We start from the raw sequence: 46,109 nt of genomic DNA, 5'->3' as shown, positions 1-46,109 counted from the left end.
GGGCGCCGCCGCGGGGGGGGGGCGCCGCCGGCCCCCCCCCCCCCGGCCCGGGGGCGGGGTGGGCAGCGGCGCGACGCCGTCCCGTGCCTCCCGCGCCCCGGTCCGCGTCAGCCGGCCCGCATCAGCCGCCCAGCAGGAGACCGCGCAGCAGGGCGGCCTGGCCGGCGTGCTGGAGGTCGTCGGCGATCACGCTGACCAGCCGGACGCCCAGCGTCACCGGCGGCTCCCAGCTCTCGTCCACGACCCGGTCCAGGTCGGCGTCGGACAGGCCCGCGACGAACCGCAGCGTCTCGTCGTGCACGGCGTCGTAGTAGCCGGTGAGCAGGGCCGGGCCGGCGACGCGCACGCTGTCGACCTCGGCCGACGTGTGCCCGTAGCCGTGGGACTCCGGCGGCAGCGGCAGGGCGAACCGGTCGTACCAGCCCGCCGACGTCCACACCTGCTCCCGGCCCGCGACCTCGGCGACGTGGTCGTCCTGCACCCGGGTCAGATGCCAGACCAGCCAGGCCACCGAGTTCGCCCGCCCGTCGAGGCGGTGGTTGAGCCGCTCGGCGGACAGCCCCGCCACCGCCTCGTGCACGACCTCCCTGATCCGCCCGAACGCGTCCACGAGCACCTGCGCGCTGGTCATCGTCGTCCCTCCTGGCGACAGGCCGCGGAGCCAGCCGCCACCATCACCCCGAGGCCCCGCTGAGCCTGCCAGACCTGCCGCCGCAAGGCGCCCGGATACCCGCCCGCGCGCCGGACTCGGTCCACCATGGGCGGGCCGCATCGTGGACTGGGCCGCCATGGGAAACGCCCGGGCCCGTCGGGTGTGACGGGGCCGGGCGTCCGCATGCCTGGGCGGCGCCGGGGCCGCTGGCTGACTACAGCGGGATGTTGCCGTGGACGTTCTTGTCGGGGCGGCCCGCGGCCAGCGCGTCCGCGATGGCGGCGGCGACCGCGCCGCGGGTGTCGATCGGCTCGACCACCGCGTCCACGACGCCGAGCTCCACGGCCTTGTCGACACCGCCGACGGTGACCGCGTGCTCCTCGGCCAGGTTCTTGATGACCTCCGGCTGACGCTGCGCCGGCACCGCGGCGATCGTGCGCCGGTGCAGGATCTTCACCGCGGCCTCGTGGCCCATGACCGCGATCTCGGCCGTCGGCCAGGCGTAGACGGCCGTCGCGCCCAGGCAGGAGGCGTTCATCGCGATGTACGCGCCGCCGTACGCCTTGCGGGTCACCACCGTCACCCGCGGCACCGTGGCCTCGGCGAACGCGTAGAGCAGCTTCGCGCCGCGGCGCACCACGCCCTCCCACTCCTGGCCGACGCCGGGCAGGTAGCCGGGCACGTCGACGAGGACGATCAGCGGGACGCCGAACGAGTCGCACAGGCGGACGAAACGGGCCGCCTTCTCCGCCGACAGCGAGTCCAGGCAGCCGCCGCGACGCAGCGGGTTGTTCGCCACGACGCCGACGGTGCGCCCGCCGAGCCGGCCGAGCGCGGTGACGATGTTGCGGGCCCACTTCGGGTGGAGTTCGACGAAGCCGTCGTCCACCATGCCGCCGACCAGGGGCCGCACGTCATACGCGCGCCGCGGCGACTCGGGCAGGAAGCTGGCGAGCTCGCGCGGCTCCACCTCGCCGATGTCGCCCTGGTCGGCGAGCAGCGCGGCGATGTGGCGGGTCGTCTCGATCGCCTGGTCGTCGGACTCGCAGGTCAGGTGGACGACGCCGCTCTTCTTGGAGTGCGTGTCCGGCCCGCCGAGGCTGTCGGCGGTGCAGTCCTCGCCGGTCACCGAGCGGACCACGTCCGGGCCGGTGACGAACACCTTCGCGTCCGGCCCCATGATCACGAGGTCGGTCAGCGCCGGGCCGTACGCGGCGCCGCCGGCGGCCGCGCCGAGCACCAGCGAGATCTGCGGGATCCGGCCCGACGCGCGCACGATCGCGGCGAAGACGCGGCCCACGCCATCCAGCGAGGCGACGCCCTCCTGCAGCCGGGCGCCGCCGGAGTGCCAGATGCCCACCACCGGCACACCCATCCGGGCCGCGGACTCGATGGCGTGGACGATGCGCGCACAGCCATCGCGTCCCATCGCGCCGCCCTGCACCGTGACATCCGTGGCGAACGCGACGACCTCGTTGCCGTCGACCAGTCCCTGCCCCGCGACGACGCCCGACGTGTCGGGCGCGGCGAACAGGTTGACGGAGTCTTCGTCAAAGAAGCGGTGCAGTCGGGCAATGGGGGTACGGGGGTCGACGAGTTCCATCGTGGACAGACTCACCGGGTAATCTCCTTAGCCTGCGACGGCGAACAGTCTGCTCCTGGGCAGCCGGTCCGCTGCGCGCGGCCGACCGCGGTGCACATCCTTGTTACGCGGGGCGATCTCGCGGTTACGTAGGGGCGATTTACGCCTCCCCCGCCAACCTCCGCTCGCTCCGGCGACCCGCTGACGCGGATCCCTGGAGCCCCGCGGAGATCAGCGGGTACCCCGGCCCGTCGGCCTGCACGCGGGCGGCACGGGATCACCGAAAAACCCGCCAGGCCATCGGCGCCGTCGTTGGCGCCATGAACGCCACGGGACCCGTCGGATGGTCCATATCCGGATACGGACCACCCGACGATTCCCGAACCTCCGGAACAGCGGTGAACTGGCCGTTCACCGCGCCCGCTCTCAGGGCGTGAACGCCAGGCAGACGTCGTGTCCGCCGAACCCGAACGAGTTCGACAGCGCCGCGCCCGACTTGATGGTCCGGTTGTCGATCCGCGCCACGTCCAGCTCGACCTCGTCATCGAGCGCGTCGAGGTTGCGGGTCGCCGGGACGATGCGGTCCCGCATCGCCAGCACCGTGATCACGGCTTCGACGGCACCCGCCGCGCCGAGCAGGTGCCCGGTCATCGACTTCGTCGCCGTCACCGCGGTCCCGGCCGCCGCCGAGCCAAGGGCCATGTGCAGCGCCCTGGACTCCGCGACGTCACCGGCTGGGGTCGACGTCGCGTGCGCGTTGACGTGCACGACGTCGGCCGGGGTCAGGTCGCCGGTCTCCAACGCCTCCTGAATCGCCCGGGCGGCTCCGGCGCCGGTCGGCTCAGGGGCGGCCACGTGATATGCGTCCGAGCTGATCCCGGCCCCGGCCAGGTAACCGTAGATCCGGGCGCCTCGGGCCAGGGCGTGCTCCTCGGCCTCCAGTACCAAAATCCCGGCGCCCTCGCCGAGCACGAACCCGTCGCGGGCCTTGTCGAACGGCCGCGAGGCCAGCGTCGGGTCGTCCTCGCGCTTCGACAACGCCTGCATCTGCGCGAACCCGGCGATCGGCAGCGGAGCGATCGCCGCCTCCGTGCCACCCGAGATGACCACGTCGGCTCGGCCGTACTTGATCAGATCGTAGGCGAGCGCGATCGCCTCGGTACCCGACGCGCAGGCGCTGACCGGCGCCCGCACCCCGCCCTTGGCGCCGAACGCCAGGCCGACGGTAGCCGCCGGGCCGTTCGGCATCAGCATCGGCACCACGTGTGGAGTCACCTTACGGGCTCCCTGCTCGCGCAGCACGTCGTGCTGGGAGAGCAGGGTCAGCACGCCGCCGATGCCGGAGCCGACCGAGGCGACCAGCCGCAGCGGGTCGACCTCGGGCGAACCGGCGTCCGCCCAGGCCTCCCGGGCCGCGACCAGCGCCATCTGCTGGGTCCTGTCGAGCTTGCGGGCCTCGACGCGCCCGAGCGGTGGCTCGACCGCGAGCGGGGCGGCGATGCGGACCGGCACCGTGTCGATCCAGTCCTCGGTGAGCAGGCGCACGCCCGACCGGCCGGCGAGCAGGCCCTCCCATGTGGACGCCACGTCGCCCCCGAGCGGAGTGGTCGCCCCGAGGCCGGTCACGACGACCCGCCTAGGGGACCTGGTCACGCCGCGACACCCGCCCGCTGGATGTACGACACAGCGTCACCCACGGTCTTGAGGGTCTTCACGTCGTCGTCCGGGATCTTGACGCCGAACTTCTCCTCGGCCGCGACCACGACCTCGACCATCGACAGCGAGTCGACGTCCAGGTCGTCGATGAAGGTCTTCTCGGGGGTGACGTCGGAGGGGTCGACGCCGGCGACCTCCTCGAGGATCTCGGCGAGACCGGCGAGGACATCAGTCTGGGACATCGGGGACCTTTCTTGATCGGGCAGTGAAGTGCGGGTCAGAGTGCGGATGTCAGCCGCGGGCAATGATTCCTTCGGTCGAGCGGGGCTCGACACCGGGGTGCGGCGAGCGGGGGTTGCCCGTCCCGCCCACCCACGCCCTTCAGGGGCATCGGATGACCTGGCCACAGTAGGTCAGCCCGGCGCCGAAACCGAACAGGAGGACCGGGTCGCCGCGCCGCAGCTCACCGGCGTCCAGCAGGCGGGACAACGCGAGCGGGATGCTCGCGGCCGAGGTGTTGCCCGAGTCGACGACGTCGCGGGCGACGACCGCGTCCTTGGCGCCCAGGCCGTTCACGAGCGCCTCGATGATGCGCAGGTTGGCCTGGTGGGGCACGATGCCGGCCAGCTCCTCCGGGGCGACCCCGGCCCGCTCGCAGATCCTGCGCAGCGCCGGGACCAGCGTGATCGCCCAGCGGAAGACCGCCTGGCCCTCCATCCGGAACAGGTTGTCGCCGTGGCCGGGTACCCGGATGACGTCCGGCCGGGAGCCGTCGTGGCCCCAGACCGCCGGGCCGATCTCGTCGCGCTCGCCCGGCCCGACCACCGCGGCGCCGGCGCCGTCGGCGAGCAGGATGCACGTCGACCGGTCGTCCCAGTCGACGTAGTCGGACAGCTTCTCGGTCGCGACCACGAGCACGTGCCGGGCCGTCCCCGCGCGGACCGTGTCCGCCGCCTGGGACAGCGCGTAGCAGAAGCCGGCACAGCCGGCGTTGATGTCGAGCGCGCCGGCGGCGTTCGCGCCGATCCGATGCGCGATCTGCGGGGCGGCGCCCGGGATCTGCGACGGGCTGGTGCAGGTCGCCGTGATCACCAGCTCGACGTCGTCCGCGGTGATCCCGGCCGCGGCCAGCGCCTTCTCGGCGGCGGCCGCGCCCATCATCACGGTGGTCTCGTCCGCGTCGGCGATCCGCCGGGTGGCGATGCCGGTGCGGCTGCGGATCCACTCGTCGGAGGTCACCACCCGCTGGGCCAGGTCGTCGTTGGTGACGACCCGGACCGGCCGGTACGTGCCGAAGCCGAGTACCCGTGCTCCCGTGCTCATGCGAGCTCCCCCGCGGTCGGCGTGACTCGGTCAGTGGCGCTTTCAGTGACACGGTCAGTGGTGCCGGCGGGGACGGGCTCGCTGGCGGGCGCGGGGATCGTCACGGCGGCGGGCCCGAGGTGCTCGGCGAGCAGCTCCCGGGCGGCGGCCAGGTCAGCGGGGCTCTTCACCGCGAGGGCCTTCACGCCCGGCAGCTCCCGGCGGGCGATGCCGACGAGCGTGCCGGCCGGCGGCAGCTCGATGACGGCCGTCACGCCCAGCTCGCGCAGGGTGGCCATGCACAGGTCCCAGCGCACCGGCGCGGAGACCTGGCCGACGAGCCGGCCGAGCATGTCGGCGCCGTCGGTCACGACCGCCCCGTCCGCGTTGGAGACCTGGCCGAGCCGCGGCGTGCCCGCGCGCACTCCCGGGGCCACCTCGGCGAGCGTGTCGCGGGCCGAGGCCATGAAGTGGGTGTGGAACGCGCCGGCGACCGCCAGCGGGCGGACCCGCGTGCCTGCGAGCGGCTCGCCGGAGAGCTTCGCCAGCGCGTCCAGGTCACCGGCCGCGACGATCTGGCCGGCGCCGTTGCGGTTGGCGGGCGTGAGTCCCAGGCCCTCGAGGTGCGCGGCGACCTCCTCCGGGTCGCCACCGAGAACCGCCGACATGCCGGTCGGGGTGCGCGCCGAGGCCTCGGCCATCGCCCGGCCGCGCAGCGCCACCAGCACCAGCGCGGTCTCGGCGGGGAGCGCGCCCGAGAGCACGGCCGCCGTGATCTCACCCACGCTGTGCCCGGCGACGAGCGGCGCGCCGGCCGGCACGGCGCCCGGAGCGGGCAGGCCCAGCTGCTCGGCCGCGAGCAGGCCCGTCGCGACGATCAGCGGCTGCGCGACCGCGGTGTCCTTGATGGTCTCGGCGGCCGCCTCCGTGCCCAGCTCGACGAGGTCGAGGCCCGCGGCGGCCGAGAACCAGCGCAGCCGCGCGGTGGCGCCCGGAAGGTCGAGCCACGGGTGGAGCATGCCTGGGGTCTGGGCGCCCTGGCCGGGTGCGAGGATCGCGAGCACCTATCTACCTAACCCTTCACGGCCGCCGGCTGTCGCTGGTGGCCACTCACCGATGTGCCGACGGCTCTTTGTAGAGCTCCTACAAACCCGAGACCCTGAACGGGTACCTTAGCCACCCGGCGAGACTCGGGCCGATAATCGTGTGACAGGGCCGTTAAGTCGGGCGATGTGACCGTTCTCGCAGGGACGGCGACCCGATCGACGGCCATGTTCGCATCGCGCGACCTGTAGGTCACGCACGAGGTGAGTCGCTGTGTTCCTGACATACAGCCGCCTTCCCGGCGGGTCATCAGAGACCGTCGCGCCCCGGCCGCGCGCTCGCGCTCGCCGGTCGTACCGGGTCAGCCCGAGGCCGGCGGCGTCAGCCCGAGGCCGGCGGCGTCAGCCCGAGGCCGGCGGCGCCCGGTGGCTCGCCAGGCGCGCCGCCTCGAGACGACCCAGCAACAACGCGATGTGCAACGTGAAACGCTGCCGATGGTCGCCTGTGTCCAGCCCACAGACTTCCGTGGCCTTCCGCAACCGATAGCGCACCGTGTTCGGGTGAAGGTAGAGCGCCTTCGCGGTCGCCTCCAGCGAGGCGCCGAAATCCAGATAGGTGCCCGCCGTCTCCAGCAGCGGCGCGCCGGCGTCGCGCAGCGGGAGGTACACCTCGTCGATGAGCACGCGCCGCGCCCGCTCGTCGCCGGCGAGCGCGCGCTCCGGCAGCAGGGCGCGCGCCGTCACCGGCCGCGGCGCGGCCGGCCAGGCGGCGACGACGTCGGCCGCGGCGATGGCCACGCGCGCCGACTCGGCGGCGCCGCCCAGGTCCGCCGTGACCGGGCCGACGACGACCGGCCCCGGCCCGCACGCCGACATCAGCACCTGCGCGGCCGTCATCACCGAGTCGACGACCGGCGCGGCGGCCGCGCCCCCGGCGGCGCGGCGGGCCGGCCGGCTCGGGTCGCCGGTCGCGGCGGCCACCGCGCGCGCCGCCGCCTCCCGGGGCACGCCACCCGCCGGGTCACCATCCCGCCCGGCCGCGGGCGCCGCCCCAGGGGAACCCGCCGTCACGGGCCCGGCCGGCTCGCCGGCCGGGCCAGGCACGGGGCCGGGCCCGGCCTCGATCCCGTGCTCGTCCAGTCGGAACCGGCCCCCGACGACCATCACCAGGCGCTGGTTGTGCACGCCGGTGAGCACTTCGAGCCCAGCCGCCCGCGCCAGCCGGTGCACCTCGTCGACGACCGCCTCCGGGGCCTGCGGCGGCGCGTCGCCGACGACGACGGTCACCGCCGGCGGGTTGCGCCAGCCGACCGCGGCCGCCCGCGACGACAGCGCCCGGTCCTGGTCGCCGCGCACGACGTGGTCGACGACCAGCGCCTCCAGCCGGGCGTCCCAGGCGCCGCGTTCCTCGGCGACCCGGGCGTAGACGACGGCGCCGGCGAAGGCGATGTCGCGGGAGTAGCGCAGCACGTCGGCGAGCACCCGCTGCTCGTGCTCCGGCTCGACGATGTTCGGCACCTCCGCCTCGATCGTCTCGACCGCGATCCGCACCAGGTCGACCAGCCGCCGGAAGCTGACCGCGCGCACCAGCTCCCGTGGCGCCACCCGGAACACGTCGCTCGACAGCTCGCGGGCGTGCTCCGGGCGTCGGCACCACTCGACGAACGACGCGATGCCCGCCTGCACCACCAGTTGGATGTCCGCTCGATACCGGGCCGACAGGCCCGGGTACCAGGGCAGCAGCTCGGCCATCCTGGCGACGGCCTTCGTCGCGAGCAGCCCGCTGGCGCGCTCGATGCGGCGGATGACCGCGTCGTTGGACCCGCCGGCCGCCTCGCCGTCGCGGCCGGCCGAGCCGTCCCGTGGCGCCACCTGCGCGGGCACGCCGTTCGCCTGGTGGACCGCCGGCGGGCCGAGCGCCGCGTCGGCGGACGGGCCTTCGGGTACCACCGGCCGCGCCGTCGCGCCGCGGGCGGATGCCGATTCGGCCGGAGGCTGCGTCACGGCGTACAGCATGCCCCACGTCGGTCTCGCGAGCGGTCCGACGAGACGGCGCGCACGAACAGGCGGCCCAGGGCCCTGGTGGCGACGAGCCAGGAGCAGATCCCGGACAACGCGGCGGTTCGACGGCGAGAATGAGGCGATGTCCCGTCAACGGTCGCCCCGAGCCCCGGTTCTCGTGGCGGGCCTGGTCTGTGCGCTCGCCTTCGTTCTCGGCGGCTGTTCACAGGTACTGCCGCTCCAGCCCGTCAGCGAGATTCCCGCGGACCTCGTACCCGTCTTCCAGGAAGCCGCGAGCGCGTACGGCCTGCTGACCCCGGCCCAGCTCGCCGCGCAGGCCCGGGTCGAGAGCCGTTTCGACTCGTCGGCGGTCTCACGGGCCGGCGCCGTCGGAATGATGCAGTTCCTGCCCAGCACCTGGGCCGAGTTCGGAATCGACGGCGACGGCGACGGGGTCGCCGACCCGCTCAACCCCCTGGACGCGATCCCGTCCGCCGCTCATTACGAACAACACCTCGCCGGCCTGGTCAGCGACCTGCCCGGAGACCGCGTCTCCCTGATCCTGGCGGCCTACAACGCCGGTCCGAACGCCGTCCGCGCCGCCGGCGGCATCCCCGACTACGCCGAGACCAAGGCCTACATAGCCAAGATCCACTCCTGGGCCGAGACGTACGAGGAGGAGATCTGACGGTCGTGCCCCAGCCGTCGCCGCGGCGCCGAGTCGCCCTCGCCCGGATTCCCGGGAACGGAGGCGAGGTGCTCTGATGGGCGTCCGGCCCGGCCCGGGCCGGGCCGGCGACCGCGCTGGTTGGGCTCCTTGCTTGTTGACCGGCCGAGTTCGTGCCCGGCGGGGTTCCTCCTCGGCCGGCGCCGTCAGGCCTCGGCGATGTCGGTCCAGGTGCTGACGACGCGGGCGACCTGGCGAGGGGTCATCCAGGCCGCGGCCCGAGCGAAGATCGGGTCGGCGCGCCGAGCCAGCTCGAGCCGGTCGGGCCCGGTCAGACCGGCGCCGCCGGCCCGCGGCGAACCCCGGCCGACGGCCGGCGCGATCGCCCGGACGTGCTCGAAGCTGATCGTGCCGGCGACGAACGCGGCTCGGGTCGCGGGCAGGTCGCGCAGCGCCCGCGCGACCGTGAGCAGGTGCGTCGAGGTGGGGGCGTTCATCCGGCATTCCCGGCGCAGCCAGGAGGCGGCCGAGGCCGCCCCGTCGGCGAGCCACAGCGAGCGGCGGTCGAACTCGCCGACCAGCAGCACCCAGCGGGCCGTCGTCGCGTCGACGGTCGCCCGGCCCTCGATCACGGCTGTCGCGAGCTCCAGGTCGGAAAGCCGCGCCGGGTCGACCGCCGCCTCGCCGGGACTCGGCGGGGCGTCGTCGTCGAGGCCCGAAGGGCCGGCGTCGCCGCGTTCACCACCCGTGCCGGCCGGCCGCGCCTGGAGACCCTCCGCCGGCGGTCGCGGGCCAGTGGGCGCCTCCCGCGCCGCGCCCGCGCCGGCGTGGCCGGGGATCTCGGGATCGGGCGCGCCCGCGCGGTCGTCGGGGACCTCGGTCACCGTGCCACCCCCTCCGTGGCCAGCGCGCCCCGCGTGCCGGTCCCGGGCTCACCGCCGTCACCAGGGCACGTTTCCCTGACGACGGTGGCGGTACCGGGAAGCTGGCCCACGGGCACGGGCTCACTGGCGATTCGAACGTATGTTCGTATTCTACGGGATAACTCGACCCGCCACCAGAGCGCCGTTGTCCGTCAGTTGTGCCTCTCATCCGGTCGACCGACGGGCGCTCGCGCCGAATTTCCATCAAGGGACCGCCCGGCCGACCGACGCCCCCACCCCCCTCACGCCGCCGAGGCGATCCCGCCCCAGGCCGAGCCAGGCGTAGATAGTTAACTGATGTGAAATAACTATCTGGCGGGCGGCGTTACGGCTGGCGGAGGTGGATGGATGGTGTCGCGGAAGCCAGCCCAGGACGACGGGGAGACGATGACGCTGGTCGCGCCGGCAGGCGGCGACGGCCCGCCCGCCCCCGCGGGGCTCCGCTCCCCCGCCTCGGCCGGCCCGCCGGTGGGGGGAACCTTCGCCGCGCTGCGCGTACCGAACTACCGGCGGTTCCTGACCGGTCAGATCGTGTCGATGTGCGGGACCTGGATGCAGACGGTGGCGCTCGGCTGGCTGGTGCTGTCGCTCGGCGCGTCCGGCACCATGCTCGGCGTCGTCACCGCCGCGCAGTTCCTGCCGATTCTGCTCTTCGGCGCATATGGCGGTCTGATCGCCGACCGGACCAACACTCGCAAGCTTTTGGCCTGTACGGCAGTCGTGCAGGCGCTGCTCGCCGCGGTCCTTGGGATCCTCGTCATCACCGACGTGGTGGCACTATGGATGGTGATCATCTTCGCCGCCGCTCTTGGCCTCGCCCAGGCCGCGGACAACCCGGCGCGGCAGACCTTCGTGCAGGAGATGGTCGGGCGCCAGACGCTGCCCAACGCGGTCTCGCTCAACTCGGTGACGATGAACGCCGCCCGCGTCATCGGCCCGGCGCTCGCCGGCGCCACCATCACCCTGGTCGGCACCGGCGTCTGCTTCCTGCTCAACGCGCTGTCGTTCGCCGCGGTGCTCGTGGCGCTGGGGAGGCTGGACGTCGCGGCGCTGCGCCCGACGCCGCGCGTGCCCAGGGCGCCGGGCCAGATCCGCGAGGGCTTCCACTACGCGATACGCACCACCGGGATCCGGATCCCGCTGCTGATGATGGTGCTGACCGGAACGCTCGCCTACGAGTTCCAGGTGACCCTGCCGCTGGTCGCCCGGGAGACCTTCCACGGGACCGCCGCCACCTTCAGCCTGCTGACCGGCGCGATGGGCGCGGGCGCCGTGGCCGGCGGCCTGCTGGTGGCGCGCCACCGGGTCACCGGAGTGCGGGCGCTGATCACGGTCGCCGCGGCCTTCGGCGTCCTGCTGTTGGCGTCCGCGGCCGCGCCGACCCTCACCATCGCCGTCGGCGCGCTGGTCCTCACCGGCGCGGCGAGCGTCGCGTTCATCTCCGCGGGGAACGCGACCGTGCAGCTGTCGGCCGACCCGCGGATGCGCGGGCGGGTGATGTCGCTGTGGTCGATGGCCTTCCTCGGCACCACTCCGGTCGGCGGCCCGATCGCCGGCGCCGTCGCGCAGACGTTCGGCGCCCGGGCCGGACTCGTGCTGGCCGGCGTCGCCGCGCTGGCCGCCGCCCTGATCGGTCTGGCCTCGCTGCGCCGCGTCACGGCCGCGGCCTCCCTCCCGGCGGGCGCCACCCGCGGCGCCGAGCAGGCGCCCCCGCCGGCCGGCCAGCCGGCCTCGCGCGCCGGCTGCCTGCCCGCCTGAGCAGCCGCGGACGCGAGCCCGTCGCCGCCTCTGGCCGGGGCTCGCCGGTCGGCGGGCTCGCCGTGGGCGAGCTCTCGGTCGGCGGGCTCTCGGTCGGCGAGCTCGCCCGTGGGTAGCGCGGGCTCAGGCGCCCGGCTTCCTCCACTCGGACTCCGGCCGCGCCCGTACCGACGACGTCGGCGAGGCCGGCGTCGGACCGGGGGGCGCGCTGGCGGCGACCCGGTCGAGCTCGGGCATCCGACGCCGGTCGTGACCGGGGGCGTCGAGGTGCTCGCGCAGCGCGTTGTCGTGGTACTCCTCGGCGATCTCCCTGAACTCGGGCTCGTGGTAACGCCGGCCGTCGACGGTCGGGCCGAGCCGGCCCTCCATGATCGCCTCGACGTCCTCGCCCCAGATGGTCTTGTGCGTCTCCAGCGCGTGGGTCAGGGCGAGCACCTCGTGCCGGTTGGCCTCGAGCACCTCCTCGGTCCGCTGGTAGAGCTCCCGCAGCTTCGTCTCCACCTGCTCGCCGAACGGGCGGTCGCCGTCGACGGCGACCGGGTTGATGGGCATGGTGTCCGCCAGGCTCAGCCAGGACGAGATCGTCTCGCCCATGGCCGCCATGGAGATGTTCCGGGAGACGAGGAAGGTCGCGGCGCGCAGGTCGCCGCCGACGCCGACGGTGTTGTCGCCGTCGAAGAACATCCGCTCGCCGACCAGGGAGGCGAGCGACACCATCACCTGGACCTCGACCTCGGACTTCCACTGGAACATGCTGTCCTCGAGCTTCACCGAGGCGACGAAGCCGCCGACACCGCCGCGCCGCTCGATCGTCGCCATGTCGATGACCCGGCCGCGCTGCAGCCGGTAGGCGACGACGGCGTGGCAGGCCTCGTGCAGGGCGATGCTGTGCCGCTCCCGCTCGATGTGCTCGTGGTCGTCGGGCAGGCCGTGCTCCTTGATCACCCGGGCCCGCAGGATGTCCGCCCAGGCGATGACCTCGCGGCCGTCCTTGATCGCCTGGGACAGCGCCTCGTTGACGGTGTCCTTGATCGTGGCGCCGGTCGCCTCGGTGCTCATCGTCGCCAGCCGCTCGACCTGCTCGGCGGTGAGCTCGTGCTTCACCTTGGCCAGGTAGCCCTCATAGGTCCTGATCCGGCCCGCCTTGCTCGGGTAGCCGACCTCGTACTGCCGGTCGATCCGGCCCGGCCGGAGGAACGCCTCGTCGAGCGAGTTCGGCATGTTGGTCGCCATCATGATCAGGATGCGGTACTTCGGCGGCGGCTTGGGCTTCATGCCCAGGGTGCGCCGCACCACCCGGTTGAGGAAGCCGCGCGGCTTCTTCAGACCGGACATCTCGGCGAGCAGCGCCTGCAGGGTGCCCATGTCGCCGCCGCCACCCATGCCACCCATGATCACCTTGTGGACGTCTCCGCCCCGCTCGGGCGTGGCGGCCCCCCGCCCGCCGAGGCCGGCCACCGCGGCGCGGTGCGCCACCAGCTCGTCGCGGGCGTGGTCGGACAGGTAGTGCACGCCGTTGCAGCCGAGGTCGTCGAGGCGGTCGGCGTAGGACGCGGCCCGCCAGCCGTGCGCCCCCAGCGTGACGTCGCGCGCCGGGCGGGCGGGCTCGGCGCGGCGGTTGAACCCCTGGGCGAGTTGGCCACGGTTGCCGAGGCTGTCCGCCTCGTCGAAGAAGGCGATGACGCCGCCGTAGCGCAGCGAGAGCTTGCGGAGTCGGCGGAACAACGACTTGACCTTCAAAATGCCTACACCCATGAACATCGCCTGGAACGCGCCCGGGTCGATGAACACGTAGGGTTTGCCGGTCTCCCCCGCCACCGCCTCCGCGATGAGTGTCTTGCCGGTTCCGGGCGGGCCCCACAGCAGGATGCCGCCGGGGACATAGCCGCCCTTGCTCTCGATCTCCTCCGGGTGCTCCAGGTAGAAGACGTTCTCCCTTACCCGGGAGACGACGTGGTCCTGGCCCCAGACGTCGGAGAACCGCGTCTTGACGTCGTCGGGGTAGTAGACCTCCACCCCGCCCTTGGACATGAACCAGAAGATCGCCACGAACTGGCCGACCACGATGAACAGCAGCAGGACGACCTGGAGCAGCATCGGGATCGCGCCCCAGATCGAGCTGGGCACCGCGACCACGGCGTCGAACATCGACTTGTGGGTGATGCGCGCATAGATGAACAGCGTCACCAGCAGCGTCACGACCCACTTCGCCGCCCGGCTCATCCGGAAGCGGTCCCAGTCGTTGAACTTCAGCATCCGGCGCTCGGCCCGGCCGAAGACCCGGTCGGTCCAGAACACGTAGTACTTCGACGAGCGCTCGCCGATGGCCATGTGGACCTGGCGGACGACCTCGACTCCGATCAGCGCGAGCAGCCACCAGCTCCGCTCGGCCTCAATACTGATCGCGTCGGCCCAGGTCATCAGCGGGTTGCCGGAAACCTGCGCCGCGACGACGAAGGCGAACAGGCCGCCCAGCAGGATGAGGAACTTCGCCCGGTCCCACGGCGCGAGCCGCTTGCGCACCGGGCCGGACGGCCCTGCCTGCGAGGCCGCGCCGGTCGACGAGGCCTCGGCCCCGTCGCCGGCCGCCTCGGCGACCGTCCCCGCGAGGTCGTTGTGGTCCATGACTATCGCCTTCAGTCCGTCGGTACGTCGCTCGTCAGGTCGTCAGGGTCGTCAGGGTCGTCAGGTCGCCGGCTTGATCGTGAAGGAGTTCAGGACCTCGCTCACATCCGGGCGGTTCTGCAGGTAGCACCACGCCGTGCAGGTGAGCACCAGCTGGTAGAGCACCGTCTGGTCGCGGTCGAGCAGGCTCGTCTGGTCGATGGTCGCCAGGCCCGCCGTCGTGGCGACCTGGTAGACGAGGTGCACGCCGTGCACGCCCCCGTCCTTCTTGACCACCTCGTCGACCAGCAGCAGGAAGGCGGGCCGCAGCCGCGCGTTGATCGGGTCCTGGCGGATCGCCTCCTCCTGGGCCGCGACCGCCGCGTCGACCGACACCAGCAGGTCGCGCAGGCTGTTGGTGGAGATCGTGTTGGCTTCCTCGGGCAGCAGCTGGCGCACCTGGAGGAAGCCGTTCGGCAGCTGCGCGTCCGGGGCCAGGGCGCTGGTCGGCTCGGTGCTCCCCGAGGCGTCGAGCTTCGTCATCCACTGGCGTTGCGAGAGCGCGATGTACATGTCCGGGCTCATCTCGCGCGCGTCGATGCCGAGCAGCTGTGGGTCCTGGATCTGGACCTGGCTCCAGCCGTCCGGCAGCTTGGCGTAGACGCCCGCGGACTTGTTCGTCACATACCTGTCGTTGGCCGACCCGCAGGCGGCCGTGAACAGGAGCGCGCCGGCCACGACTCCCGCGACAGCGACCCTGACAACGGACGACCAACCACGCCGACCGGATGCTCCCGCGACCACGGCAAACCTCCACCCGATATGAGGTCGAATCCATGGTGCGGCACTGAGCCATGGTCAAACTACGTTTTCACAAAAGTATGCCCCGGACCGGCCCGGTCCGCACTGTCCGGACAAATGCGATAGGGGCACACTCTCCGCACCAGAAGCGAGTACCCAGCGTCACGCTTGCTGGCTCCACACTGCGATGCCGTCCACCACATCGCCACTGGACGTGACCGAATACCGTCGCGACAACGGGACCATCCACCCATCACGTCACAACTCGGGCGGACGCCTCCACGTCTCTTAACGTTCCTTAAAATCACCGGTAACACATGACAGTTACAACAGGTTAATCCGTATGCGGTCGTCCGAGCCGCCGGCCGCTTGTCGCCGCTTGTCCCACATCCGCGGCAAGCCCGGTCACGACCGGGCCCATCGGCCCGACGCCGGGTGGACACCACGAACCCACGGGCGCGCCGGCCGCGCCGCTGTCCGGTAGGGCACACTGGTCGACATGGCGCGTACGCGGTCAGCCGGGGGCAATGACGCGTACCGCGACGACCCCGGCCAACGGGCGCCTTCTCGAGCGGCGGCCCGCCAGAGCGGCGGCGGGCGGCACGTCCTGGGGCTCTTCGCGGTGGTCGCCGTGTTCGGCCTCGTCGGGCTTACCCTGTGGCGGCCGATCACCGCGCTGGCCGCCGTCCCGGTGATCGCCGTGCTCGCGCTGATCGTCCGGGCGGCCGTGCCGGTACCAGCGGCGGCCACGGCGACCCGCCGGCCGGCACGGGCCCGCTCAGCGAACGACGCCGAGCCCGCCGCGGCCACGCCCCCCCGGGGCATGCCGGCCCGGCTCCCGCGGCCCAGCTCATCGCGGTACAGCGATCGTCCTCCCTACGACCAGGAGGCCGACCAGCCGCGGTCGCCCGCCGGGCAGCGACGCGCGACGCCGCCTGCTCCGGCCGGCCCCTACCGGGCCGCCGGTGGGCGTGAACGCGACGAGGCCACCCGACACCCCGACGAGCCGAGGCGGACATCCCGGCGGCCCGACACTCCATCGGCCGCCCGCTACGACGACGGCGACGACCGCGGCCCGCGCCGCCGCGGCGACGGCTACGGCGAACAGGCGCGGCGCCCGGCGGGCTGGGAACCCGCGGGCACGCCCGAGCGCGGCCCCGCGCCGCCTGGGTACCCGAGGGAGTGGCACGGTCCGCCCGAGCCCCGTCACGAGCGCCAGGCCCCCGGCCACGCCCAGCCCGCGCCGGTCGCCGGACCCGACGACCGGTACGTCGCGGGGCCGGGCGAGCCGGGCCGCGTCGAGGGCGGCTACCCACCCGGCCCCGGCGGCTACCCGCCGGCCCGGCGTCCCGACGGCCGCTACCCCGCCGACGAACCCCGCGGCGCGGACGGGCGGCCATCCACGCCCGACGCCCGCTACCCCGGCCAGCCCCGCGGCCGGGAGGACGACCACGGCGACGGCTATGGCCAGGGGTACCGCGGCCGCGACCAGTACCCGGCCGCCGCCGGCGAGCGCGACGGCCATGACGACCACGGCGGCGGCTACGACCACGCCGACGGCTACGACCACGCTGACGGCGCTCACGGCGGCTACGCGGACGAGGGCTACGCGGATGAGTACGCGCCGCCCGGGCGGCAGGGCCGGGGCCGGGGGCGACGCGGCGCCCCCGGCGAGACGACCCGCTGGCGGGGCTGGCGGAACCAGGACTGGGACGAGGAGCCAGAGGGCGAGCCGGAGCCGGAGCCGGACGAGGACATGATGCACACCATGGCGATCGACATGCGTGGCTACCTCGACGACACCGGCAGCTTCCGGATGCCATAGGGCGGTCGGCTCAAGGTCGCCCTAGGGGCGACCATCCGGACCTCCCAGATCGGCTCCGCAAGCTCCACCGATCCGGCAGGAACCCCGGCTCCGCCGTCGGGGCGCTGAGCGCCCCGACCCACCTGGTACTGAGCCACCCCCAGATACCGGGGGCCAGACCAACCCCAGGTCGGGATCCCGGCCAGTTTCGTCGCCAACAACGCGGGCTCGGTCGCTTGCGCGACCATCGCCGCTCCCGCGGGACCACGGGCGGGGCGCTGGGCGCCCCAGCCGAGCTGAGTACTGGCGACACTCGCGTGTCCGGAGGCGGTGCCGGTTGGGATCTGGCCAGATCTCGCCGGCTGATGGCGCCGGGCGCCGGGCGTCGGGCCGGACATTCTCGGTGAGGGTCAGTGCTCGGTGGGCGGCGGGGCGGAACCGTCGTCAGCGAGCAGGGCGCGGACCGTGCCGACGGCGTCGGCGACCGCCGCGGGCGTCCCGCCAGCGCGGCCGGCGGCCAGGCCGACCAGGAAGGCGGTCAACGGCGCGGCGGGGCGGGCGACGCCGTGCGCGACGTCCCGGGTCAGGTCAAGCAGTTCGGCCACGTCGACCGCGGCCGGGTCCAGCCCCAGCGCGGCGCCGGCCCTGGCGACCCACTCCTCCAGTGCGCTCACCGGCTCCTCGCCCCGCTTCCTGCCGCATCCCTTGGCCCGCGTGTCCCGCCGTGCCCTCCGGCCATACCTACCAGGAACCTACGCGCACGCGAGGCTTCGCCATGATCGCGTACCCTCCGGCCATGCCCGCCAGCGGCCCGCGGGCACGCGAGGCTTCGCCATGATCGCGTACCCTCCGGCCGGGGACGGCGCGTCTCACAGCCCCATCTTGGCGGCGAGGGCACGCGCGGTCATCAGGTCCTGCTCGGCGTCGCAGTCCAGGCAGCCACGTGCGTCCGCCGGCACCCGCGCGACCGTTCGGCCGGCGAGCAGCGCGCGCATCGCCCGCCCGGCCGGCTCCGCCGGCAGGGCAGCCCGCAGGGCGTCGACCCGCCAGACGGCCGCGAGCGGCTGGTCCCGCCCATCCGGGTCGACCAGCAGCGCCACGTCCGCGTCGGGCCCGGCTGAGGGCGTCGTCGTCATCTCCGCGCGCAGCGCGGCGAGATGGGCGGGGGTGAGGAACGGCATGTCGACGGCGAGCACGACGACGAACGGAGCGCGCACCCACGCGAAACCGGCCGCGAGACCGGCCACCGGGCCACCACCTGGCGGGTCCTCCACGGTCTGGACGACCCGGGCGCCATACCGGTCCAGTTCGAGCCGGGGCGGCCCGACCACCACCATCCGGCCGACAGCCGGCTCGGCGGCGAGCAGCGCGGACAGCACCCGGCCGAGCAGGGTACGCCCGCCGACCGTTACCGCCGCCTTGTCGGCCCCGCCGAGCCGGCGCCCCCGCCCTCCAGCCAGCACCACGGCGTCCCAGCCGTCAGCAGCCATACCAGCCATGATGCTCCAGCCGCCCGGAGTGGCCCCATGAAGAGGCGCTGGTCGGAGCAACTCGACAAAGTCCTACTAGCCGCCGATCGCGGACATGGGCCGGTCTGGCTGCTGGAAGTTCGGCTCGCCGATGCCGTGCCCCGGCCGCTTGCCCCAGACGGCCTTGCGCCAGCGTTCGGCGATCTCGTCGTCGCTCGCGCCGGAGCGCAGCGGGGTGCGCAGGTCACTTTCCTCGCGAGCGAACAGGCAGTTGCGCACGTGGCCGTCGGCGGTAAGCCGGACCCGGTCGCAGGCGGCGCAGAACGGCGCGGTGACCGAACCGATGACGCCGACCCTGGCCGGCCCGCCGTCGACGGCGAACAGCTCGGCCGGGGCGGAGCCTCGGCCGCCCAGCGGCGTGAGCTGGAACTCGGCGTGCAGGGCCGCGAGTATCTCCGCGGCGGTGACCATGGTCGAGCGCTGCCAGCCGTGCTGGGCGTCCAGCGGCATCTGCTCGATGAACCGGAGCTCATAGCCCCGTTCCAGGCACCAGCGCAGGAGCGTCGGCGCCTCGTCCTCGTTGACGCCGCGGGTCAGGACCGCGTTGACCTTCACCGGAAGCAGGCCCGCGGCCTCGGCGGCGGCGAGCCCGGCGACGACGTCGTGCCAGCGGTCCCGCCGGGTGATCGCGACGAACCGCTCCGGGTCAACCGTGTCCAGCGAGACGTTGACCCGGTCGAGGCCCGCCGCGCGCAGCGCGCCGGCGGTGCGCGCCAGGCTGAGGCCGTTGGTGGTCAGCGAGAGCTCCGGACGGGGCCGTAACCCGGCCAGCCGGCCCACCAGTTCGGGCAGACGCGGGCGCAGCGTCGGTTCACCTCCGGTGAGCCGGACCTCGGTGACGCCGAGGCGGTCGACGGCGATCCCGACCAGCCGGACGACCTCGTCGTCGGAGAGGACGTCGGCCCCGGGGAGCCAGGGCACTCCTTCGGCCGGCATGCAGTATGTGCACCGCAAGGTGCAACGATCGGTCAGGGACACCCGCAAGTCGGTAGCGACCCGGCCGAACGTATCGATGAGCTGCACGTCCAACAGCGTATGGGCGCGCGCCGACAGGCGGTCGCGGTAGCGCCGCCAGGCCTGGGACACTACGGCGGCACGGCGAAGTCGCCAGGCCGCCACTGGTCAGCGGCTTTCAGGACCAATGGCCTGAACTTCGGGCCGTCCACCCCTGGCCACGCCTACCGTCGCGCGCTCGAGGCATGCCACCCGGCACTGGGCCGGGCCGCCACGGGCCGCGAGGACCGGCCCGCGCGAGCGGGTCAGCCGGCGGCGGCCACGCAGCGAACTACCCGGAGACGGCGGCACGGGCATCGGCGGTCGTGGGACGGTGGAATGACCGCGACGGTGCCGGCTTCCGGCGCGTGGAGCGCCGGGAACAGCGCCGGAGATAGAGAGGGAACGGATGCGGGTCTTCGGGGTCGACATCGGTGGGTCCGGCATCAAGGGCGCGCCGGTGGAGACCGACGACGGCACCCTGGTCGCGCCGCGGGTGCGCCTGCCCACCCCAAGTCCTGCCGAGCCCGCCGCCGTCGCCGCGGTGGTGGCCGAGGTGGTCGGGCAGTTCGGCTGGCAGGGCCCCGTCGGCGTCGCCTTCCCCGCTGTCGTGCGGGGCGGAGTCGCCCAGACGGCGGCGAACGTCTCGTCAAGCTGGATCGGTACCGACGTCGCCACCACGCTCGCCGAGCCGCTCAGCGGCCGGGAGATCACGGTGATCAACGACGCGGACGCGGCCGGCGTGGCCGAGATGGCGTTCGGTGTCGGACGCGACGTGCCTGGGCTGGTCGTGATGACCACGTTCGGGACGGGCATCGGCACCGCGCTGTTCCTGCACGGGCAGCTCATCCCGAACACCGAGCTCGGGCACCTGGAGCTCGGGGGCCACGACGCGGAGACCCGGGCCTCCGACGCCGCCCGTGAGCGTGAGGACCTGTCCTGGGAGCACTGGGCGAAGCGCGTCAGCCGCTACCTGGGCCACCTCGAGGCGCTGCTGTGGCCCGACCTGATCATCATTGGCGGCGGGGTGAGCAAGCGGGCCGACAAGTTCCTCCACCTGCTCACGGTGCAGACCAAGGTCGTGCCAGCCCAGCTGCGCAACGAGGCAGGGATCATCGGGGCGGCGATGTCCGCGGGCGTCGACCAGACCCGCCCGCGCGTCCCGTCTCGGGCCGTCCGCCGACGCCCGCCGGCCACCCGCCCGCCCGGCGGCCGCCGCCCCTGAGCAGCCGATCCCCAGGCCACGGTCGCGAGCCGCTCCGCCCTGAGAGCGCCGTCCCGTGGACACGGCGCCTGGCTGGCCGGGCCCGCACGGCGATCGAACGCGAAGCGCCAGGCGACGGCGGCCTGCCCGCGCCAGCCCAGCCACCCGCCCGACCCGTGATCGGGATCGGACTCGGCCGCGGCTGCGGCCGCGGCTGCGCGGACCGACTTCGGCGCGGGTCCGGGCGGGCACGGAGCGTCCGCCCACGCGGGGGCGCTCCGCGCTCCCGCGACACGCCGGGACGGCCCGGTGAACATCGCCGCGACCCGGTCATGGCGGCAGACTAGGCGTGTCGGTGCCCGGCACGGGCCAGCCGGCCAAAGGAGGTGCGACCATGCTTTTTGGTCGCGCCAGCCGCGGCCGCTGTCCTGGGGCACACCGTCGCGGGCTCCTCGTCCGCGCGCCCATCGCTTCCACGGCCACCACCCCGAGGACCTTCACCCGGCCCAACCGGGGACGGGTTCGGCGCACCTGACGGGTTCGGTGCGCCCCGGCGGCGGCGACGCGCGACGATGTGCGGCGGGCCACGGCCCGCCGGCGGTGGGCGGCTGTGGGCCAGTATGACCACGGCGCGGGCGCCGGCCGGGCACGGGCGGTACGGCGGTGACGGGAGGAGATGGCGCCATGCGCGAGCTGCGGGCGGTCGCACTCAGCGAGGACGGCGGCTACCTCGTGCTCGCCGACGCGAACGGCCGGTCCGACGCCGAGCAGTTCCGGGTGCCCGTCGATGACCGGCTGCGCTCGGCGCTGCGCGGCGCGCGGCGCAGCGAGGTCCGCACCGAGAGCGCGCTGACCCCGCGGGAGATCCAGGCCCGGCTGCGGGCCGGCGAGACCGCGGCGGACGTCGCGCGCGCCGCGGGAATCCCGGTCGAGCGGGTCGAGCGCTACGAGGGACCCGTGCTGGCCGAACGCGCTCGGGTCGTGCAGGAGGCCCGAGCGGCGCTGCTGCCGAAGGATCCGGGCGGCGCGCCCGGGCGTCCGCTCGGCGAGGTCGTCGACGCCCGCCTGCTGGCCGGGCAGGACGACCCGGAAGCCGCCCAGTGGGACGCCTGGCGGCGGGTGGACGGGATCTGGCTGGTGCAGCTCACCTCGGAGAGCCGGTGCGCCCGGTGGACCTGGGACCCGGTGGTCCGCCGGGTACGGCCGCACGACGACGCGGCCCGCGCGCTGGTCGCTCCCGACCCGGCCGACGGCCAGGCGGCGGGGCTCGCGCCGGCCGCGAACGCGCCGGCCGCCGCTCGTCAGAGCCCTCCAGCGCTGGCCCTGGTGCCCGACCCGATGCGCGAGCGGGCGCCCGTCGAACCTCGCCCGGCGACCGCGCCCGCCACCGAGGCGCGCCCCCGCTACGCCCAGCCGGCGCCCTTCCCCGCGGCCGAGTACCCGGAAGCGCAGGGCCCGGCGGCAGAGCACCCTCCATACCCAGCGATGCCGTACCCGGCGGCCCCCTACCCGCCGGCGGCCTTCCCTGCCGCGCCGGCGCCCCCGGAGCGGCTCTACCCGGCGGCTCATCAGCCGGCGGCCCGCTACCCGTCGGCCGGCTACCCGGCGGAGCACCAGCCGCCTCAGGACGGGGCCGGGCCGGTGACGGGCGCGCCGGGCGGTCCCTACCAGGACCCGCTCGGCTACCCGCAGCCGCCACGGCCGGACCGCTACGCCGGACCCGCCGGGGGGACCGTTGGCTTCGCCGACCCCGCGGGGACCCCGCCGCCGGTCCGGCAGGAGCCCCGGGGTGGCTATCCGTCGGAACGACCCGCCCCGGCGGGCTATCCGCCAGTCCCGGCGCACGACGCCGAGGACCGCCCGTTCGCCCCGTTCCCAGGCGACCCGTATGCCGCGGAACCCACCGGCGCCCACCCGTTCGGTCGGGAGCCGTTCGACGAGCCGTTCCCCACGGGCCCGTTCGAGACGGGTGTCGGACGGGCGGAACCGGCCGGCCCGGCGGGACCGCCGCCGGCGGCCGGCCCCTTCCGGTTCCCCGCGCCCGAGCACCCCGCCGCCGGGGCGCGCTTCGGCCAGCCGCCAGCGGACGATCTCGATCTCGGGGTTCCGTTCGCGCCGCCGGCCGGCCGCCCACCCCGCCCGGCCGCGACGCACCGCCCGGCCAGGCCGCCCGCTCTCGACCCACGGCCGACCCGGCCGCTGGAGGGGCGCCGCTGGCCGGAGCGGGATGACACCGATCTGGACCTCGGGATGGACGCCGACCTGTTCGATGAGCCGGCGGACCACCTGAGCCCACCGAGGCCGGCGGTGCCGCGGCCCGCGACGGCGCCGCCCCGCGCGGCCACCGCGCCGCCGCGGCCGGTACCGCCCCGGCCGGCGGCCCCGCCACGGGCCGCGGTGCCGGCCCGGCCGGTCGCCGAGCCGGACCCAGTCCGGCCCGCCGTGAACGAGCCACCCGCCGCCGATGCGTCACCCGTCGCTCCCGGTTCGCCGCCGTCCCCGGCCACGCTCCCGCCCGCGGCGCGCGGCGCCACGGCCACGGCGCGAGCGGGCGTCCCCGGGTCCCCAGCCCCCGACTCCCTGGCCCCTGACGCCGTGGCCCCTGACGCCCCGGCCGAGGGCTCGGCCATCGACGGCCGAGCCAGGCAGCCCGGCATGAGCGCGCCCGTCACCGCCGCCGACCTCGACGCCGAGCCGACCGGGATCGAGCCGGTCGAGGTCGAGCCCGTCGAGGTCGAGCCCGTCGCCACGGCCGGACCGGCCCTGGCGGCCCCGCGAGCGCCACGGCGCGCGGTCGCGCCACCCCGGCCCGCCCGCGGCACGCCGGCCTCGACGGCGCCCCCCGTGGCGGAGGCCGCTGAGGCCGTCTCTGAGACCCTCCACGCGGCCGAGGACGTCGTGGGCGCCTTGGCCGCCGTCCAGGGCGCCACGAGCACGCTGGAGGCCGCCAGGGCGGTCGCGGAGCCGGTTCCCCCCTCCGCCGGCCCGGCGGAGGGGGCGGAGGCCGCCGTCGACCTCGCCGAGGACGAGCCACCGGCCGCCGAGAGCCCAGCCGCCGGCCCGCCGGCGGCCGAGACGCCCGCCAAGGTGCCTGCTTCCTCGGCCCAGGCCCGCCGCGCGTCGGCTGAGGAGGGCGCCGGGATGGCCAAGCCGGCCGCCGCGAAGGGCGACGTGACGAAAAAAACTCCTGGAGCCGCGGGCACCCGCGCGGCGTCCGCCGCCGCGGCGGCGAAGGCCGGCGAAAAGTCGGACAAACCGGAGAAGTCCACTGGGAAGAACCAGGACAGGACGCCCGGATCGGCCACTACGGAAGGTGAGGGGAACGGGACGGCCCAGCCATCGAACCGCCCTCGCAACGCCCCGCGCACCGGCGAACGTGCCGGAGGCGGTCGACGCGGACGCAAGTCGGTGCCAGCATGGGATGACATCGTCTTTGGCGCTCGTCGCACGTAGGCGGGCGGAACCCCCGAGGGGGCAACCCCTCGGACCCCTGGAACGGGGAACGGGACCAAGGGCCTATACCAGGCGAACTCGAAGGTCACAGTTTGTGATCCCGGGCATCCTGGCAGAGGTACCCGACGATCCTTGGGTGACGAAGACGGTTGTCTCGGCGGTCACAAGGGCGAGACCCAACGGGACGCGGTAAGGCCGCTCTGGACGCAACGGCGCCACTCCAGCCGGCATGACCCGGACGCCACGCGATCATGATCGACGTCGCGTGGCCGGAGGTCCTAGCGAAATGTGAGGGACCGCTCACACGGCCAGGCTGGAACGTCTGGCCGCCGGACACAGTTGGAGAGGGTGTGACTGGTACTACCACCAAGCCGACGCTGACCAACCTCGACAGGTGCGACAGGTGCGGCGCCCAGGCGTACGTGCGTGTCGTCCTGCCCGGCGGCAGCGACCTGTTGTTCTGCCGGCACCACGCCAAGTCGCACGATTCCAAGCTCCGCGAGATGGCTGTCGAGTACCACGACGAGACCGACAAGCTCACTGTCTGAGGCTTTCCGCGTTCGTGGAGGCTCCCACCGGTCCGCGCGGCCGAGACCGGTGGGAGACCTCTTCGGAGCGGCATCGCCGAGGCGCCCGTGAGCTGACTGTCCGACCATGTCCGCGGACCGCGGCGTGGGCCGCGCCTAGCGCGGGACAGTCGCGGTACGTACCCGGACCACCACGACGGAGCCACGATCTCCGGCCGCGGACGGTCCCACCAGCTAACTGAACAGTCCCAGCTCACCGAGCAGTGGCCATGGAGGGCATGTCGCGGGCGGCGACATGCCCTCCGCCGTCTTCCGGCCCGCCGCCAGGGCGCCACCGGGGACCACCTGAAGGTGGTGTGCCCAGCCGCCCGTGGCCGGCGGATGACTCCTCGGCAACAACGAGGGAACTTCGCGGGCACACCTTCGGATGAGCTGGCACTCCGAAGGTTGGACAAGGGTGCCGACCGCCGCATCGTCCACAACGGGTGGCCGCCAAGCCCGTACGGTTGGGGCCGTGACCACGGCCAACGAGCCCGCGCCCCCGGTGGGGCCGGCCCCCTTCCTGCTCGGGTCGGCACACGCCGGCTCGCGGGAGGAGCGCGCGCCTCACTCGGCGGGCGCCGAGGTGGTCGCGTCGGTCAGGTCACGGTCGCGGTTACCGATGCCCCCACGCTGGCGGCGAGGCCGCCGCTTGAAACCCGCCGCCGACGCCGATCAGGCGGGCAGCGTCCCGCACGGCGACGGGCAGGTCGATCCCACCCAGACCAACGGGCCCACCCAGACCAACGGGCTCGCCGGCGGCCGGACGAGGCCGGCCGGACCGACCGACGAGGCCCCGGCCGACGCTCCGGCGGGCGACGGGACGACCGGTCCCCAGACAGGCGGTGACCAGACGGCCGGTGACGACGCCCCGGCCCGCGGCACCCATCAGGAACTCTCGGGAGAGGGTCCTCCGGCCATCGACGGCTCGGCCGGCGCGGGGCTGGGCATGGACCACCCCGAGGCGGGCGACCGCCAACCGGGCGACGACCAACCAGGCGAGGGCGGCGGGCCGTCGGCGTCCTTCGCCGGCTCCGGAGCGGAGGCCGGCGCCGGCGCGCGCGCCGGCGCGGACCCGGACTCCAACGAAGACACCGACCCCGCGGGAGACACCGCCCCTGACGGAGACAGCGACCCCGACGGAGACAGTGACGGCGCGCGCACCGGCGCGGGCGGCGACCCCGGCACCGCTCTCGGAGACCACCCCGGAACTCGGGCACGCGCGACGGTGGCGCGGCGGCTGGCCTCGGGCGCGCGCCGCCGCGCGGTCGCGGCCTGGCGGGTCGTCGTCCGGGCCGCCTCCAACGCCTGGCGCGACCGGGTGCTGGGACTCGCGGCCGAGGCCGGCTTCTGGCAGCTGCTGTCGCTGCCGCCGCTGCTGCTCGCCCTGCTGGGCACGATCGGCTATATCGCCGACGCGCTCGGCTCGGACGCCATCGAGAGCATCCGCGAAAGCCTGCGACGCGGCGCGGACGACCTGCTGACCGCGACGGTCATCGACGACGTGGTGCTCCCAACCGTGAACCAGATCCTCTCGCACGGCCGGCCCGACGTGATCTCGATCGGTTTCGTGCTGTCGCTGTGGACCGGCTCGACGGCGATGGCGACGTACGTCAACACCATCACGATCGCCTACGGCCAGCGGGACCTGCGTTCCGCCGTGCGCAGCCGGCTCGTGGCGCTGCGGTTGTACCTCGCCCAGGTGATCACCGGAGTGATCATCCTACCGGCGCTGGTGCTCGGGCCGGGCATGCTCGCGAACCTGCTGCACGCCAACCGTCACCCACTCGTCGGGCTGTTCCTGCGGCAGGTGTTCTGGCCGATCGTGGCCGTCCTGGCGCTGGCGATGCTGGCGTCGCTCTACCACCAGTCGCTGCCGGAGCGCCGGCCGTGGCGGCGGGCCCTTCCCGGGGCGGTGTTCGCGCTGGTCGGCTGGCTGGTCGGCAGCTACCTGCTCCGGGTGTACCTGGAGTGGGTGTTCGGCGAGCAGCAGGTCTACGGCTCATTGGCCGCTCCGGTCGCCGCCCTGCTGTTCTTCTACATCACGGGGCTGGCGGTGCTGCTCGGCGCGGAGCTCAACGCCGCGCTGGACCAGCGTGGGGCGGACTCCTCCGCCGCGGCGCCTCCCGCGGACGGCGCCGGGCAGCCGGTGGACGCCGGGCAGTCGGTGGACACGGACCAGTCTCGGGCGGCCGCTCCCACGGCCGGCCCACCCGGCGACACCACGGGGACCGGCAAGCCGCGGGACCAGGGCGCGGCGCCGTCCGGCTGACGCGGACCGCCGCCACGGCGGCCGCGCGCTTCCTGGAGCGACCAGGGCGAGACGCGGAGAGGGCCCCTAGGACGAGGGCCCTTAGTAGGTACAGGACGAGGCGGCGGGTGGCGGAGCCTGCTGGGCCTGAGCCTGGGCCGAGTTGGCGACCAGCGAGGCGCGGCGGACGGCGACCGGCCCGGCCGCGGCCGGTACCGCGCGGCGGGTCACCAGCCCGGCGCCCGCCGCCGAGCCGCCGCCGGGCCGCAGCGGGGCGAGCAGGGTCTCGAGCTCACCCGGGTCGACCACCAACACTGACTGGTTCGCGCGGTTTCCCGGGGCGGCCGGCACGGTCTTGAACGCGACGCCGCCGGAGGCCACGCCCTGCATCCGCAGCGCGAGCGGTTGCAGATCGATCAGGCTGGTACCGGTGTCCAAGGTCAGCGCCTGGGTGGCCGCGTTCAGCACCGCGCGGATGCGCGGCGGGTTCACCAGCGTCGAGCCGGCCGTGAGGGCGTGGAAGACGACGCCGAGGAACTGCTGCTGGCGGCGGATCCGGTCCAGGTCACCCTCGGGCAGGCCGTAGCGCTGCCGCACGAAGGCGAGCGCCCGGGCGCCGTCGAGCCGGTTGTCGCCGACCTGGCCTGACCAGCCCGACATCTTGTCGTTCAGATTGTCGAAGCCCTGGGCCTTGAGCGACTCCGGTAGCTCCTTCACGCAGACGGTCACGCCGCCCAGCGCGTCGGTGATCTGCTGAAAGCCGGAGAAGTCCACCTGGGCGTAGTGGTCGATCCGGATCCCCGTGAACGTCTCCAGAGTGCGGACCAGCAGTGAGGGGCCGCCCAGGGCGAACGCGGCGTTGAGTTTGGACTCCTGTTCCTGGTGCTCGGTGCCATCGGAGTCGGTGTAGGCCGGGATCGTCAGCCACAGGTCCCGAGGGAAGGAGACGAGCGTCGTCGACCCGTCCTTGTCCAGGTGGGCGAGGATGGTGGTGTCCGACCGCTGGCCTTCGACGTCGCCGAACCCACCGTTGGCGCCCGCCCGCGTGTCCGAACCGACCAGCAGGATGTTGCGGGTACCGCCCCCGGCCGCCTCGGGTCGATCGACGCCATCGAGCCGCAGCGTGACATGGCTCACCTTGCCGTCGTAGTGGCGGATCACCGCCCAGCCGGTGCCAGCGACCAGCAGCACCGCGAGCGCGCACACCGCCGCGACGATCGTGACGACCCGGCGGGCGCCGCTCTCGCGCCGCGCGGGCTCGCCGGGCGGATGGTCCGTCCCCGGCTCCCGATACGGGTACCCCTGGCCGGGCGCGGCGCGGTACGGGTCCCCGTGGGGAACTCCGCCCTGGTTCGCGCCGCCGACCGCGCCTCTCGGAGGCGGCCCGGCGGGCGGGACCCCTGGCCGCCCGGGCCCGCCGGCTCGGGCACCACCCCGACCAGCGGGTTCCCGCCGGCCTGGCCCCGGTCCGCGGTGTGGGCCCGCCTGGCCAAAGTCCTCCCGGGGGTCGTTGCCTCGCGGCGACGGTTCCCGCCGGCCGACCGGCCACGGCTCGCGCGGCCACGTCATCGTGAATGCCTCCCCGGCCGATCCGCCCAGTGTCCCGATCGTGTGAGTTCAGCGCCGCCGGGGCCAGGGCGAATCCGAGAGGACCCGCGACCAACCGGCCCGCCTCGCCAGCGCCCGCCGCGCGTGGCCCGGCCCGGCCGACGACTGGTCCGGTCCGCCTCCTGCCTACCACGATTCGGGATGGACCGGGCCACACTGAGGCGTCTGTCTGCCGACTCGGCCGCGTCATGACGTTCCTCGCGCAATGCCGGCGCCGGCAGGCAGCCGGGCCGCCTCGGTCGTCCGTGGCCGGTCGACCGAGGCAACCATGCCCGCTCGCTTTCGCCTGGATGTACCGGGCCCGGGGGCCAATGACACTAGCCCAGCCGCGTCACCGCTTCGTGGCGGTGTGGTACCGATTGCCGGATTGGGCGCGGCGGTGACGGCCAGTCGCGACCTGCCGGTGGCAAAGACGCCAATATCGGCAGCCGGGTCGCTACCAAGCGACAACACGCGGTGAATCGACTCCCCGGGATGTCCGAGTATGCCGTTCGGCACATCCCGACGAGCGTGCTTGACGAACGGCGGCCACGCACCCTCCGCCGGTTTGCCCGACGCGACGCATACGCGGAAAAGCCGGCCAGGTTTACGGATGGCGGCCGGCCTGACACGCCCGGCGGCTCTCCGGATCGCGCGCCGCGGCGACCGATTGTCGCATCCGGCGAGGGGCCATCCGCGACGCCTGACTACCGACCGAAGTTCTCGACGCGGCCGGGGCGCGCGCGGCCTACCGTTAACGGCATGAGTGCTCAGCCCGCCGAAAGCTCACCTTCGCCGCGCGTGACCGACCCGTTCACCGACGAGGCCCCGGCTTCCTCGCGGATCCAGGGTTCCCACTCGATCGGCGGCGGGGTTCCGGCCGGATCGGCGAAGTCGATCCCGGGGGTCAGCGATCGGGGGGGTCTGGAAGCCGATCTCGGATCAGTCAGCGCGCCGGGCGACGAACCGGTCACCACCGCCGAAACGCCCGCGACTACCGAAATGACACCGGATGAGGCGGGAGCCGTCATCATCGACGCGAAGGAGCCGGAGAGCACCGGCGGACGTAGCCAGGGGCAGGCGAGCCACGATCAGGAACCTCACGCCGCGTTCCGCCGTTTTATGGCTACCGGCTGGGCACCGCCAGCCGACGTCATGGCCGTCCGCGACGACGTCGCGCCCTACGGCGCCAAACGACGCGCCCTCCTTGGCACCCGATTCCCGACCGACGCGCTGGTGATACCCACCGGTGGTCTACGTGTCCGGGCAAACGACACCGACTACCCGTTCCGGCCGGGCAGCGACTTCTTCTGGCTCACCGGCTGCCACGAACCGGACGCGGTGCTGCTCCTGCTGCCCAATCCGGCGGGTGAACACGACGCGGTGCTGTACCTGGCCGACCGTTCCGACCGGTCCACGTCGGCCTTCTACACCGACCGTCGGTACGGAGAGCTCTGGGTCGGCCCGCGGCCAGGAGTTCGGGAGACCTCCGCCGCCCTCGAGATCGAATGCCGCCCCCTCACCGAGCTTCCGCACGCGCTCGCCCGGCTGGCGCCCGGAAAGACCCGGGTGCTGCGGGGCGTGGACTCGCTCGTGGACGACGCGGTGCTCGGCTATCCGCGCGGTCAGGCCGCCCGGAACGCCGGCCCCGGCCGGGACGTCGAGCTCGCCCAGTCGTTGTCCGAGCTACGGCTGGTGAAGGACGACTTCGAGATCGCCCGGCTCGAGGAAGCGGTCGCGGCGACCGTGCGAGGCTTCACCGAATGTGCCACCGAGCTGCCGGCAGCCTCCGCCCTGCCAAACGGCGAACGCTGGCTGGAGGGAACCTTCTGGCGGCGCGCCCGCGTCGACGGCAATGACGTCGGCTATGGCTCGATCGTGGCCTGCGGGCCCCACGCGACCACGCTGCACTGGGTACAGGACGACGGCCCGGTGCGCGAAGGCGACCTCGCGCTGCTGGACATGGGGGTAGAAAGCCGCTCGCTCTACACCGCGGACGTGACCCGCACACTGCCGATCAACGGTGAGTTCAGCGACGTGCAGCGCAAGGTGTACGAGGTGGTTCTCGCCGCGCAACAGGCCGGGATTGACGCCGTCAGGCCGGGCGCGACCTTCCTGGACCCGCACCGAGCGGCCATGCGGGTCATCGCCACCGCGCTCCATGACTGGGGGCTGCTCCCGGCGAGCGTCGAGGAGTCGCTCTCTGAGGACCCGAAGGCGCCAGGCGCGGGCGTTCATCGGCGCTACACGCTGCACTCCACGTCCCACATGCTTGGTCTCGACGTGCACGACTGCGCGCAGGCGAGAGACGAGGCCTACCGAGACGCGGCGCTGGCCGCGGGCATGGTTCTCACCGTCGAGCCCGGTCTCTACTTCCAGCCCGACGATCTGACGGTCCCGCCGGAGCTGCGGGGCATCGGGGTCCGTATCGAGGACGACATCCTCGTCACCGCCGACGGCTTCCGTAACCTGTCCTCCGCGCTCCCCCGCGGCGTCAGCGACCTCGAGAGCTGGATGCGCCAGCAGCGGCCCATCTGAGCGGCCAAGACGACGGCGCCGGCTGGTCCCCTTGAGGGGACCAGCCAGCCGCCGCGCGTCGGGCCGCCGCCGGTTCCAGACGGTCATCGGACCGGACGAAGCCGGCAAATACGCGGGCACGGGGCTCGCGGAGAAGGCCACAAACAGCAACGCCGGCTGGCACACGTTCGGCCAGCCGGCCCGCCACCTCAGACGTCCGACCTCTCGGCGGTCGGTCACTACCCAAACCCGGGAAGAACGCCACCCACGGCGCACCGGCTGGCATAGCGAAAACAACAGCCAGCCGGCCCGCCACCACCACTTCATCACCGGGCGAACCCGGCTGGGTGACCATGGCCGCGCGAAGCGTCACGACTCTACCGAAGCCGACGACCCATCACGTCCGCACGAACACACATCCCCGGCCGACATTGCGGCCACCGAGGTTCACCCCGAGCGGCAAACAGGCCTACCCGTCTCGGTCACGCGGAGCGCGACATCAGGGATCCGGGGCCTGCCGCCCTCAACGATTCTGCCTCCCCAACGACCGCTGACACAGATCCTTGGGGACCCCCGCGGCGAATCGGCGAAGGCCCCGGAGCGGACATCCAGCCCACGCCCTTAGGCGAAGTAGTCGAGCTGGGTTACCCCAAGCTGGACTAGTGGGCCTTCTCGTACGCCTCGACGATGTTGGAGGCGATACGGCCGCGGTCACTCACGGTGTAGCCGTTGCTGCGGGCCCACTCCCGAATGTCAGCGGTGCGGTCCGTTCCGCCGCCACGACGAGAAGTCGCGCGAGCAGCGACGCGACGGCCACCGGACGCACGACCGCCGGAACGCCGCGCGGCGCCCACGAACGGAGCCAGGGACTCACGAAGCTTGGTCGCGTTCTTCTCCGAGAGGTCGATCTCGTACTGCGCGCCGTCCAGACCGAAGCGGACGGTCTCGTCGGCCTCTTCGCCACTGAGATCGTCAATCAACGAGACGATGGTCTTCTGGGCCATGCCACACTCTCCTTCAGGTCAGCGGATCCCAGAACTCACGCGTCTAGTATTACCACGAGAACACCGGCAAGGGTCACGACTGGTTGAAGCTGGTGGCGCTGGCGAGTCGAGCTGGCTGACCTGTTGCGGACCGGTGGTGAGCTTCCCAAGAGCCGTAATGCTGGCCGAGGGCGGCTCCCGGACCCCGAATGTCCACGGGACGCCACCGCTCTGCTTGCGGATCGGTAGGGGATGCGTTCGCGGCTGAGGAGCCCGCCCCTCTCTCAACCCGACCTCCGATCAGCTTCCAAGAGCCGCAATGTCCGCTGGGAGACAAGGACGGCTGGGAGACAAGGCGCCGAACGCCCGAATGTCCGCGGGGTCCCGCCGATCTGCCTTGGGGACGGCGGGATCGGCGCGGGATGCGTTCGCTCGTCCGAAGGAGGGATCGCACCCGACACTCAAGGCGAGGTTCGCCGACGCAAGGGAGCGGCACGGAGCCACGGGAGCCCACGGAGTGACGCGGAAAAGCATGATCAAATCCAGCCTACGGCACTTGCCGACCTTTGCCGGTTCGGCGGCCGGTGTGATGTCCATCAAGGTGGGTGGCGCGTTGCGGCCCCGATGTCACGCGTGCTCGTTCGGGCTGGATGCCGCCGCCGATGCCCCGACCACACGAGCGCCAGGACGCCAGGGGGATGCGCCAGCGGGATGCCTCGGGGAACCAAAGAGTCAGCCGCCGCGGGCATGGTAGAAGGGCGGTCGTGCCCCCTCAATCTCAGACCCGGAAGTTCCCTCCGTTGGGGACAGATGGGCCACAGCGGCGCATGGGCGCCACCACTGGAGAGCCACCCGAGGGGCGCGGTCATCGACCGCCCGGCCGGATTGCCTGGCAAACCACGGCGCGCCAACGGCTTTGGGTCGGTTACGGTCCGCATCCCACGGGTGTCCCCAGCGGTATCGACCCGGCTTTGACCGGCTCTCGGGTGGTGGGAACCCCGTGACACGAATGGGAATCCCGGCCGGCCCCGCGGCGGAACGACGCACGGGCCACGCTTTCAAGCGCGTGTCCAGGACTACCGACAGCCGCCGGATGACCTACCGGTCGCGTGGTCCGATTCCACTCGAGGAACTGGTCACCCACCATCCGCCGGCGGCCCGCTGATGGCCGCGCGCACCTGGGTCGTGGACGCGGCGAACGTGGTGGGCGCCCGTCCAGACGGGTGGTGGCGAGACCGGCCAGGCGCCGCCGCGCGCCTGCACGCGCGGATTCTGGGGCTGCTGGCCGGCGGCTGGCCCACGGGCCTCAGAGGGCCGCAGGGGCCGCCGGAGCGGGTGGTGCTGGTGCTTGAGGGGGCCGCCCGCGCGGGCGTCGAGGCCGGCACCGTCCGGGCGCCCCGCCAGCCGCCGCCGGCGGCGCCGGACGACGGACCCGGCGGGCCGGACGGCCGGCCCGCCGTCGCGGCGCTGACCGTCACGCACGCGCCCGGGTCAGGCGACGACGCCGTCCTCGCGGCCGCCCTGGACGCGGCGCCGCCCGTCCTGGTCTTCACGTCGGACCAAGGGCTGCGCGCGCGCCTCGCGGAGGTGGGCGCTCAGGTACACGGTGCCGGCGCGCTGTGGGCCCTCCTGGACCGCGGCGCGTAGCCAGCCGGCGGGCCGGGGCGGCCCCCGCCCCGGCCACCTACACCGTTCGTCATGCGGCCCGGCCACGATCCTGGCCCCGGACCGGCCCGGCCCCGGACCTCCAGCTCCTACTCGGTACCAGTCTGGTCGGGGCGCTCAGCGCCCGACCGGCGGAGCGGCGATGGTCGCGCAAGCGACCTTGAGCCGACCGCCTCAGGCGGGCGTGACGGCCCGGGGACGGGGCGGGCGGGGAGCGAGCCGAGCCGTGTAGCGGCCGGCCGTCGCGGTGACCTCAAGCGGGATACCGAAGCAGTCGGACAGCGGGCCCGCGGCCAGCGCCTCCTCGACCGGCCCGGCGGCGACGACGCGGCCCGCGCGCAGCAGCAAGGCGTGGGTCACCCCGGCCGGGATCTCCTCGACGTGGTGGCTGACCAGCACCATCGCCGGCGCCGCCGGATCGGCCGCGAAGCGGGTGAGCCGGCGCAGCAGCGCCTCCCGGGCACCGAGGTCCAGCCCGGACGCGGGCTCGTCGAGCAGCAGCAGCTCGGGGTCGGTCATCAGGGCGCGCGCGATCGCGACCCGCTTGCGTTCGCCCTCGGACAGCGTTCCGAAGCGGCGGGACGACAGCGGGGCGCAGCCGAACTGGCGCAGCAGCTCGCTCGCCCTCGCCACGTCGATGTCGTCGTAGTGCTCATGTCCCCGGCCGAGCACCGACCAGGCGGCGGTCAACACCGCGTCCAGGACCCGTTCGTCCGCCGGCGGCGTCTCGGTGAGCGCCGGGCTGACCAGCCCCACCCGGTACCGCAGCTCGCGCATGTCGACCGTGCCCAGCCGGGAGCCGAACAGGTCCACCGCCCCGCTGGTCGGGAACAGCCGGCCGGCCGCCACCAGCAGCAGCGTCGTCTTGCCCGCGCCGTTCGGCCCGAGCACCACCCAACGCTGCCCGGCCGAGATCGTCCAGCTGACGTCGGACAGCAACGCCGCCCCGTCCCGCCGCACGGTCGCCCGGTCGAGGCACACGATCGTGTCCGCCATGGCGCTCACGTTACCGGTCAGGCCGCCGTGCCCCGGAGCGAAGTCGACGCGCCCGCGAGCACCCGGACGCTCACCTCGCGTTCCCGCCTCCGGCCGGGTGGGATCCCGCCCGGCGCGCGGGCGGCCCGGCCAGGGTCGGCCCGCCAGGGTCAGCCAGCCGGGGTCAGCCGGTCGTCAGGGCCGCCGGACCGATCTCGGCCCAGACGACCTTGCCATCGGGCGTCGGGCGAACCCCCCAGCGGTCGGCGAGGGTCGCCACCAGCTCCAGGCCCCGCCCGGCCTCCTCGTCGACGCCGACGTGCCGACGCCGCGGCAGCCGGCCGCCACCGTCGGCCACCTCGACCACGACCCGGTCGGCAAGCCGGCGGAGCCGGGCGTCGATCGGTGGCCGGCCGTGCGCGATGGCGTTGCCGACCAGCTCGGAGAGCACCAGCACGGCCGTCTCCAGGGCGTCGGCGGGCAGCGCCCAGTCCACCAGCGCGGCACGCGCCGCGGCTCTGGCGGGCCCGAGGTCCGCGGCCCCACCGTCGACCTGGATCTCCACTGTCGCGCTGGCTGGCGGCGCCTGGGGCAGGCGGGCCAGCAGCAGCGCGGCGTCGACGGACAGCCCGGCCTCGTCGGCGCCGGCCGGAACCGACGGCCGGTGGCCCGCGGCCGTGCCCGTCGGCGCGATGTCCGTCGGCGCGGCGCCCGGGCCGAGCGCCACGAACGCGTCGTCCACCAGCTCTCCCAACGGCGCGCCGGGACGGGCGAGCGCGCCGGCGAGCAGGGACACCCCGGCGTCCAGCTCCCGGCCGCCGGCGGCGACCAGCCCGTCGGTGAACAGCGCCAGCAGCCAGTCCGGGCCAAGGCGCACGACGTATTCCTTCACGTCGTCGCGGCGGGAACCGAGCGGCGGGCCGACCTCCATGTAGAGCCGGGAGACCAGCCCGTCGGGCGCGACCACCAGCGGCGGCGGGTGCCCGGCGCTCGCCAGCGTCACCCGCGCGTTGTCGGCCTCGACGATCGCGTAGATGCAGGTGGCGACCTGGCCGGGAACCGGGCCGGCGGCCGGCCCACCCGCCCCGGCGTCCGGGCGGGCGGGGTCGGCGAGGTCGGCCAGCACGCCGTCGAGCAGCGTGATCACCTCGTGCGGCGGGAGGTCCAGGCGCGCGCAGGCCCGCACCGAGGCGCGCAGCGCGTCCATCACCGCGGCGGCCTGGGCGTCGCCACCGGCGATGTTGCCGATCACCAGTGCGGCCCGGCCGGCGCCGAGGTCGATCACGTCGTACCAGTCCCAGCTCGCGCCTGCCTCGCCGGGCCGGTGGCGCATGGCCACGGCGAGCCCGGCCGGGGCCGAGGCGCCGCTCGCGGCGGCGCGCCGACGAGCCGCGAGCGCGCCAGGAGCGGCGGCCGCGGCAAGCTCCGCCCGTTCGACCGCCGCCGCGGCGCGCGCCGCCAGCTCGGCCACCAGGGCGAGATCCTGCTCGGTCAGCGGCGGGCGCCCGGCGAGCGTGGCCAGCATCACGGCCCCTACCGGGCGGCCGCCGCGCAGGACGGGCGCCGCGGCGAGCGTGTGCGCGCCCGCGCGGCGAGCCCAGCGCGCCTCGTCGGCGGAGGAGGCCGACAGGGCCTGCACCGTCGGCGCCGGCCGCCCCGCGTCGGGCGCCTCGACGCCGGCCCCGGCCGGGTTCGCGGAGCCGCCCTGGGCCACGCCGGGATCGCGCAGGACGACGAGCTGTGGCTGCCCGGTGGCCAGCGCCCGGCCGATCCCGCTGCCCGCGGCCGCGACCCGGATCAGCTTGGGTGCCGGCGCCGTCCCGGCCTCCCGGTCGTCGCCCTGGTCCGCGCCGTCGGCGGTGGCACCACCGGCCGGGTCCCCGCTCGCCGTTCGCGCCGGCTGCCCCTCGTCGGTCGCCTCCTGGTCGGCCAGGAGGTACACCGCGCAGATGTCGGCGATCTCCCCGACGGCGGCCTCGGCGAGGGCGCGCAGCGGACGGTCGGGAGAGGCGCCGACGCTCGCCTCGGCCAGCGCCGCGCTCACCGCGCCGAGCACCTCCAGCCGCAGGGTGGCCCGCGCCGCGTCCGCGCGCGCGGCGGCGGTGTTCTCCTCCGCCAGCCGGCCGGCGGCCGCCTGCGCGAGCGCGCCCTCGAACAGCTCGGCGCGGTCGAAGGCAAGGGCGCACTGGTCGGCGAGCAGCTCGAGGTAGCCGCGTTCGTCGAGGCTGAACTCCCGGGCCGACGGGAAGCCGAACAGCAGCACGCCGGTCGGCGCGTCGCCGGTCGCCAGCGGCAGCAACGCCCAGGCCCGGTCCTCGGTGGCGTTGACGGCCGCGACCAGGTCGGGCACCGGCCAGCGCGTGGTCAGTTCCTCCCGGCTGGTCAGGAACAGCGGCCGCCGGCCACGCACCACCTCGGCGGCCGGGTGCACGGCACCCAGGCTGATCTTCGACCAGCGGTCGGTGTAGTCAGCCGAATAGCCCGCCAGGGCGCGGAAGACCAGTTGTTCACGCGCGTCGTCGATCAGTGCCACGCCCCGGCCGCTGGCGCCGAGCACGCGGCCCGCGTCCAGGAGAACCGTGACCACGTCGTCGCTGGTGACCGCCCGGGCGAGCGCGGCCGTCACCCGCTGGATCTGCTCGACCCGGTCGGTGGCGGCCCGCACCAGGCCGGCGGCCGACTCGCCGGCGGCCTGGGCAGCGCGCAGCTCGGTGATGTCGGTCAGGGCGCCGACCCACTCGCCGCCACCCGAGCCGGCGAGCGCGCGGGCCGTCATCACGTGCTCGGCGCCGTCCGCGCCGAGGACGCGGAACTCCGCCTCGAAGCCCTCGCCTCGCCCCACAGCGGTCTGCCAGGCGCGGCGCACCGACTCCCGGTCGGCCGGGTGTACGGCGTCCAGCCAGCCGAACCGGTCGGACTGCGCGCGCCGCTGGCCGGTCAACGCCCGCCAGCGCGGCATGTCGCCGTCGAAGGCGCCGTCCTGCCCGGCGTGCAGCACGTCGGCGACCGCCGCCTCGGCGAGCAGCCGGGTACGTTCCCGCTCCCGCGCCGCCTCCTGCTCGGCGTCCCGGCGGGCGCTGACGTCGATCGCGACGAAGACCGCGCCGAGCGGCGCGCCGCCGGGCCCGGGCACCGGGTACCAGCTGGCCTGCCAGGTCTGGGTCGGGCCGGCGACGCCCGTCGCGACACTCATCTCGAGGTCGCCGACCGGCTCGCCGGTACGCAGCGCGCGGCCGAGCAGGGTCGCGAGCTCCTGGCCGATCTCCCCGAGCAGCTCGGGGGCGGTGCGGCCGATGTGGTCGGCGACCGGCCGGCCGTTCAGCCGGGCGAGCACCTCGTTGACGCGCACGTAACGGCCGGCGGCGTCGTGGAACGCGAGCGCCACCGGCGCCTGGCTGAACAAGGTCTCGGCGACCGCGGCCGACGTCGGCAACGCGCCCGCGGTGACGGGACCGCTCGTCGCCGGGCCGGCGAGCGCCTGACCGGCTGACGCGGCGCCGGCTGACGCGGAAAGCGGCGACACGCCAGCGGCGGCCTGGCCGGCCGGCCCTGGAGCCACGGACTGGCTGAGCTGCGCGGACGGACCCGGCGCGCCGAGCGCCCCTGAGGCCGGTGTGCCGGTGCTCGCGGGCGGCGCGACCGACGCGGCGGCGGCCGCTACCGCCGACGGCGGTGGCGGTGGCGGCGGCGGTGAGGCGGGCTGCGCGGGCGCGGCGAGTGGCGGCGGCGGTGGGGCGGAGGGCCGAGGAGACGGCGGCGGGCCGCTCTGGCCGGCGAACGACGGCGGGAACTCGCCGGGCGGGTAGCTCGGCGGCGGAGGCGGTTGCGACGCCGGAGGCGGTTGCGACGCCGGAGGCGGGGTCGGCGGTGACGTCGCGAGCCCCGGCGGCGGCGTGGGCCGCGGCTGGTCGGCACCGTGCGGGCGCGCCGACGGGTCACCGGCCGGGCCGACCTGCCGGGCACCCGGTCCGTACGGGCTCTGGCCATAGGCCTGCCGCGGCTGGCCGGTGAACGGGCCGCCATACCCGGCGGGCCCGGCCGGCGGCTGGTTCTGCCCCGCCGGGCTCGCGGTCCCCCCCGGTGCGGCGAAGCCCTGGGTTCCCGCCGGATCCGGGGATCCCGCCCGATCGGCTCCGCCGGTCGGGGAGGTCTGGAAACCGGCCCGGGAGGTCTGGAAGCCGGTCGGGGAGCTCTGCTGGGAGGTCCGGACGTCGATGCCCTGTCCGTATCCGCCCGCGTCCTGGCCGCCGTCGTACTGGCCGGCCTCGTATCCGCCGTCATAGCCGCCGGCCGCGCCGCCGTGGCCGGCATAGCCGCCGTTGTAGCCGGCCCCGTAGGGGCTCCGGTCATAGGAGCCGGCCCCGTAGGCGCCCTCGCGGTAGGGGTCGCTCTCGTAGGCGCCGTTGTCATAGCCGCCGGCGCCATAGGTGCCGTCGCCCGGCGGGCCGTTGCCGGCGGCGCCCTCGTAGCCGGCCCGCTGGCCGCCCGCGCCGTCGGCGGGGTGGGCTCCCGGATAGGGGGTACCCGCTGGCCAGGGCTGCCCGAGGCCGGCGAGGTGGGCCTGCTCGGGAGGGGCGGCGGCGCCGCGCGGCCAGACCGCGGCCGTGCTCCAGTCCTGCTCGCCGTTCCAGTCCCCCTCGTTCCACTCCTGGCCGCCGGACGGGCCGGCCTGTGGCCAGGGCGACGCCGTGACCCGCGGGCTCGCGTCCTCAGCGGCGCCAAACCCGTTGTCCGGATACGGGGTGGGGTACGCGCCGGTCTGGCCGGCGGGCGGACGGCCGGACGGCTCGGCGGCGGAGGACGGCGTCATGGGTCCTGATTGTCGACGGTGGGGACATGTTGTGCGGAACCGGGCCGGACCTGTCACACCGCCGGCGGCCGGCGAGCGCCCGGCGAGCGGCGAACAAGCGGCAACCAATGGTCGCCGTGCCCCTCTCCCCCGTGGTCACGGCGCTCCGGGCGACGGGTCCGCGCCGGTTCGCGCCCTCGCCGCCGACCTGGAGATACGTCCCGGAAACGTCCGGCGACGGGCCGCGAGCACGCCGCCGGGCCGTCCGGCCGGGCCGGGACGCGGGTAGCGCTCGCCGGCGGGCACCCGACGTGGCCAGACTCACAGCCGCTCCCTCAGCGGGCGGGCGCCGCCTCGCCGACCGTCATCGGGGCCGTCCAGTAGCGCCGGGGGCCGGCGTCGGCGCGGCGCGGCGGCCGGCCGGCCATCACCTCGGCGGACAGCACCGTGACCCGGTCGCCGGACACGATCACCGGGTCCAGGACGAGGCGGGCCACGTCGGGCAGGTCGTCGGCCAGCCGCGCGACCCGCAGGAGCAGCTCCCGAAGGGCGGCGACGTCCACCGGCTCGGACCCGTGATAGCCCGACAGCAGCGGGGCGGCGCGCACGGCGCCGACCAGCCGCTCCGCGTCGACATCCGTCAGCGGCAGGATGTGGTAGGCCCGATCCCCGAGCAGGTCGGTCGCCGGCCCGGCCAGCCCGAACGACACCAGGGGCCCGTACCGCGGATGCTCCTCCGAGCCGACCACGACCACCACCCCGGCGGGCGCCATCCGTTGCGTGACCAGCGGGACGTCCGGCCCGACCAGCTCCCGCAGCGACGCCCAGGCCGCCCGCATCGCCGCCTCGTCGGGCAGGTCGAGGCGCTGGCCGCCGAGGTCGGGGCGGTGCTGGTAGGGGCCCGACCGGACCTTGAGCACCGCCGGCCAGCCCAGCCGGTGGGCGGCGGCGACCGCGGCGTCCTCGCTGCCCACCTGGATCATCGGCTCCACCGAGACGCCGTAGCAGCCCAGCAGCGCCGCGCTCTGGGCGTCGTCGAGCCGGCCGACCCGGCCGGCGACGAGCGCGCGGGCCTCGTCGGCGCGGGCGCTCGTCGCCGGGACCGCGCCCAGCGGGCGCGACCGCCAGCCGGCGTAGGAGACCACCCGGCGCAGCGCCGCGACCGCGCCCTCCGGTGACGCGTAGGCGGGCACCGTGCCGAGCTCGGGAATCCGGGTGCCGCCGAGGACGCCGGCCAGCACCGGGATGTCCAGACCGGCCGCCACGTCGGCGACGGCTGTGGCCAGCGGCTCGACCGGAAGCGGGGGCAGTGGGGCGACGGTCACCATCAGCGCGTCCGAGGTCTCGGCGGCGGCGAGCATGGCCTCGGTGAACAACTCGGGATCGCTGCCGAGCCGCAGCAGCACGGACTCGACCTCGAGGCCGCCGGCCTCGGCGGCCTCGACCGTGAGGCGCACGAGCGCGCGCGAGTCGCCGACCACGGTCACCCGCCGCCCGCGCGGCAGCGGCTGGTTGGCCAGCAGCTGCGCGACGTCGAAGCCCGCCGAGACCCGGTCGACGGCGATCACGCCGGCCTGCCGCAGCAACGCCGCGTCGAGCTGCGACCGCCGAACGCGCACCACCACGACCGGCGTGCAGCGCCCGACCCGCCGGGCCAGCCGCGCGAACTTGCGCGGGTTCCCGAAGGTCTCCAGGTGCAGCAGCGCGACATCCGTCGCCGGGTCGTCTTCCCAGTACTGCAGCATGTCGTTGCCGCTGATGTCGGCGCGGTCACCGGCTGAGACGAACATCGACAATCCCAGCCCGCGGGCCTCGGCCGCGCCCAGCATGGCAGCCCCCAGCGGCCCCGACTGCGAATAGCAACCAATTCGCCCGGGGGGTGGCATCTGGGCCGTGAGCGACGCATTCAGGCCCACCGCGGGGCACTGGATGCCCAGGCTCGCGGGCCCGACGACCCGCATGCCGGCGGCGCGGGCGGTGCTGGCGAGCGTCTCCTCGACCGGGTGGTCCCGCAGGTCCGTGATCACCACGAGCCCGCGCACCCCGTGCCGCCCGCAGGCCTCGACGGCCTCGGCCACCTGAGGCGGCGGGACGCACAGGACAGCCAGGTCCACCGGGCCGTCGACGTCCTCGACGCCGGCGAAGGCCCGCACCGACGAGACCGCGCCCGGCCCCGCGGCGGCGGCCGGGTTCACCGGGTACACCGGTCCGTCGAACCCGCCGGCGAGCAGGTTGCGCAGCACGGCGTTGCCGGTGGCGCCGTTTCGGCGGGAGGCGCCGATCACCGCCACCGAGCGCGGGCGCAGCAGCCGGCCGATCGACGCCGCCTCGGCATGGTGCTCCCGGGCCCGCATGACGTCGACCGACCGTTCGGTCGGCGCGATGTCGAACGACAGCCGCACGGCGCCGGAGTCCCAGGTCCGCGAGACCTTGTAGCCGGCGTCCAGGAAAACCCGGATCATCTGCTGGTTCTCGGCCAGGACGTCCGCGTCGAACCGGCGGATCCCGCGCTCCCACGCGGCCGCCGCCAGATGCTCCAGCAGCACCGACCCCAGCCCGCGGCCCTGCTGCGCGTCCTCCACCAGGAAGGCCACCTCCGCGGCCGGCGCCGGGCGGACCGGCGGAGGGCCGCCGCGCGCGTCCCCCACCGCGGCCTCTCCGGCCGGGAACGCCCCGGCCGGGGTCGGCGCGACCGGGGCCGGCGCGGTGGGGGCCGCCGCGGTGGGGGCCGGAGTGCCTTCCCAGTGCGCGAGGGCGACCATCTCCCCGCCGATGAGCGCGACGAGCGCGCCGCGCACCGACTGGTCGACGATCGTGAACCGATCGACGTCCGCCTGGGACAGTCCCCGGCGCACGCCGAAGAACCGCAGGTAGATCGACCGTTCGGACAGCCGTTCCCAGAACGCGAGCAGCCGCGGCCCGTCGCTGGGCAGGATCGGCCGGATGTGGGCCGTCCCGCCGTCGGCGAGGATCACGTCGGCCGCCCACCCCGACGGATACCCCGGCGGCGGGCCGACGTCCCGCGGGCCCGTCTCCCGTTCGCCCGTCTGCTCGCTCATCGCTCAGTTCCCCCGGTCATCGCCGCACACCCGGCCCGTAGGTCCCACGCCTCCCGCAACAGCTGCCGCCAACCCAGCCCACCGAGGTGACGGCGCTTTCAGCGCCGCGCCAACCCGGCCACCGCACCGAGCCAGGTAAGGACCGGCCTCCGTCATGTGTTCGGCCCTGACCAGGTCGGGAGGGCGCTCAGCGCCCGATGGCGGGGCGCCCCGGCGCCCCGCCTTACCGGTCGCGGTACGGGTCGAGGCCGTGCAGCGGCAGCACCTCTCGGCGGGTCGCGGCGACCGCCTGGTCGAGCGGGTCGTCCGGGTCGCCCTCGCCCGCGTCCCAGGGGTGGTAGGTGACCGGGCCGCGGCCGTCGCCGAACGCGGCCGGCATCGCCGCCACCGCGGCCTCCGGCGGCGTCGGGTCGCGACGGGTGGCCGCGTCCACCCTGCCCGGGGCGGACTCCCGCCACTCCGTGGGCAGCGCGCGGTCGACCGGCACCGGCGCGTGCGCCGCGATCGCCAGCAGATGGGTCCAGGCCCGCGGCACGACGGTCTCCAGCGCGTACCCGCCGCCGCCGCAGGCGATCCAGCGCCCGCCGGCGACCTCGTGCGCCAGCTCGTGCAGCGCCAGGTAGGACGCCCGCTGGCCGTCGACCGTGAGGCGCAGGTCGGCGAGCGGGTCGAGGCGGTGGGTGTCGCAGCCATGCTGGGTGACCAGCACGTCGGGCCGGAACTGGCGCAGCAGCACCGGCACCACCCCGGAGAACGCCCGCAGCCAGCCCGCGTCGTCGGTGCCCGGCGGGAGGGCCACGTTCACCGCCGTGCCCTCGGCGTCGCCGGTCCCGACCTCGCGCGGGAACCCGGTGCCGGGGAAGAGCGTGCGGCCGGACTGGTGCAGCGAGATCGTGAGCACCCGCGGGTCGTCGTAGAACGCGGCCTGCACGCCGTCGCCGTGATGAACGTCGATGTCGACGTAGGCGACCCGCCGGGCGCCGGCCGACAGCAGCCAGGCGATCGCCACCGCCGGGTCGTTGTAGACGCAGAACCCACTGGCGCCGGCGCGCATCGCGTGGTGCAGCCCGCCGGCAAGCGCGACCGCGTGCCGGTGGGAGCCGGACCAGACCGCGTTCGCCGCGGCCAGCGTGCCGCCGGTGACGGCGGCCGCCGCCTCGTGCATCCGCTCGAACACCGGATTGTCCGCCGTGCCGAGCGCGAACATCGCGGCCAGCCGCGGGTTGCCACCACCGGGGACGCCCGCGTGCCGCACGGCGGCGACGTACACCGGGTCGTGCACCAGCTCGATGAGCTGGTCGGGCGCGAGGGAGGCCGCGACGGTGGCGATCCCGGGCGCGGCCAGCACCCCGGCCCTGGCGGCCAGGTCCATGGTCAGCGCCAGCCGGACCGGGTGCAGCGGATGGTGCGGGCCGAAGTCGTATCCGAGCATCTCGTCGTCCCAGACCACCAGGGTCTCCTGGCCGGCGTCGCCGGGATGTCCGGCGCTGGCGCCGGTCGCGTCGCCGAGTGTTTCCATGACGGCGACGGTAGTCCGACCAGCGCCCTGACGGACAGGCTCGAGATGTTCCGCGGGCCCGGTCTCCGACCGTTCCGTGGCGGGACCTGGCGGAATGCCCCTGCCGATTCATTAGGGTCAGTCCCCGTGGCGGGCGACGAGATGACGCGAACCTTGGACAACGCGGACGACTCTGGTGGGGTGCGCGCCGGGACGTTGCTCTGGGAGCCCTCCGCCGAGCGGGTCCGCGACGCGGGGATAACCCACTACCTGGAGTTCCTCGCCGCGGAGCGGGGCCTGTCGTTCGCGGGACCGGACGAGCTGTGGCGCTGGTCGGCAACCGAGCTCGGCGCCTTCTGGGACTCGGTCTGGGACTTCTGCGGCGTCCGCGGCGAGCGGGGCGACGGACCGGCGCTGGCCGACGCGCGGATGCCCGGAGCTGTCTGGTTCCCCGGCGCGAAGGTGAACTACGCCCAGAACGCGCTCACGCGCCGCGGCGAGGAGCCGGCGCTGATCGCCGTCCGGGAGGACGCGGCCACGGTCGTGATCTCCTGGGACGAGCTGCGCCGCCAGGTCGCCCGCTGCGCGGCGGGGCTGCGCCGCCTCGGCGTGCACCGCGGCGACCGGGTCGCGGCCGTGCTGCCGAACTGCGCGCACACGGTGATCGCGATGCTCGCCACGGCGAGCATCGGCGCGGTCTGGTCGAGCTGCTCGCCGGACTTCGGGCCGTCGGGGCTCGCGGACCGGTTCAGCCAGATCTCGCCGAAGGTGCTCATCACCGTCGACGGCTACACCTACAACGGGACGCCGCACGGGATCCTGCACAACATCGACGAGCTGGTCGAGTCGCTGCCCAGCCTGGCCGCGACCGTCGTCGTGCCCTACCTGTCCGCGGACGTGGTCGAGCGGGTCGAGGCGCTCTCGCTGCCCGGGATGACCTGGTGGGACGAACTGGTCATCGGGCTGGAGGAGAAGCCCACGTTCGAGCCGATGCCGTTCGCGGCACCGCTGTGGATCCTCTACTCCTCCGGCACGACCGGGCTGCCGAAGCCGATCGTGCACAGCCACGGCGGGATCCTCCTCGAGCACCTCAAGTCGCTGTCGCTGCACCTCGACCTCGGCCCGGACGACCGGTTCTGCTGGTTCACCACGACCGGCTGGATGATGTGGAACTTCCTGGTCTCCGGCCTGCTCGTCGGCTCGACGATCGTGCTCTACGACGGCAGCCCGAGCTTCCCGGACCTGTCCACGCTGTGGCGGCTCGTCGAGGCGCTGGGGCTGACCTGCCTGGGTGTGTCGGCGGCGTTCCTCCACAGCTGCCTGGGCAAGGGCCTCGCGCCGTGTGTGGTGGCCGACCTGTCGACGCTGCGCACGGTGGGGTCGACCGGGTCACCGCTGTCGACCGACGGCTATGCCTGGGTCTACGACTCGGTGAAGCCGGACGTCCTGCTCACGTCGATCAGCGGGGGCACCGACGTGTGCGGCCCGCTCGCCGCGGCGCTGCCCATCTCGCCAGTCCGCGCCGGCGAGATCGGGATGCGGGCGCTCGGCTGCGCGGCGGACGTCTTCGACGACGCGGGCACCCCTGTGGTCGACGAGGTGGGCGAACTGGTGGTGACCGCCCCGATGCCGTCGATGCCGCTGCTCTTCTGGGGTGACCGCGACGGCTCCCGGCTACGGGAGAGCTACTTCTCGACCTACCCCGGGGTGTGGCGGCACGGCGACTTCGCGCGGCTCACCCCCTCCGGCGCGGTCGTCATCGAGGGCCGATCGGACGCGACCCTGAACCGGGGCGGCGTGCGCCTCGGCACAGCCGAGCTCTACCGGGTAGTCGAGCGGTTCGAGGGGATCACCGACAGCCTGGTGGTCGACACCTCGGGCCCGGGACAGAGCGGGCACCTGTTGCTGTTCGTGGTGCCGACCAGGCGCGGCAGCCTCACCCAGGCCATGATCGAAGCACTCAAGGCCGAGATCCGCACCGAGCTGACCCCCAGGCACGTACCCGACCGGATCATCGAGATCCTGGACGTCCCCCGCACCCTCACCGGCAAGAAACTCGAGGTCCCGGTCAAGCGCCTCCTCACCGGCGTCCCACTCGACCGCGCGGTAAGCCTCGCTGCCGTCGCCAACCCCGAAGCCCTGGCCCCCTTCATCCGCTAGCTCTGTTTTCTGGTTCGCTCCGTCCGGGCGCGGCGCTCCGGCCCCTTGCTCGCTGCGCTCCCAAGGGACCTCCGCGCCGCGTCCTCC

General features: G+C 74.5%; 29 protein-coding genes. 10 read left to right on the top strand and 19 right to left on the bottom strand.

All coding sequences use genetic code 11. The features are described 5' to 3' along the window. Positions 1–121 precede the first annotated feature (121 nt). The 7 genes from I6A81_RS18540 to I6A81_RS18510 form a co-directional block, all read right to left on the bottom strand. The gene (locus I6A81_RS18540; RefSeq protein ID WP_203007571.1) at positions 122–631 is read right to left on the bottom strand and encodes a mycothiol transferase; all 510 of its coding nucleotides are present in this window, start codon (positions 629–631) and stop codon (positions 122–124) included. Between the two features lie 235 nt (positions 632–866). Further along, positions 867–2,270, bottom strand: a complete 1,404-nt coding sequence (locus I6A81_RS18535) for an acyl-CoA carboxylase subunit beta (RefSeq protein ID WP_203007570.1) — start codon at positions 2,268–2,270, stop codon at positions 867–869. 390 nt (positions 2,271–2,660) lie between these two features. Beyond that, positions 2,661–3,887 carry a beta-ketoacyl-ACP synthase II gene (gene fabF / locus I6A81_RS18530; protein ID WP_203007569.1) on the bottom strand — a complete coding sequence of 409 codons (1,227 nt, stop codon included), beginning with the start codon at positions 3,885–3,887 and terminating at the stop codon, positions 2,661–2,663. Beyond that, positions 3,884–4,132, bottom strand: coding sequence for an acyl carrier protein (locus tag I6A81_RS18525; RefSeq protein WP_203007568.1), 249 nt, complete (start codon positions 4,130–4,132; stop codon positions 3,884–3,886). The genes fabF and I6A81_RS18525 overlap by 4 nt, the downstream gene beginning before the upstream one ends. 139 nt (positions 4,133–4,271) lie before the next feature. After that, the gene (locus I6A81_RS18520) at positions 4,272–5,213 is read right to left on the bottom strand and encodes a beta-ketoacyl-ACP synthase III (protein ID WP_203007567.1); all 942 of its coding nucleotides are present in this window, start codon (positions 5,211–5,213) and stop codon (positions 4,272–4,274) included. Next, the gene (locus I6A81_RS18515) at positions 5,210–6,256 is read right to left on the bottom strand and encodes an ACP S-malonyltransferase (protein ID WP_203007566.1); all 1,047 of its coding nucleotides are present in this window, start codon (positions 6,254–6,256) and stop codon (positions 5,210–5,212) included. Before I6A81_RS18515 ends, I6A81_RS18520 begins: the two co-directional genes overlap by 4 nt. A 381-nt stretch (positions 6,257–6,637) precedes the next feature. After that, positions 6,638–8,251 (bottom strand): helix-turn-helix domain-containing protein, encoded by a 1,614-nt coding sequence (locus I6A81_RS18510; RefSeq protein ID WP_203010247.1) that lies wholly within the window; start codon positions 8,249–8,251, stop codon positions 6,638–6,640. A 127-nt stretch (positions 8,252–8,378) separates the two neighbouring features. Between I6A81_RS18510 and I6A81_RS18505 the strand changes: the two genes are divergently transcribed. Beyond that, complete coding sequence (locus I6A81_RS18505; protein WP_203004829.1) at positions 8,379–8,924, top strand: lytic transglycosylase domain-containing protein; 546 nt, start codon at positions 8,379–8,381, stop codon at positions 8,922–8,924. A 185-nt stretch (positions 8,925–9,109) separates the two neighbouring features. On the opposite strand, the gene I6A81_RS43550 is transcribed toward I6A81_RS18505, so the two are convergent. Next, entirely contained in the window at positions 9,110–9,787 is a 678-nt protein-coding gene (locus I6A81_RS43550) for a DUF222 domain-containing protein (protein ID WP_203004828.1), read from the bottom strand. 387 nt (positions 9,788–10,174) lie between these two features. Between I6A81_RS43550 and I6A81_RS18495 the strand changes: the two genes are divergently transcribed. Further along, positions 10,175–11,584 carry an MFS transporter gene (locus I6A81_RS18495; protein ID WP_238429682.1) on the top strand — a complete coding sequence of 470 codons (1,410 nt, stop codon included), beginning with the start codon at positions 10,175–10,177 and terminating at the stop codon, positions 11,582–11,584. Positions 11,585–11,707: 123 nt separating this feature from the next. Here I6A81_RS18495 and I6A81_RS18490 read toward each other — a convergent pair whose 3' ends face one another. Together I6A81_RS18490 and I6A81_RS18485 are read right to left on the bottom strand one after the other, a co-directional pair. After that, a complete protein-coding gene (locus tag I6A81_RS18490) occupies positions 11,708–14,209 on the bottom strand; it encodes an AAA family ATPase (RefSeq protein WP_203004827.1) in 2,502 nt (833 codons plus the stop codon). Positions 14,210–14,269: 60 nt separating this feature from the next. Further along, a complete protein-coding gene (locus tag I6A81_RS18485; protein WP_203004826.1) occupies positions 14,270–14,926 on the bottom strand; it encodes a hypothetical protein in 657 nt (218 codons plus the stop codon). Between the two features lie 562 nt (positions 14,927–15,488). On the opposite strand from I6A81_RS18485, the gene I6A81_RS18480 reads away from it, so the two are divergent. Then, positions 15,489–16,814 (top strand): hypothetical protein, encoded by a 1,326-nt coding sequence (locus I6A81_RS18480; protein WP_203004833.1) that lies wholly within the window; start codon positions 15,489–15,491, stop codon positions 16,812–16,814. A 389-nt stretch (positions 16,815–17,203) separates the two neighbouring features. Here the strand turns inward: I6A81_RS18480 and I6A81_RS18475 are convergent, their stop codons facing one another. From I6A81_RS18475 to moaA, 3 genes are all read right to left on the bottom strand, one after another. Beyond that, positions 17,204–17,467 (bottom strand): DUF6457 domain-containing protein, encoded by a 264-nt coding sequence (locus I6A81_RS18475; RefSeq protein ID WP_203004825.1) that lies wholly within the window; start codon positions 17,465–17,467, stop codon positions 17,204–17,206. Positions 17,468–17,662: 195 nt separating this feature from the next. Next, positions 17,663–18,283, bottom strand: a complete 621-nt coding sequence (gene mobA, locus I6A81_RS18470; protein WP_203004824.1) for a molybdenum cofactor guanylyltransferase — start codon at positions 18,281–18,283, stop codon at positions 17,663–17,665. A gap of 75 nt (positions 18,284–18,358) precedes the next feature. Next, positions 18,359–19,345 carry a GTP 3',8-cyclase MoaA gene (moaA, locus tag I6A81_RS18465; RefSeq protein WP_203004823.1) on the bottom strand — a complete coding sequence of 329 codons (987 nt, stop codon included), beginning with the start codon at positions 19,343–19,345 and terminating at the stop codon, positions 18,359–18,361. Positions 19,346–19,724: 379 nt separating this feature from the next. Here moaA and ppgK point away from each other — a divergent pair, with 379 nt between their 5' ends. From ppgK to I6A81_RS18445, 4 genes are all read left to right on the top strand, one after another. After that, positions 19,725–20,540 carry a polyphosphate--glucose phosphotransferase gene (gene ppgK, locus I6A81_RS18460; RefSeq protein WP_203004822.1) on the top strand — a complete coding sequence of 272 codons (816 nt, stop codon included), beginning with the start codon at positions 19,725–19,727 and terminating at the stop codon, positions 20,538–20,540. 663 nt (positions 20,541–21,203) lie between these two features. Beyond that, positions 21,204–23,972, top strand: a complete 2,769-nt coding sequence (gene sepH, locus I6A81_RS43545; RefSeq protein ID WP_238429680.1) for a septation protein SepH — start codon at positions 21,204–21,206, stop codon at positions 23,970–23,972. Positions 23,973–24,322: 350 nt separating this feature from the next. Continuing rightward, positions 24,323–24,520 carry a DUF7455 domain-containing protein gene (locus I6A81_RS18450; protein WP_203004821.1) on the top strand — a complete coding sequence of 66 codons (198 nt, stop codon included), beginning with the start codon at positions 24,323–24,325 and terminating at the stop codon, positions 24,518–24,520. 493 nt (positions 24,521–25,013) lie between these two features. Beyond that, the gene (locus I6A81_RS18445) at positions 25,014–26,810 is read left to right on the top strand and encodes a YhjD/YihY/BrkB family envelope integrity protein (RefSeq protein ID WP_307874743.1); all 1,797 of its coding nucleotides are present in this window, start codon (positions 25,014–25,016) and stop codon (positions 26,808–26,810) included. Between the two features lie 81 nt (positions 26,811–26,891). Here the strand turns inward: I6A81_RS18445 and I6A81_RS18440 are convergent, their stop codons facing one another. Continuing rightward, positions 26,892–27,995: an LCP family protein gene (locus I6A81_RS18440; RefSeq protein WP_307874742.1), complete on the bottom strand. Its 1,104-nt coding sequence runs from the start codon at positions 27,993–27,995 to the stop codon at positions 26,892–26,894. Between the two features lie 1,503 nt (positions 27,996–29,498). On the opposite strand from I6A81_RS18440, the gene I6A81_RS18435 reads away from it, so the two are divergent. Then, entirely contained in the window at positions 29,499–30,914 is a 1,416-nt protein-coding gene (locus I6A81_RS18435) for an aminopeptidase P family protein (RefSeq protein WP_203004830.1), read from the top strand. A 638-nt stretch (positions 30,915–31,552) separates the two neighbouring features. Here the strand turns inward: I6A81_RS18435 and I6A81_RS18430 are convergent. Then, on the bottom strand, positions 31,553–31,897 hold the full coding sequence (locus tag I6A81_RS18430) for a histone-like nucleoid-structuring protein Lsr2 (protein ID WP_203004819.1): 345 nt from the start codon (positions 31,895–31,897) through the stop codon (positions 31,553–31,555). A gap of 1,143 nt (positions 31,898–33,040) precedes the next feature. Here I6A81_RS18430 and I6A81_RS18425 point away from each other — a divergent pair. Beyond that, complete coding sequence (locus I6A81_RS18425; RefSeq protein WP_203004818.1) at positions 33,041–33,523, top strand: hypothetical protein; 483 nt, start codon at positions 33,041–33,043, stop codon at positions 33,521–33,523. 192 nt (positions 33,524–33,715) lie between these two features. Here the strand turns inward: I6A81_RS18425 and I6A81_RS18420 are convergent, their stop codons facing one another. From I6A81_RS18420 to I6A81_RS18400, 4 genes are all read right to left on the bottom strand, one after another. Further along, positions 33,716–34,537 carry an ABC transporter ATP-binding protein gene (locus I6A81_RS18420; RefSeq protein WP_203008232.1) on the bottom strand — a complete coding sequence of 274 codons (822 nt, stop codon included), beginning with the start codon at positions 34,535–34,537 and terminating at the stop codon, positions 33,716–33,718. 163 nt (positions 34,538–34,700) lie between these two features. Continuing rightward, positions 34,701–39,326 carry a SpoIIE family protein phosphatase gene (locus tag I6A81_RS18415; RefSeq protein WP_251076350.1) on the bottom strand — a complete coding sequence of 1,542 codons (4,626 nt, stop codon included), beginning with the start codon at positions 39,324–39,326 and terminating at the stop codon, positions 34,701–34,703. A 314-nt stretch (positions 39,327–39,640) separates the two neighbouring features. Further along, positions 39,641–42,364 (bottom strand): bifunctional acetate--CoA ligase family protein/GNAT family N-acetyltransferase, encoded by a 2,724-nt coding sequence (locus I6A81_RS18405; protein ID WP_203010246.1) that lies wholly within the window; start codon positions 42,362–42,364, stop codon positions 39,641–39,643. A 223-nt stretch (positions 42,365–42,587) separates the two neighbouring features. Beyond that, positions 42,588–43,883, bottom strand: a complete 1,296-nt coding sequence (locus tag I6A81_RS18400) for an acetoin utilization protein AcuC (RefSeq protein WP_203003329.1) — start codon at positions 43,881–43,883, stop codon at positions 42,588–42,590. 141 nt (positions 43,884–44,024) lie between these two features. On the opposite strand from I6A81_RS18400, the gene I6A81_RS18395 reads away from it, so the two are divergent. Beyond that, positions 44,025–46,022 carry an acetoacetate--CoA ligase gene (locus I6A81_RS18395; RefSeq protein ID WP_203003328.1) on the top strand — a complete coding sequence of 666 codons (1,998 nt, stop codon included), beginning with the start codon at positions 44,025–44,027 and terminating at the stop codon, positions 46,020–46,022. Positions 46,023–46,109 lie beyond the last annotated feature (87 nt).

It is taken from the genome of Frankia nepalensis, assembly GCF_016786325.1.
In the GTDB taxonomy this organism is placed as follows: Bacteria; Actinomycetota; Actinomycetes; order Frankiales; family Frankiaceae; genus Pseudofrankia; species Pseudofrankia nepalensis.
This window is presented reverse-complemented; position numbering and strand designations above follow the sequence as displayed.

Excerpts from the sequence above, each read along its gene's own strand:
- I6A81_RS18540 (WP_203007571.1), bottom strand. The coding sequence starts at position 631 with ATGACCAGCGCGCAGGTGCTCGTGGACGCGTTCGGGCGGATCAGGGAG.
- I6A81_RS18525 (WP_203007568.1), bottom strand. The coding sequence starts at position 4,132 with ATGTCCCAGACTGATGTCCTCGCCGGTCTCGCCGAGATCCTCGAGGAG.
- I6A81_RS18520 (WP_203007567.1), bottom strand. The coding sequence starts at position 5,213 with ATGAGCACGGGAGCACGGGTACTCGGCTTCGGCACGTACCGGCCGGTC.
- I6A81_RS18510 (WP_203010247.1), bottom strand. The coding sequence starts at position 8,251 with ATGCTGTACGCCGTGACGCAGCCTCCGGCCGAATCGGCATCCGCCCGC.
- I6A81_RS18505 (WP_203004829.1), top strand. The coding sequence starts at position 8,379 with ATGTCCCGTCAACGGTCGCCCCGAGCCCCGGTTCTCGTGGCGGGCCTG.
- I6A81_RS18495 (WP_238429682.1), top strand. The coding sequence starts at position 10,175 with ATGGTGTCGCGGAAGCCAGCCCAGGACGACGGGGAGACGATGACGCTG.
- I6A81_RS18490 (WP_203004827.1), bottom strand. The coding sequence starts at position 14,209 with ATGGACCACAACGACCTCGCGGGGACGGTCGCCGAGGCGGCCGGCGAC.
- I6A81_RS18480 (WP_203004833.1), top strand. The coding sequence starts at position 15,489 with ATGGCGCGTACGCGGTCAGCCGGGGGCAATGACGCGTACCGCGACGAC.
- mobA (WP_203004824.1), bottom strand. The coding sequence starts at position 18,283 with ATGGCTGCTGACGGCTGGGACGCCGTGGTGCTGGCTGGAGGGCGGGGG.
- ppgK (WP_203004822.1), top strand. The coding sequence starts at position 19,725 with ATGCGGGTCTTCGGGGTCGACATCGGTGGGTCCGGCATCAAGGGCGCG.
- sepH (WP_238429680.1), top strand. The coding sequence starts at position 21,204 with ATGCGCGAGCTGCGGGCGGTCGCACTCAGCGAGGACGGCGGCTACCTC.
- I6A81_RS18435 (WP_203004830.1), top strand. The coding sequence starts at position 29,499 with ATGGCTACCGGCTGGGCACCGCCAGCCGACGTCATGGCCGTCCGCGAC.
- I6A81_RS18430 (WP_203004819.1), bottom strand. The coding sequence starts at position 31,897 with ATGGCCCAGAAGACCATCGTCTCGTTGATTGACGATCTCAGTGGCGAA.
- I6A81_RS18425 (WP_203004818.1), top strand. The coding sequence starts at position 33,041 with ATGGCCGCGCGCACCTGGGTCGTGGACGCGGCGAACGTGGTGGGCGCC.
- I6A81_RS18420 (WP_203008232.1), bottom strand. The coding sequence starts at position 34,537 with ATGGCGGACACGATCGTGTGCCTCGACCGGGCGACCGTGCGGCGGGAC.
- I6A81_RS18415 (WP_251076350.1), bottom strand. The coding sequence starts at position 39,326 with ATGACGCCGTCCTCCGCCGCCGAGCCGTCCGGCCGTCCGCCCGCCGGC.
- I6A81_RS18405 (WP_203010246.1), bottom strand. The coding sequence starts at position 42,364 with ATGAGCGAGCAGACGGGCGAACGGGAGACGGGCCCGCGGGACGTCGGC.
- I6A81_RS18400 (WP_203003329.1), bottom strand. The coding sequence starts at position 43,883 with ATGGAAACACTCGGCGACGCGACCGGCGCCAGCGCCGGACATCCCGGC.
- I6A81_RS18395 (WP_203003328.1), top strand. The coding sequence starts at position 44,025 with ATGACGCGAACCTTGGACAACGCGGACGACTCTGGTGGGGTGCGCGCC.